The following is a 56,387-nucleotide window of genomic DNA, read 5'->3' on the forward strand; positions in this document are numbered from 1 at the left end:
TCGCCAGTGTCGAAAACGTGAAGCCGACACCCAGGTTGGCCAGCATGAAGACGCCGATCATCGCCATCAGCAGCGTCAGGCTACCCACCATCGGCACCTCGAACAGCAGCCATGCGGCACCGAGGATCACGCCAAGCTGGATGTAGCCGATCACGACGTAGGGCAAGATCTTGCCCAGCATCACCTCAACCGGCCGAACCGGCGTGGCCAGCAAGTTCTCCATCGTGCCGCGCTCGCGCTCGCGCGTCATGGCCAGGCCGGTCAGCATCACCATCGTCATCGTCAGGATGGTGCCGATCAGCCCCGGCACGATGTTGTATCGCGCCAGGCCTTCGGGGTTGTAGCGGCGGTGCACCCGCAAGTCGAACGGCGGCTCTTTCTGGGCGAGCCTGGCCAGCGGGCCGACCAGGGAGGTGGGCATCGCACGCGGCACCAACGCCGCCAACGCCGCCAGCGCATTGCCCGAGGCCGATGGGTCGGTGGCGTCGACGCTGACCAGCAGTGCCGGCCTTTCGCCGCGCACCAGACGGCGCGAAAAGTCCGGCGGGATGACAACCAGGAACTGCACCTCGCCGCGCTCCAGCAGCGCCTCGCCTTCGGCCTCGCTGGCGGGCCGCGCATCGATGCGGAAGTAGCCGGTGTTCTGCAGCGTCGCGACCAGCTCGCGCGCCTGCGGCCCGCTGTCCATGCTGACCAGCGCGGTCGGCAGGCCCCGCGGGTCGGTGTTGATCGCATAGCCGAACAACACCAGCTGCAGGATCGGCACGCCCACCGCCATGCCGAAGGTGGGCCGGTCGCGCAGCATCTGCTGGAACTCTTTCAGGAAGATTGCCAGCATGCGGGCCCATGAGAAACGCGCGCTCATGGCTTGGCCACCGAAAAATTGTCCGGCGCCTGGCCGATCAGGCTGATGAAGACGTCTTCGAGGTTCGCATCGGCGCGCGACCAGCGCAGCTCAGGCCGGTCGCGGAATGGGGCGATGGCGGCCTCGACCAGTTGGGCATCCTGGCCGGCGATGTGGACGGTGCTGCCGAATGCGGCCACGCTCAGCACGCCGGGCGCCTGTTTCAGCGGCGCGAGCAGCCGGCCCAGCGAGGCCGGGTCACCGGGCGCCTGCACAGCCCACACCGTCAGCTTCGCCTGCTCGATGATCTGGCCTTCAGTGCCGCGCGCCAGCAGCTTGCCGTAGGCGATGTAGGCCAGCTCGTGGCAGCGCTCGGCCTCGTCCATGTAGTGGGTCGACACCAGCACCGTGATGCCCTCGGCCGCGAGGCGGTGAATCTCGTCCCAGAACTCGCGCCGCGCCTTCGGGTCGACACCGGCGGTGGGTTCGTCCAGCAGCAGCAGGCGCGGTTCGTGCAGCAGGCAGGCGGCCAGCGCGAGGCGTTGCTTCCAGCCGCCCGAAAGTGACCCGGCCAATTGCTGCGCACGGGTAGCCAGCCCCAGCCGATCGAGTGCGGCGGTGACACGCTTTGGCCGCTGGTCCAGCTCGAACAGGCGCGCAACGAAGTCGAGGTTCTGACGGATCGACAGGTCTTCGTAGAGGCCGAACTTCTGCGTCATGTAGCCGACCTGGCGCTTGATCTTCAGCGCGTCACGCTTCAGGTCCAGCCCAAGGCAGGTGCCTTCGCCGGCGTCGGGCGTCAGCAGGCCGCACAGCATGCGGATCGTGGTCGTCTTGCCGCTGCCGTTGGGTCCGAGAAAACCGCAGATACGCCCGGTGGCGAGCTGCAGCTTCACGTTGTCGACGACCGCGCGGCCGTCGTAGCGCTTGGTCAGGCCTTTGACGTCGATCGCGAGGTCGGTCATGGGACGGGCTTCACGTCCAGCGGTTGCCCGGGGTGCAACTTGATCGCATCGGCCGGTTCGGGCCGCGCCTCGACCATGAAGACGAGCTTGGTGCGCTGGGTGTTCGAGTAGATGACCGGCGGGGTGTATTCGGGTTGTGTCGCGATGCGGCTGATGCGCGCGTTGATTGGCGCGCCGCAACCGTCGCAACGCAGCTTCACCGCTTGGCCGATCTTCAGACCGCCGAGCTCAGCCTCGGGTACGTAGAAGCGGGCCTTGCGCGCCTCGGGCGGCAACAGCGAAACGACCGGCTGGCCGGCGGGCACGTACTCGCCGGCACGCCAGAAGGTGTCGGCCACAAGACCGGCCGCTGGTGCGGCCTGCAACGTTTGTTGCTCGCGCCAGACCAGCTGTTGGCGGGCCTGCTTCGCCGCTTCGACCTGGGCCTTGGCGCTTTCGCGCTCGTCCACACGGGCGGGCAGGGTGGCCACGCGCAGGCTCGCTTCGAGCTCGGTGACGCGGTCGCGGGCCTGGGTGCGGGCGGTGGTCGCATCGTCCAGCCGCGACTGGCTGACGAAGTTCTGATCGACCAGCGCCTTCTGGCGCAGCCACTCGGTCTCGGCCCGCGCGGCTTGCGCCCGCGCTTGAGCGAGCTGCGCGCGCACGACGGCCACCTCGTCGACGCGCCGGCCCTTGGTGGTGTTCTCGGCCTGGGCCTGGGCCGCCAGTACGCGGGCATCGGCTTCGGCGCGTGCGGCTCGTTCCGGCGTCGCGTCGAGCGTGAACAGCGGCGCGCCGGCCATGACCTGTTGCCCGGCCTGCACCGACACGCTCTTCAAGGTCCCGGCCACCGGCGCGGCGACGTAGATGTAGTCGCCTTCGGCATAACCCGACCAGCCCGAGTCGACGGGCGCCCTGCACGCGCTCAACAGGGCAAGGGCGCCAAGTGCGGCGGTGCCCGTCCGGAATCGGTTCATGCTTTCTTCCTCAGCCTGGCGGATGGGGGCGTGCGCAGCGCGATCAGCGCCATCTGGACGCGCTGCTTGATGGCGGCGTCACTCAGCACCTGGGCCTGCACTGCATTGCCGACGATGGCCGGGGCAACGCCGAGCGATGCCATGGCGGGCGCCGCCAGCATTGGCGACAGCACCGCACCCATCAAGAACACAAAGCGCTGCAGCGGCGGCGCGGGTTGCAGCTCGCCGGCTGCTTCGGCCTCGGCCATCAGTTGCATCAGCAGGCCCAGGTGGCGTGGCGCGTTGGCGCGGACGAAGTCGTGCACCACCGTTTCGCCATTGGCCGCATCGACGGCCAGCCGGCCGACCAACGCGTGATGCTCGCGCACGAAGGTGCCGAGCGTGATCAGCGCAGCCTGCAGTCGATCGAGCACCGGGCCTTCGCGCGTGGCCCCGGCCGACAGCTTGGCGAACATCTGTTCGTACAGCTGCTGCAGCACCGCCTGCAGGAACGCGGCCTTGCTGCCGAAGTGGTAGTGAAACATCGCCGGGTTGACGCCCGCATGCTCAGCCACCCGCCGCACCGACAAGCCGGCGCAGCCGAGTTGCGGCAGCAGGGCCAGGCCGCTGCGCAGCAGGGCTTGATCGATGCCTTGGGATGGGCGGGCCACGGTGAATTATTGGTCGAGTGACCAGTAAATGGCAAGCCCATGCGGGCGGGTGGGGCGTGACGCCTGACGTGTTTCCTCCGGCGAACGGCGGGGGCTTGGGACTGCGCTGGCAGCGGAAGCGCTGACGGCTTTTTCCTACACCACTTCGGTCCAATGGCCGATGCCGCGCATTGGCTCGGGGAGGCACATTGGGCTGATCACGAAGGAGTAATTGACCATGCTGAAACGACTTTGCATGATTGCCCTCTGCGGCGCATCACTGGCCACCTTGAGCGCCTGCGTGGTGGCACCGGCGGCCCCGCGTCCGGGATACGTGCACGACGGAGACAGAGATGGTGTGCCGAACCGGTACGACCGTGACCGGGACAACGACGGCGTGCCCAACCGCTACGACCGACGGCCGTACACGCCGTACCAGCGCTGACGTCGAGTAAGCGCGGGCGGGCGATAGCCGCCCGTGCAGCTTTCGACGCTAGCGGAACACAAAAAGCGCGTCTTTGGCCGCCTGGCGTCGTTGCAAATCCCTCGCGATGCCACTGGCATTGCTGCGGTTTGCGCCGAGCCAGACAACCAACTCATTGCGCTAGACAAAATCAACGAACTTGCTGAACGGCATCTCTCGCAACCGCTTGCCGGTGGCGGCAAAGATGGCCGCGGCGAGTGCGGGGGCGGCCGGCGGCACCGGTGGTTCGCCGATACCGCGCATGCGCGGTGCGTTCTCCAGGCCACGCACGGCGATACGTGGGCACTGGTCCAGCCTCATGGCCTGGAACTGCGAGAAGTTCGTCTGCTGCGCCATGCCGTCGGCATAGGTGATCTCGCAGTTCATCGCATGGCCCAGGGCCCAGACGACGGCGCCCTTGACTTGGTTGTCGAAGTTCACCGGGTCGACGATGCGGCCCACGTCGACGGCCACGAACACCTTGTCGATGCGAATGCCCTTGTCGGTCTGGGTGACCTCCACCACCTCGGCCACCGGCACGCCGAAGCTGTCGACGAAGGCCACGCCGCGCCCGCGGCCGGGCTCCAGTTTCGTGCCCCAGTTGGACATCTCGCCGACCGCTTCGAGCACCTTGCGCGAGACCCCGTGATTGCACAGCCGAAGCCGCTCCTGCAGTGGGTCGGCCCCGGCCGCGTGGATCAGTTCATCCAGGAACGCGTTGGCAAAGAAGCCTTGGGTCGAGGCCCCGACCGAACGCCACGAACTGGTCGGTGCCAGTTCCGGCACCTTGTAGGCGCGCATGCGGAAGTGCGGCACGGCAAACGGCTGGTTCCACGCGCCTGCGGCGATCTGGCCATCCGCGCCCGGAGGTTTGGACCGGCCCAGGCGCGCTGACTGCGACGCAGACGAGCTGACCGTGGCCACCTGCAGGTCATACGCATGCACCTTGCCGTCTTTCACCACGCCCTTGCCGCGCGCCATGCCGATCTGGCGCGGGAAGTCGTGGGCAAAGTCTTCCTCGCGCGAGTAGGTCAGCTTCACCGGCGTGCCGCGCATCTGCTTCGCGATCTCGGCACACAGCGTGACATTCTCGAACTCCAACCGGTGGCCGAAACTGCCGCCCGCGTATTGCTGGTGGAAGCGCACATGTTCGGGCTTCACGCCCACAACCGCCGCGACCTTTTGCTGCACGAAGCGCGGCATCTGGTGCGCCACCCACACGTCTACGCCGTCCTCACCGACCTTGACGATGGCGTTCAACGGTTCCAGCGGCGCGTGGGCGAGGTAGGGCGCGCGGTACTCCGCCTCGACGACAGGGCCGTCCGTCAACGCCTTGTCGACGTCACCGTCGTGCCGCCACTCCTTGTCCATCCGCTCCGGTGTGAAGCTTGCTGCGATCGCGGCCCAATGGTCCTTCATTTCTGCCGGGTAGGGCGCCGGGCCCCAATCGCACTCGATGGCCTTGGCGGCCTGGATCGCGCGCCAGGTGTTGTCGGCCACCACCGCGACGCCGTTCGTCACGGGCAGGATCTTCTTCACGCCTCGCAGACCCTTGACCTTGCTGTCGTCGTACCGGTTCAGCTTGCCGCCTTGGCGTGGGTTGACCTTCACGGCGGCATGCGCCATGCCTTCCACACTCAAGTCGATGCCGTAGTGCAGCGTGCCGGTGGACTTGGCGACGATATCCAGGCGCTGCATCGGCTTGCCGATCAGGCGCCACTCAGAAGGGGCGCGCAACGTCACCTCGTGCACCGGCTCCAACGTCGCCGCGATCTCGGCCAGCTCGGTGTACTTCAGCTCTTTACCGTCAGGCAACTGCACTGCGCCGCGCGCCGTCTTCAGTTGTGCGACGGGTACACCGGTCTGGCGCGAAGCGGCGAGCTTGAGCGTCTCGCGAGCGACAGCGCCCGCCTCGCGCAGCTTGTCGAAGCCGTCTGGCACCGTCGATGAGCCGCCGGTCACCATCAGGCCCATCACCTTGAACAGCCCGCCCATCACGTCGCGCATGGCCTCGGCCTGCCAGCCCGTGTCGTGGGAGTGAAAGGGGACTTGCTCCGCAGACAGGGCGCGGTTGTAGTAGGCCTGCGCAGGCACGCCCGGGCCGATGCGGAACTGGCCGAACTCGATGTCCAGTTCCTCGGCGATCAGTGCCGCCTGCACCGAGTAGGCGCCCTGGCCCAGGTCGGTGTGCGGAGTGATCAGCGTGACCGACTCCTTGTCGATCCTCACCCACGGGGTCAGCGCGGCTTCACTGGGCATCAAGCCCTCGGCCAACGGATTGGGAATCGCCTTGCGCACCTGATAGGCACCGAAGACCACGCCGCCCGCCACGGCGGCGGAGCCGATGAGGAAGGTGCGGCGTGCGATGGTCTTGACTCGGCTCATGGTCAGGCCCCCTTCAGCATCTTCGCCGCGGTCTTGACCGCCTCGCGGATGCGGGGATAGGTGCCGCAGCGGCACAGGTTGGCCGCCATCGCCTGGTCGATCTGTTCGTCCGTGGGCGAGGGCACCGTGGCCAGGAAGGCCGCCGCGGTCATGATCTGCCCTGCCTGGCAATAGCCGCATTGCGCCACCTGGTGCGTGACCCAGGCCTTCTGCACGGCGTGCAACGCCTCGGGCTGGCCGAGCCCTTCGATCGTCACGACGGGTGCCGCCACCGCGCTCGCTGGCATCGAGCACGAGCGAACCGCAGTGCCACCGACGTGGACCGTGCAGGCGCCGCAGTAGCCGATGCCGCAGCCGTACTTCGGGCCGGTGATGTGCAGTTCATCCCGCAGCACCCACAGCAGCGGCATCTCGGGTTCGACGTCGACCTCGTGGTCGTGTCCGTTGACGTTCAGTTTCATGCGGGGCTCCGTGGTGGCTCGAACATCGATGGGCGCGCAATGACCAGTCCCTCGAACGGCAGCTTCGCCAAGGCGTCCTGGAGTTCGCCCTTCACGCGGCTGTAGAAGACTTCTGACCCGGCATCGGCCCCCGTCGCGCTGACCAGGCTGTGCACCGCGGCCACGCTCGGGTCGGCCAGAAGGCCCTGCAAGATCTCTCTGCCCACGAGGCCCGTGGCGCCCGCTGCGATGACGGTTCGGTTGGCCATGTTCGAACTCCGATCTGGTTCAGAAGGACGGCAGCATCTCGCACCGCGACGAACCGGGAAGCAAGAGCGTTCTGCCCTTGGCGTACGGGACGACCGAGAGCAATGCCTTGGCCACTGCCGACGCGTTGATCGGCGCGGCGATGAGGAATCCCACCGCCCTTCCGACGAGGTTGCGTTTTCCGACGAGCACCGATGGCCGCGCGATGGCCGTGCCCTGGAACGGCAGCTTCGCCAAAGCGTCTTCGAGCTCGCCTTTCACGCGGCTGTGGAAGACGTTCGAACGGGAGTCGGCGCCCATCGCGCTCACCAGACCGAGTTTCTTGGCGCCTGCGGCCAGCGCCGCCGCGGCCACGGCCAGATTGGCCTCGTAGTTGATGGCGCGAAGTGCGGCCTGGCTTCCGGCGACCCTGATCGTCGTTCCGAGCGCCAGATACACCTCGTCTACCGGTGGCAGGGCGGGCAGCCTGGCGAAGTCGACGACATGGGCCGTCAGCTTCGGATGTTGTGCCGCGGGCCTCTTGCGGCCCAGGCTGTGCACCGCGTCGACGGTCCGGTCGGTCAACAGGCCCTGCAGAATCTCTCGGCCCACGCGGCCCGTGGCGCCTGCAATGAGGACGGTTCGGTTTGGCATGCGTGCTTTTTAGCGAAAAACGGTTCGGTTAAAAATCAAAAGAAACCGGCTTCATGCCCTGACGGCGTCCCAGCAGATCTGGAAGCCGCTGATGCGGGTCTTTTCGTCGTTTGGCAGATCGCCGCGGGCGACGAGGACTGCGGTCTCTTTCGCCAGGCCCATGACGCTCGCTGCCAGCAGGTGCGGCGGCACGGGCTTGAGTTGCTCACTCTTCTGTCCGGCGACGATGAGCTCGATGAACGGCGCCAACATGCGCTGGCTCATCGCGCGGCTGGTCTCGCTGAGGAACTCGGAGTGGTAGTACTGCTCGAGGAAAGCCATCTGTTGCTGGTTCTCGATGCGGTTGTCCACCATGTTGTTCCAGATCCGGCGCACTCTCGACTTCAGCGAGGCCTGCGGTTCGTCATTCTGTGCGTAGCGTGTGACGGTGGCCGTCTTGGCTTTCTGGTACACATCGTCGAGCAAATCCTCGCGGGACTTGTAGTAGACGTACAGCGTGCTGGTCGCGACGCCTGCGTCGCGGGCGATGTCGGCCAAGGTCACGGCAGACAGACCATGGCGCGCCACCAGCCGGTAGACGGCAGCGGCAATGGCTTCAACCTTTTTCTCGTCCTTGGGCCTCATCGTGATTTGGATCGTACACGAACATTTATTCGGTTAAAAGTGCTTTCTTGCACCGGCTGAATCGCCAGACGCGCGTCGCGCCAGCCGCCGGAGGTCAGCGCCAAAAGCCGTGAGGCCCATCTGCGGCCAGCGTCAGGCGGCGTCGGGTTTTGTCGTCGTCCACAGCTGCACCAGCGTCAACCCGATCGCGAGCATCGGCGGGCCAATGAAGATGCCGATGAAGCCGTAGGCGACGATGCCGCCGAACACACCGAGCAGGATCAGCAGCAGCGGCAAGCTGCTGGCGCGGCTGATCAGGAAGGGCTTGACGACGTTGTCGATCGAGCTGACCGCGAACAGGCCCCAGAGGACCATGAAGATGCCCCAGCCCACCGAGCCCTGCACGAAGAGCCAGATCGCCGCACCACCCCAGATGAGCGGCGGGCCGACCGGGATCATCGAGAGCAAGAAGGTCGCGGAGGCCAGCGCCAACGCTCCCGGAACGCCGGCGATCAAGAAGCCGACCAGCGCCACCATGGCCTGCGCCAGCGCAGTGCCGAAGATACCGTGCACGACCCCGATCACCGTGCCGTTGATCGTCGACAGCAGCGTGTCGCCCAGGGGCCCTGCGAGCTTGGCCAGGATCGCGCGGGCGGCTCGCACCAGCTGTTCGCCGTCGCGGTAGAAGAAGAACGCGATGAAGGTGGCGAACGTCAGCTGCAGCAGGCTGCCGCCGATCGCCTTGCCGGCGCCCAGCAGCACGATGCGCGCCGGCTCGAACAGGCTCTTCAGCAGCGCATTCAACTCCTCGCGGCTGGCGGCGATGCGCTGCCAGTAGTCGGCCAGCGCGGCGCCGACGAGCGGCACATCGCGCAGCCAGCCGGGCGGCTGCAGCGGCCCGTGGTCGAGCAGGTTGCGCGCTCCGTCGAACATCGAGGCCACGTCATCGGCCAAGCTCAGGGCGAGCAGCGTCGACGGGCCGATCACCAGCACGACCAGCAGCAGTGTCATCAGCAGCGCGGCCCAGACGGCGCGGCCGCCGACGGCGTCGCGCAGGCGCCGATAGAGTGGCCAGCTCGCGGTGCAGACGACCGCGGCGAACAACAGCGCCGGGATGAATGGATGCAGGACCTGATAGCAGCCGACGACAACGACCACGACGGCCGCCAGTCGGGCGTAATGCTGAAGACTGTGGTTCATGCCTGCCCTTCTCAGTGTTTCCCCGCCGGCGACTATGCCACCTCGGCGCAGGCCGGCGGCCAAGCTGCGCGAAGTGGTGGTGAAGCGGGCTGATAGACTTCCCCCTGACAGCGCCGATTTGTTCCGGATTGCGGGCGCTCTACCAAATGCAGCTAAACAGGGCCCCGACTTGAACCCGGTGTCCGCGTCTTCGCTGCGGTACCGGGTTTTTTCGTTGGAGGTCAGGTTTCATGAGGTCGGTCGGCTTCGTCGTCCCGCAAAGCATGCATTTCGCCGAGCCGTTGCCGCTGCGAAGTGGCGCGCAGCTTGCCGACTACACCCTGGTCTACGAGACCTACGGCACGCTGAACGCCGATGCCAGCAATGCCGTGCTGGTGTGCCATGCGCTGAACGCGTCTCACCATGTGGCCGGCGATTACGCCGACAAACCCAACAGCACCGGCTGGTGGGACAACCTCGTCGGCCCCGGCAAACCACTGGACACGGAGCGCTTCTTCGTCATCGGCGTCAACAACCCCGGTTCATGCTTCGGCTCGACCGGGCCGATGCACCCGAATCCGGCGACCGGCCGCCCCTATGGCGCCGACTTTCCAGTCGTGACGGTGGAGGATTGGGTCGACGCCCAAGCGCGACTGGTCTCGCGCCTGGGCATCCAGCAGCTGGCTGCGGTGGTCGGCGGCAGCCTCGGTGGCATGCAGGCGCTGGCCTGGACGCTGCGCCACACCGATCGTGTGCGGCATTGCGTGGCGGTGGCCACTGCGCCGAACCTGTCGGCGCAGAACATCGCCTTCAACGAGGTGGCGCGGCGCGCGATCGTGACCGATCCCGATTTCCACGGCGGCCATTTCTACGCCCACGGCGCGATCCCGAAGCGCGGCCTTCGCGTGGCCCGCATGATCGGCCACATCACCTACCTGAGCGACGACTCGATGGAGGCCAAGTTCGGCCGCGAGCTGCGCGAGGCCGAGCTGGGCTACAGCACGCAGGACATCGAGTTCCAGATCGAAAGCTACCTGCGTTACCAGGGCGACAAGTTCAGCGAGTATTTCGACGCCAACACCTACCTGCTGATCACCCGCGCACTGGACTACTTCGACCCGGCGCGTGCGCATGGCGATGACCTGACGGCAGCCTTCAAGGTGGCGCGCGACAAGAAGTTCCTCGTCGTCAGCTTCACCACCGACTGGCGCTTCTCGCCAGCACGCTCGCGTGAGATCGTCAAGGCACTGGTCGACAACCAAATCGAGGTCAGCTACGCCGAGATCGACGCGCCGCACGGCCACGATGCCTTCTTGCTCGAAGATCCGCGCTACCACGGCGTGATGCGGGCGTACTTCGAGCGGATCCTGTGACCCCCACGCTCGCCGCCGCTTCGCTGCCCCCCGAGGGGACCCTTGCAGCGGCCCGGCAAAGCCGGATCCGCGCAAGAACCTTGATCAAATTCGACCCCATCGATACGTATGAGTGAGCGAAAAGACCTCGAAGTCATCGCCCGGCTGGTGCCGCAAGGCGCCCGCGTGCTCGACCTGGGCTGCGGCACGGGTGAGCTGTTGGCCTATCTGCGTGAGACGCGCGGCTGTTCGGGCTATGGCGTGGAGCTGGACGATGCCAACGTGCTGGCCTGCGCGCGGCGAGGCGTGAACGTGATCCAGCTCAACCTCGAAGAGGGGTTGAAGCTGTTCGAGGACCGCAGCTTCGACGTCGTGCTGCAGCTCGAAACCCTGCAGCACCTTCGCAATACCGAGAACATGCTGCGCGAGACCGCTCGTGTTGGCCGCATCGGCATCGTCAGCTTCCCGAACTTCGCGCACTGGGTCAACCGCCTGTCGATCCTGCGCGGGCGCATGCCGGTGACGCGCGCGCTGCCGTATGAGTGGTACGACACGCCGAACATCCGCGTCGGCACCTACAAGGACTTCGAGGTGCTGGCGCGCAAGAATGGGCTCGAGGTGATCGACAGCTTCGGCCTGCAAAGCGGCGAGGTGATCCGCCGCTGGCCGAACCTGCGCGCCAGCGTGGCGGTGTTCAAGTTCGAACGCAGCTAGACATCGGCCACCTCGGCCACGGGCTCGACGAGCACCGGCCGCGCGTGCAGGTAGGCCGTCGCCCGGCGCTTGGCTTCGATGTCGGTGTAGATGTGGGCCGCCTGCTCGGGGGTGAGCCCCAGTACCGGTGCCAGTTCGGTCGCTGACAGGCGGTGGTTGTGCGCCCACAGCGCCAGGTCCATCTGCTGGTAGGGCAGCGCGAAGTAGAACTCGTCCTGGCCTTGCGGCAGGCTGTAGGTGTCGGTGGTCGGGGTCGAGTGGCAGATGTCGTCGGGCAGGCCGAGGTGGCGCGCGAGCGCGTAGACCTGGGTCTTGTACAGGTGCGCGATCGGCTTCAGGTCGGCCGCGCCGTCGCCGTTCTTGACGAAAAAGCCCTGGTCGTACTCGAGCCGGTTCGGCGTGCCGATCACGGCGTGGTGCAGGCGGTCGGCATGGCAGTACTCGAGCAGCTTGCGCACGCGCTGCTTGTGGTTGGTGGCGGCCACCAGCGCCAGGTATTCGCGCGCCCGCAGTCGGGCCTGCTGCAATTCGCCCTCGGGCGACCGCACCACCAGGCGGAAGAAGTTCATCTGCCCGGCGCTGCCGCCGGCGATCGTGATCTTGTTTTTCCAGCCTTCGCCGTAGCCGGGGAACAGCGATCGGATCGCCGCGTCGCGTTGTGCATAGCAGCCCAGGGCCTGCAGCGCGGGGGCGATGTCCACCACCTCGTGCGCGATGTCGAGCTGCTGCGCCAGCATGCTGCCCAGCCGCACGCTGTCCGGCGACGAATCGCGCTCGGGCATCAGCAGGCCGAAGACCTTGCCAGGTCCCAACGCCTGCACCGCGAGCGCGGCGCAGACCGAGCTGTCGATGCCGCCGGACAGGCCGACGACGACGCCACGCCGGTGCAGCCGCTGCGCCACGGTGTTGCGCATCCAGCGCGTGATGCGGTCGACCTCGTCGGCGCAGTTCAGCGCCAGCCAGTCGCGGCCTTCAGGCAAGCTTGCGGCGTACATAGGCGTCGATGCGGTCAAGGCTTTCAAAGTTCTCGGGCAACATTTCGGTCTCGTCGATGCTGAAGCCGCATTCGTCTTCGATGAAGGCGATCAGTTCGAGGAAACCGGTGGAGTCGACGATGCGGTGCTCGATCAGCGAATCGCCGTCGGCGAAGTTGCTGCCGCCCCCCATCAGGATGTAGTCCTCGATGTAGCGACGCGTGAGCGCCTTGATGTCTTTCAACGCAAGGTCCTTTCTGGGCTGGTGTCGTTGGGCGAGGCTGCGGCGGCGGCGAGCAGCCGCTTGCAGACCTTGCCGGAGTCGGTTTTGGGCAATGTGTCGACGAAGACCACACGCTGCGGCGCCATCCCGGCGTCGAGCTGGTCTTTGCAGTGGCGCACCACCTCGCGTTCGGTCAGCCGGCGACCGGGGCGCGGCGCCACCCAGGCGACGATGGCTTCGCCGAGCAGCGGGTCGGGCACGCCGGCGACGGCGGCTTCGAGCACGCTGTCCAGCGTGTACAGAACATCTTCGATGGCGCGCGGGCTGACCTTCTCACCGCGGCACTTGATGATGTCGTCGCGGCGACCGACGAAGTAGAGCCAGCCTTCATCGTCGGTGCGGAACAGGTCGCCGGTGTGCAGCACCTGCTCGCCGGGCAGCGGGCCGGGCCTGAGCGCTTGCGCGGTCAGATCGGGCCGGTTCCAGTAGCCACGCATCACGTGGCTGCCGCGGACCACGAGTTCGCCGGTGCGGCCCCAGGGTAGCCGCCGGCCGGCCTCGTCGACCAGCCAGTGATCCTGGTTCGGCATGCCTCGGCCGACGCTGCCGGGGCGGGCGTCGAGCTGGTCGGACGGCAGGTAGCTGATGCGCTTGCACTCGGTCATGCCGTACATCGGCACCAGCCGGGCCTGCGGCAGCAACGCGCGCAGGCGGCCGATGGTCTCGGGGCTCAGCCCGGTCGCGGCGTTGGTGACCAGGCGCAGTTCGGGCCAGTTGAACGTCGCGGCCTCTCTGAGCCCCAGCCAGAGCGCGAACGTCGTCGGCACCCCGGCGAAGACGCTGACCCGCTGCGTTGCCAGCGTCTGCAGCACCTTGACCGGGAAGGCGAACGAGCGTTCGAGCACGACGCTGGCGCCGACCTGGAAGGCCAGCAGCAGCTGGTACAGGCCGTAGCTGTAGGCCAGCGGCAGCAGGCCGGCCAGCACGTCGTCGGGCCGCAGGTCCAGGTAGGCCTGCACCGATCGCGCGGCCGCGACCATGTTGGCGTGGCTCAGCATCACGCCCTTCGGTTCTCCGGTCGAGCCCGAGGTGTAGATCAGCGCGGCGAGGTCAAGATCGATCGTCGGCAGGGCGGTGAACGGCGCCCGAGTTGCATCGGCTGCGCAGGGCGCCGCATCCGGGTCGACCCACAGGCAGCTGCGTAACGCGGTCAGGTTGTCGAGTGCGGCCTCCACGCGTGCGTGCACGCTGGGCTGGCTGACGAGCAGTCCGGCGCCCGCGTCGGCAAGCACCGCCTGCAGCCGGCTGGCGTGCGCCTGCGGCCCGATCGGTACCAGCACGGCGCCGCAGCGCCAGCAGGCCAGCATCGCCAGCACGAAGGCCACGCCGTTGTCCAGGCACACGGCGACGCGGTCGCCGCGCTGGATGCCCTGGTCTTGCATCCAGGCGGCCCAGCGCGTTGCGCGGCGGTCGAGTTCGCCGTAGGTGATGGGTTGGCCTTGGCACACGATCGCGGTCCGCCCGGGCCCGGCCGCGGCGCTCGCCTCGAACAGCTGGTGAATCAGCATGGCGGCTCAGCCTGCCGTGGCGGCCGGCAACGGGCGGGCGCGCACGAAGAGCTCGTGCAGCCACATCGTCGACAGGATGCCGACGAAAGCCATGTTGTCGCCGAAGCCGGCAGCGCGCCCGGCCGCGCACTTGGCGAGCAGCCGTCGCACGGCGCCGGGATCGAACAGGCCCGCGTCGACCAGGCGCGATTCGCTCAGCAACTCGGCGCAGGCCTCGTCGGGCTGGCCGTTGGCGCCGAAGAAGCTGCTGCTGTCGGGGGTGCGGTAGGGCTGCTTGGCGCGCAGGCGGATCGACTCGGGCAACAGCCCCTTCATCGCGCGCTTGAGCAGGTATTTCTCCGTCAGCCCCATCAGCTTGTAGCGGGGCGGAAGGCGGTTGGCGAATTCGATCAGGCGATGGTCGAGGAAAGGGAAGCGCGCCTCGACCGATCCCGCCATCGCCATGCGGTCGCCTTGTGCGCCGAGCAGGTAGCCCGACATCAGCGTGTGCGCCTCGACATACTGGTCGCGGGCGAGCGGCGACCAGTGCTGCATCGTAGACGGCAGCGTGCGCTCGATCGTCTCGATCGGGTCGAAGCCGGCCACCGCGTCGCGCAGCGCCGGCGTGAAGAAGCGCGTGATGCGGCCGCTGGTCAGCCAGCGCGGCGCGTGGCCAAAGGTGGGCTGGACGGGCGAGCCGTTGCCGTCGCCGAAGTAGCGCTGCGCCAGCGCACCGCTGGCACCGGGCGATTGCGGCATCCACGGGTACAGGCGCTGCAGCAGCCGGCCACGCCAGCGTGACTGCGGCGCGCGTGCCATGAAGCGGCGCACCCGGGCTTCCTTGAACAGGTCGTAGCCGCCGAAGACCTCGTCGGCGCCTTCGCCGGTCAGTACCACCTTGACGCCATGCTCACGCACGCTGCGCGCCAGCAGCATCATCGGCACCGGCGCCGTGCGCAGCAGCGGGGCCTCAGCATGCCAGACCGCCTTCGGGAAGCCCGCGGCGATGTCCGCGCGGCTGCAGCGCAGCTCGGTGTGCGGCGTGCCGAGATGGTCCACCAGCTCGCGCTGGTGCGAGCGCTCGTCGAACTCGTGCTCGTCGAAGGCGAGCGAGAAGCTGCGCAGCGGCGTGTCGGTGCAGCGGTGGATCAGTGTCGTGATCACCGACGAGTCCAGGCCGCCGCTGAGGTAGGCCCCCACCGGCACATCGGCGCGCAGTTGCAGGCGCACAGCGTCGACCAAGCGCTCGCGCAGTTCGTCGGCCAGGTCTTCGGCCCGGCCGAGGTCTTCGGCGCCGTGGGGCGGGAACTCCCAGTCCCAGTAGCAGGTGGTCCGCTGCTGGCCACCGCCGACCCACATCAGGTGCCCGGGGGGCAACTGCTGCACGCCGTCGAACGCGGTCTGCGGCGCCAGCGGGGACCAGAACGTGAACGCTTCGGCGAGGCCTCGCGGGTCGAGGCGACGCGGCATTTCGGCGATGGCGAACAAGGCCTTGATTTCAGACGCGAACAGCAACCGACGGCCGACCCACGCGAAGTACAGCGGCCGGATGCCGGCCCGGTCGCGCGCCAGCACGAGCCGGCGTCGCCGCACGTCCCACAGGGCGATTGCGAACTGGCCGTTCAGGTGCTCGACGAAGCGGTCGCCATGCAACGCGTACAGATGCAGGAGGACCTCGGTGTCCGAACGCGTACGAAAGCACCGGCCGGCCGCTTCGAGCGCAGCGCGCAGCTCGACGAAGTTGAAGATCTCGCCGTTGAAGACCACCTGCAGCAGGCCGTCGGCACTGGCCATCGGCTGGTGGCCGCCGGTCGGATCGATGATCGACAGCCGCGCGTGCGCGAGCCCGATCTCGCCCTGGCACCACATCCCCGTGTCGTCAGGGCCGCGGTGGTGAAGCTGGCCGATCATCGTCGCCAGCTGCGCGGCCGCGGGCGGGTGCGATCCATCGACCGAGAGGATGCCGGCAATGCCACACATCGCCGCTCAGACCCCGGCCGCGTTGGGCTCTTGTCGGCCGGCAGAGGCGGCGACGGCCATGTCGCTGGCGGCCCCCACCACCGGGGCCGTGGCCGAAGCGCCTGCCGATGCCGCTGCCTTGGCCCGGTCGGCGCCGCTCGCGTAGGTCGACAGTGCGCGCGGCAGCACCTTGCACGGGGCCACCAGCACCACCGAGCCGGCCGGCACGTCGCGCGTCACGACGCAGTTGGCGCCGATCATCGCGCCGTCGCCGATCGTGATGCCGCCGAGCACCCGGGCACCGACGTAGATGTCCACGTGGTGGCCGATCTTCGGCACGCCGGGGGTCGGGCCGGTGCCGATCGTCACGTCGTGGAAGATCAGGCAGTCGTGCCCGATCTCGACGCCGCTGCCGATCATCACGTTGTGGGGGTGGATGAGCACCAGGCCCTTGCCGATCTGCGCGCCGCGCGGGCCGGCCCACAGGTGCACCTTGAAGGGCAGCAGCGGCAGCCGGGCGATGCGGTAGAGCAGCCACGCCGGCCAGCGCAGCAGGGGCTGGCGTTGCGCCGCCGCCCACATGCCGAAGCGGTAGACCGCGACGATCCAGAGGCCGGGGCCGGCCCAGCCTCCTTCGTGCCGTTCATGGTCACGCCGGATGTTGTCGAACATGGGCTGACTGCCCTCCATCAGAAATTCTTGTCTGCGCGCACCGTTCGCCGATGCCGCTCGGCCGCCGACAGCATCGCCGCCATGGGCCGGGCGACCCATGATCTCGGTCAAGGTGTTGGTTCGCGCGCAGGCCCGGCGGGGCGCAAGAGCGGCATTTCGCCATGCCCGACGCGCCGCGCCGGCGGCGGGCCGCCGGAATGCGGGGCCTTGCGGGCCGGCTCAGGCGATGCAAGCGCGCGGCGCCGCGGCGTGGGGAGCAGGGCTCAACCGACGACGCGGCCGCGGCCGCCGCGCTTGGCGTCGTACAGGGCCTGGTCGGCGCGCGCCAACAGGCAGGGCAGCGTTTCGTCGTCTTGCCATTGCGCCACACCCAGGCTGATGCCGACCGTGCCACCATGCGGGTAAGGCTCGCGTTGCAGCGTGACGTGCAGCGTGGCGCAGAGCTGGCGTGCCTGGTCGAGCGAGGCATCGGGAAGCAGCAGCGCGAACTCGTCGCCGCCCAGGCGGCCCAGCAGGTCGGACCCGCGCACGCGCGCATGCACCCGCCGCACCAGCTCACGCAGCACTGCGTCGCCAGCGGCATGGCCGTGCTCGTCATTGATCTGCTTGAAGCGGTCCACGTCGAGCATCGCCAGTGACAGCTGCTCGCCATCCACCCGGGCACGCATCAACGCCGCTTCGGCGGCTTCGAGAAATCCGCGCCGATTGATCGCCTGGGTCAGCTCGTCCTCGCGGGCCTGGCGGTGCAGCTCGCCGTGGTGGCTGGCGATCGGGTTCAGCAGCACGCGGCGCAGCATCGCGTTCAGCGTCAGGAAGACGGCGAGCACCACCGCGCAGGCGCCGATCAGGAATTGCCACAGCGACTGCTGCGCACGTTCCAGCGGCACCGTCATCGGCAAGGAGACGACCTGCGCGCCGACGGTCTCGCCCATGTGCCAGCCGAAACCGCGTTGGTCGCCGTACAGCGCACGCATGGCGCTCGGCGCGGCCTCCGGCGCGCCGTGGCAGGCCAGGCAGGCGGCGTCGCTGACGCGCAGCGGCTTGGCCACGTAAAGCATTTCCTGGCCGTTTTCGAACGTCTGGCGCTGTATGGTGTCGACCCCGCTGTTGCGCAGGGTCTGCACCATGTCGGCGTGGATGCCGGTGGCACGGTTGGCCGGATTGGTCGGGTTCAGGGCCACCTCGCGGTAGCTGACGCCCGGGTAGCGGCGGTGCAGCTCGTGCATCGCGGTTGTCGCGGCAAACGAGGGCACCGAGGCAACTTCGAAGTGGGCCGGGTCCTTGTTCAACAGCGGCCGCACGTGTTCGGCGGTATAGCTGCGCAGCGCGGTGGCGGCCTCCATGTGCAGCTCGGCTTCGCGTTGTACCTCGGCCAGCGCACGCTCACGAAGCTGACCGCGCATATACAGCCCGGCCAACAGCACGGCCGATACGGCGCAGGCGCCGAGGGCGAGGTTGAGTCGGGTCTTCAGGTTCATGCGGGGCGGCAGTGTGCCAGCTTGGTCGAGATTCGGCGCCTTGGTGTCCTGTCCCACACGTCATTTCGGCCCGCCCTCCGGGTTCGACCAGATGGCGCGCTGGCACGCCTGCCGTCCGGCCGCACCATCATCACCATCTGGTCGAATCCCAATGGCAGTTACTCGTGGGACAGGACACTGGACTCTAGGGCCCTGATTTCGTGGCTATCGCCTGAATAGAGCGGCTTTTCATGGCGGGCGCCATGGCTGCACGCCTCTACGACCAGTTACGCGGGTGGGTCGGTTGAGTAGGAACGTACCTACCCCAGTTCGCGAGAACCACCGACCCGCACCGGCGCGGCGGATGGTTATCGTGGAACACGCGGCGTTTGCCTTGGCAGACGCGCCCGTTCAGCTGTACCCGATCGGAGATCGTATGAAAAAGACAATCGTTCTCGCCATTGCCACCAGCGCTGTGATGGCGGTGACTTCCGGCTGTGTCGTTGCACCCCCACGCCACGCGGCGGTCTATGTCCACCCCACGTATGCCAGCCCGGGGCCGGGCTGGACCTGGGAAATGCACGGCCACTATGGCTGGGGCTGGCGCCACCCGCACCGCGGTTGGCACCGTGGCTGGCGCTGAGCGGACAACTCACTGCCCAAGGGCCATGCGCCATTGGCGGGGTGATACACCCAGCTTTTGTGTGAACAAACGCGACAGCGCCGACGCGTTCGCATAGCCCAGTTCGGCGGCAATCGCCTTGATCGCGCGGCCCTGGCGCAACTGGCCCTGCGCCAAGCTGAGCCGCCAATCGGCCAGGTAATCGGCCGGTGTCTGGCCGACGATCGCCTTGAAATGCGCCGCAAAGGCGCTGCGTGACATGCCGGCACATTCGGCCATCGTCGCCAGGTTCCACGGCTCTCCAGGCCGCTCATGCAGTGCCACCAGCAGCCGCGCCAGACGCGGTTCTGACAGGCCGGTGATCAACCCGGCCGGCACGCCAGCCTGCTGCGGATGATCGACCAGCCAGCGCAGCAGCTGGATCAACACCACCTCGAACAATCGGTCGGCCAGCAGGCGCGAACCGCAGCGCAACCGTTCGGTCTCGGCGAACAACAGGCCCAACGCCGGTTCGAGCCCGGTTACGGCCGACAGTGGCAGCAGCACCAGGGGCGGCAGCGCCTGCACCAGCGGGTTGGCCTCGCCGCCATCGAACTCGAGCGTCGCACAGGCGAAATCAGCGCCGTCCACCGGTGCGTTGTGAAAGTCGTGCGCCCACGGCCGGGGATAGAACAACAGGCTGGGTTCGCGCACCTGCACGCGCTGGCGTCGACCCCCGGCCGTGCGGTGGGTGACCGCCATCTCGCCGCGTCTGAGCACATGCAGGAAACCGCGTCCGGGCTGCGCCGCGAAGCGCGTCGTGCCGCACAGCGGGCCGGCGTGGAACAGGTGGGCCCGGACCCGAAAGTGCTCGAGCAATGAGGACAAGCGGTCGACCTGCGTTGGCATGGTGGTGGACGATTTGGTATGAATCGTGGACGAAAAGTGCTCGATCGTACCAACTGTGCCTGGACACTGGTGGCGTGCCTGGGATGTCCCTGGCACCTGCCAACCCATTCGAAAGGAATCGCCATGTCCCGCGTTCAACTCGTCGATGCCGCCATCGCCAGCCCCGACCGCCGTGCGCTGCTCGCGCCGATCCACTCTGCATTCGGCAGCACACCGGCGATGTTCCGCGCCGTGGCCAATTCGCCCGCGGCGCTGAAAAGCATGTGGGCCGCCTTCGGCGCGCTGGGCGCCGGCGTGATCCCGGCCAAGCTTGGCGAGCAGATCGCCGTGGCGGTGGCCGACCGCAACGCCTGCGAGTACTGCCTGGCCGCCCACACCGCGCTGGGCCGCAAGGCCGGAGCCTCGGCCGACGAGATGAGCGCCGCGCAGATGGGCGAATCGGCCGACCCGCAGGCTGCGGCTGCGTTGCGCTTCGCGCTGAAGCTGGTCGACCAGCGCGGCCAGGTCGGCGACGGCGACGTGCAGGCGCTGCGCCTCGCCGGCTTCGACGACGAGGCGATCGTCGAGATCCTGGCCCATGTCGCGCTGAACCTGTTCACCAATTACGTGAACGTGGCCTTCGCGGTGCCGGTGGACTTCCCGGCGGTGGCGTTGCGTCGCGCGCGTTGATCAGCTCTTCTCGAGCGGTGCCAGCGGCTCGAACGCCGCCGGCTGCTTGAGCTTCCAGGCCGTGATCGCCTTTTCCATCTCGCCGATGTCGAAGATCGCGCTTTGCAGCAGCGTCATCTGCGACAGCGCCTCGGCGGTGCCGTGGTCACGCGCCTGGTTCAGCGCCAGCTTGCTGCCGGCGATCGCCAGCGGGCTCTTGGCAGCGATCTGGGCGGCCAGCTCGTTGGCATGCAACAGCAGCGCGTCGGCGTCCGGCAGCACGGCGTTGACCAGGCCGATCGTCAGCGCGCGCTCGGCGTCGACCCGCTCGCCGGTGTAGGCCATCTGCCGCGCCATGCCCTGCGGCACGAGCTTCGGCAGCCGCTGCAGCGAGCCCAGGTCGGCCACCATGCCGATGTGGATCTCCTGCACGGTGAAGAACGCGTCGGTCGTACACAGCCGGATGTCGCAGGCGGCGGCCAGGTCCAGCGCGCCGCCGATGCAGCCGCCCTGCACCGCGCAGATGACCGGGAAGCGCGCTTCGTCGATCGCGTCGAAGCAGGCCATCAGGCGACGCAGCCCGGTCTGGAAGGCCTGGCGCTTGCGCGAGGTCGACAGGTCCAGCATCGGCATATTGGCGCCGGCGAACACATCGAGCGCCATGCCGGCCGAGAAATGCTTGCCGGTCGAGGCGATCACCAGCACGCGCGTCTGGCCGGCATCGTCGAGCTCGCGGATGGCGTCTCGAAGGGCCGGGAAGAAGCCCGGATCCATCGTGTTCATCCGCTCGGGGCGGTTCAGCGTCAGCCGGGCGACCCCGGTGGCGCTGTCATGCTGCAGGTCGAAGTAGGTTGGGGGAGTGGTCATGGCGGGCCTCGCGAAAGTTCACGCAAGACTAACCGCTTCCAATCCCCCGTCCGTCTCCCCAGCGACAACTGCCTTGGGGCGGCACTGGCCATCAGAACGTGACGATCATGCAACGGTCGTCCAGGATGCCGAGCTTGCCGTTCGCGCCGTTGACGTGCCACATCGGCTGGATGGTGTGGCTGCCGGGCGGGATCGACAGCACGGCCACGGTGCTGCGCGAGGCCCAGAACTGCTGCGTGTTGGCCAGGTTCTGCGGGCCGGCGTAGAACGGCGAGCCGCCGTCGATCGAGAAGGCCAGGCGCAGCTCGGCGTCGGCGTCGACACCGGCGTCGGCGGTGAAGGTGACGTAGGCCTGCTTGGCGACACCGGTGGTGTTGTTCAGCACCCGGCTGATGCCGGACACGGCGACCCAGCCGTTTTCGGGGTGGGCCGAGACGACATTGCCACCACCGCTGCCGTCGACGCTGCAGGCGCTGCGGGTGGTTTGGGCGGCCTGCGCGCCGGCGGCGGCGATGGTCAGGGCCAGGGCGGTGATGATGCGGGTGTTCATGGCGGTTTCTCTCTGAAGTTGGGGTTGGACACTGGCTTCTGGGCTTCGACATCCGCTGTCCGTCAACCAGTGGAGTCACTGTAGAAACCGCTCCGTTAGGATGCCGTTATGAATGCCGAGACAGCATCTGCGTCGCTTGGCCGGGCGGCGTTGGAACCTGGCACCTGGCAGTTGCAGCTGGCGCCCGCATCCCCGCAGTTTTGGCACGATGGCGAGACACGGCCGCTGCCCTTGCGCGACGCGTTGATGCTGAGCTGGCTGGCGCTGGAGGGCCCGACCCCACGCGAGCGGCTGGCCCAGCTGCTATGGCCCGACAGCGAGCCGGCGGCCGCGCGCAACACCTTGCGCCAGCGCCTGTTCCAGTTGCGCCGGCAACTGGGTGTCGAGCTGGTCGAAGGCCAGGCGGTGCTGGCGTTGACCGACCGTGCGGCCCATGACCTGGCCGATGCCGACGATCTGCTCGGCGGCCAGGACGCCGGCGCCAGTGGCGCCCTGGCCGATTGGCTGGCCGGCCAGCGCGAACGGCGCCGCCGGCGCATGCAGCTGGCGTTGGCCGAGCTGTGCGAGATGTCGGAGCGTGCGCAGGACTGGCCCGGTGCCCTGGTGCACGCGCACGAGCTGCTGGCGCTGGAGCCCTTGTCCGAGGAGGCTCACCGCCGCGTGATGCGGCTGCACTACCTGGCCGGCGACCGGGCTGCGGCGCTGCTCGCGTTCGACCGCTGCGAGCAGACGCTGAAGAACGAGGTCGGCGCACCGCCGAGCTCCGAAACGTTGCAGCTGCTGGCCATGATCGACGCCGCAGGAGCCGACCCGAAGCACGCAGCTCCAACCCCCACGGCCTTGCCGGCCAGTGTGCTGCGGCCGCCGCGCCTGGTCGGCCGCACGGCGGCCGTCGAGGCCTTGCTGCAAGGCTGGGACGCTGGCCAGGTGGTGCTGGTCGAAGGTGAGGGGGGCCTGGGCAAGAGCCGGCTGCTGCAGGCGCTGGCCCAGGCGCATCCGGGTGCGTTGGTGGTGGCCGCGCGGCCCGGTGATGCTGGCGTGCCGTTGGCGTCGCTGACGCGCTGGGTCGCGGCGCTGCACCGCCACGACGAGCAGGCGGCCGGGAGGCTGGAGGCGGCGCATCGACGCGAACTCGCCAAGCTGCTGCCGGAGATGGCTACCGGCCCGATCCCCGCGCCGCGCGGTGGCCATGACCAGGCCTTGCCCGACGCGCTGGAGGCGCTGTGGCGAGCCCAGGCGCCCGGGTTTGAGGGCCTGCTGGTCGACGACCTGCAGTGGGCAGACGAAGCCAGTGTCGAATGGCTGGGCGACTGGATCCTGCGCAGCCCGGTGCCGAGTGCCGACGCGCCGGCCCCGCGCTGGGCACTGGCCAGCCGTCCGGCCGGCGAGGCCAGCGCGCTGGCCGCTTTGCGGCAGGAATTGATGGCCCACGGGCGGCTGCGGCCTTTGCCGCTGGTGCCGCTGGACCAGGCGTCGCTGGCTGAACTGGTCGACTCGCTCGGTTTGCCGGGCTTGAACGGCGCATCCGCTGGCGCCGCCTTGCGCCAGCACACCGGCGGCAACCCGATGTTCCTGCTGGAAACGCTGAAGCAGGCGTGGTCCGAGCACCGGCTGGCCGGTGACGTGGCCGGCTGGCTGCGGGCCAGGCCTTCGAGCGTGCGTGCCGTGATCGCCGAGCGGCTCGCCCGCTTGCCGGCCGGTGCACTGGCGCTGGCGCGGGTGGCCGGCGTGGCAGGCACCGACTTCGGCGTGGTGCTCGCGGCCGAGGTGCTCGGCCGGCCGGTGATCGAACTCGCCGACGACTGGCAGGCGCTCGAAGCGGCGCAGGTGCTGAGCGACGAAAGCTTTGCGCACGACCTGGTGTTCGAGGCGGTGCGCGACGGCCTGTCGGCACCGATCGCGCGCCACCTGCACGGCCGCATCGCGGCCTTCCTGGAGGCCGATGCCGCGCATGACCACGCGCCGGCCCGTGTGGCCGACCACTGGCAGGCCGCGGGCCAGCCCTTGCGCGCCTTGCCGTGGCTGAGCCGCGCCGCCGACGCAGCGTGGCGCTGCGCGCGGCGGCGCGAGCAGCTGGAGTTCTTGCTGCGGCGCGCCGACATCCTGGCCGACGACGGCCAGCAGGCCACCGCCTTTGCCGAGGTGCTCGGTGCGACCGAGCTGCACCTGGGCATCGACTACGACATCGCCGACGGCCAGGCGCTGTGCGACCGGCTGGACCGGCTGGCGGCCACCGACGCCCAGCGGCTCGAGGCCGCACTGCTGCGGATCCACCTGCTGGGGCACCGTGGCGACGTCGAACAATTGGCCGTGCGCGCCGAGGCCTGCGTGGCCGAGGCGCAGCGCCTGGGCGACGAGCGGCTGCTGGCCCAAGCCCATGGCGAGCTCGGGTCGGTGTTGGTGATGGCCGACCGGCCGCAGGATGCCGTGCCGCCATTGCGTCAGGCCACCGAGTGGTTGTTGCAGCACGGCAGCCCGACGGAACGCTCGGTGGCTGCCGGCAGCCTGGCGGTCGCGCTGGACAACTGCGGCCAGCTCGATGCCGCGATGCCCTGGCACGAGACGTCGATCGCCTGCGCCGACCAGATCGGCGACTGGTCGCAGGTGATGAGCGGGCTGTCGAACCTGGCATGCAACCGCATCGACCGGGGCGATCTGCGCAGTGCGGGTCAATCGGTGCAGCGTGCGCTCGACCTGGCCGCGCAGCACGACTGGATCGGCGCGCAGCTGGGCACCTCGTGGGCACTGCGTGGTTTGTGTGATCTGGGCCTGGGGCGTTACAGCAGTGCGCTGCAGGCGCTGGATGAGGCCGAGCGGGTGATGCAGCGCGAGCAACCGGCCTTGCTGCCGGTCGTCGAGTGCCACCGGGCAGCCTGTTGGTGGCAACTGGGCCAGGCTGCGCGGGCGCAGCAGGCGCTGCAAAAGGTCGATGCCGGCGACGACACGTTGCTCGTGGCGCGGGTGCGCCGGCTGTTGATGCTGTCCCGGCTTGCGCGTGAACGCAGTGGCGGGCGCGACGACGCGGCCGCGCTGCTGGCGCAGGCGGTGGCGTTGCTGCCCGACGGTAACCGGCCCGACCTGTACTGGCCGCTGGTCATCGAGCAGGCCAGGGACCTCGCGCCCGCCGACGCGTTGAAGCGGCTCGACGAGGCCTTGGAGGCGACCGATCGGCTCGGCCACGGTGGCGCCCGGCTCGCCGCGCTGGTCCGCCTGGCCGAACTTGCCAATGGGGTGGACAGTGCACGGGCCGCGGCCTGCGCGCGCGAGGCGCTGCAGCAGGCCGATCAACTGGTGCCGGCCACGCTGTACCTGGCCGAGCTGTGGTGGCAGGCCGCGCGGGCGCTGCAGTCGGACGGTGCCGACGACGAGGCGGCCGACGTGGTGCGGCGCGCCACGGGCTGGCTCCACGACACCGCGCAGCGGCAGGTGCCTGAGGCCTTCCGCAGCGGCTTTCTCGAACGCAACCCGGCCAACCTCGGGCTGCTCGCGTGGCATGCCCGGCTGCAACACGGGCGCTGACAGGCCCTTGGGCCTGTTCACGCACAAATCACGGCCGCGTGGCCGTCCAGAGCGGGCGCAATCTAGGCGCGAGGGCACCGCCGTGGTTGATCCCACGTCGGTGGCCTCGTAACAACGAATGCGCCCGCTCTGGACGGTCACCCGAAGGGCCCGGCGCGGCCGCGATTTATGCGTTAACAGGCCCTAGACTCGGCCTGATGCACGCCCTCGTTCAAACCCAAGACGGCCTAGCGCTGCACGTGCGCCGCTGGAGCCCGACGTCGCCCGCACGCGGGCAAGTCCTGATCGTCCACGGCCTGGGCGAACACGGCGGGCGCTATGCCCATGTGGCCACCGACCTGCTGACCCGGGGGTGGGACGTGACCGCCTTCGATCAGCGGGGCCACGGCCACTCGGCCGGTGCACCGGGCGACATCGCCTGCGCCGACAGCCTGCTGGCCGACCTGGCGCGTGTCATCGACGCCGTGCGGGCTCGCCTGCCGGGGCCGCTGGTGCTGCTGGGCCACAGCCTGGGTGGACTGGTGGCGGCGCGCTTTGTCGCCGAGAGCCTGGCGACGCAGCCGGCCGGCTGGTCACGCCCGCTCGACGCGCTGGTGCTGTCGTCGCCGGCGCTGGACCCAGGCATGAACGCGGTGCAGAGGGCGCTGCTGGCCGTGGTGCCGAAGGTGCTGCCGCACCTGCGCGTCAATAACGGGCTCAAGCCCGAATGGGTCAGCCGTGACCCGGCGGTTGTCAAGGCCTATGTCGACGACCCGCTGGTGCATGACCGCATCAGTGGTCTGCTGGCCCAGTTCATCGCCGGCGCCGGGCCGGTGGTGCAGGACGCGGCCGCGCGATGGACGCTGCCGACGCTGCTCATGTGGGCCGGCGCTGACCGTTGCGTGCGCCCCGAAGGCTCGGCGCGTTTCGCTGCCGCCGTGCCGCCGGCGGTGGTGGCAACGCGAGAATGGCCAGGCTTCTCGCACGAGATCTTCAACGAGCCCGAGAAAGACCGGGTGCTGGCCGAGCTGAACCGCTGGCTCGACCAGCGCTTTGCGCCGCACTGACCAGAAGGCTGCGCGGCGACGCAAGCCGTCGATCGCCGGCTTGCGATGCAACCATACGTCCGTTGTGGTCTTGTTTGTCCACCAATGTGTCGAGTTAGGATCTGGGTTCTCTCAAGGAGGTATGCATGATTCGCTCGATGGTGTGTTCGCTGCTGTTGGCCTTGTCGGCCTCGGTTGCCGTGGCTGCGCGACCGGTCTACAAGATCGAACTGATTGACCATGACGACGAGCTGTTGCCCAAGGAGGCGATGGTCATCAACGACCACGGCGTGGTGGCCGGTCGGGCGGGGGTGAAAGGGGCCTCGGATCAAGGCTTGGTGCCTTTTCGCTATGTCGACGGCGTGTTGAAGCCTTTCCTGCCAGGACCGACCGAGGCCCTGCTCGTCCAGGACATGAACGACACCGGCGACGTGATCGGCCGCATCTTCAACGACTACTACGTCTGGCGGGCCGACGGCACGACCGAGGCGATGCCGGGCATGTCGTTGTACGCGATCAACGATCTCGGCCAGATGGCGGTTCGATCCGACGACAGCTGGCATGGCCACATCTACGACCATGGCACGCTGACCGATCTGGGCACGCTCGGCGGCAACAACAGCTCTGCCTTCGACATCAACAACCGCGGCGAAGTGACCGGCATTGCCGACCTGCCGGGGCAGTACCCGCCGTACCACGCCTTCATCTGGCGCGATGGCCAGATGATCGACCTCGGCACGCTGGGCGGCACCACGAGCTGGGGCGCGGCGATCAACGACCTCGGCCACGTGGTGGGCACGGCGAACGACAAGAAGGGCGCCCGTCACGCCTTCATCCACGATGGCAGCGTGATGAAGAAACTGCCGCCATCCGAAGAGGGTGACACGCTCACCCCCTCCGACGTGAACGACCGGGACGAGGTGGTGGGTTCGGGCTCGGCCGGCGAAGTGCTGTTGTCGGTCGCCGGCAAGACCTATCGCCTGAAGAACCTGCTCGGCAAGAGTGGCGCGGAGTGGGAACGCCTGATGTACGCCAACTCGATCAACCAGGCGGGCCAGATCGTCGGCGTGGGTGTTCGCAAGGGTCGCCTGCGCGCCTACATCGCCACGCCGGTCCGGTAGGTGGCTTCAGGGGCCCCCTGCGCCGGGCCTCAGCGCTCATCCAGCCCGACCAGGCCTTCGCGGATAGCCCAGCGCACCAGGGCCGGCACGTCGGCCAGTTCCAGCTTGGCCATCAAGCGGCTGCGGTAGGTGTCCACGGTCTTGGGCGACAGGTGCAGCTGTTCGCCGATGGTCGTGCTCGATGCGCCGCGCGCCACCATCACCAAGACCTGGCGTTCCCGCGGCGACAGCGCCTGTGCGTCGCTGCCGCCCTCGGTGAGGCCGCGCAAGGCCAGCTCGGCCTCGTTGTGGCCCAGGTGGCGGCGCCCTTGCGACACCGCCCGGATGGCGTCGAGCAGCTCGGCGCTCGGTGAGCCCTTCAGCACATAGCCCAACGCGCCCAGGCGCAGGGCCTCGGCCACGTGGCGCGGCTGGCTCGACATGCTCAGCACGATGACGCGTGCGTCCAGCTTGCGGCGCTGCAACTCTTCCAGCAGCTCGAAGCCCGAGCGCTCGCCCAGGCTCAGGTCGAGCAGCACGATGTCCGGCTTCAGGCGCGCCAGGTCCGACAGCGCCGGCGTCGGCTCGGCGGCCTCGCCCACCACGGTGTGCCCGCCACTTTCCAGCACCGCGCGCAGGCCGTCCCGCACCAGCGCGTGGTCGTCGATCAGGTACAGCCGGCTCATGAGCGCGCCTCAGGGATGGTTTGCGCCGTGTTGATCGGCAACGAGCGTCTTTCACGGCCGCCCGGCTCTTTCCAGCGCAGGTGAACCGTCGTGCCCTGACCGGGGGAGGACTGCACGTCGAGCATGGCGCCGATGGCGAGCGCGCGCTCGCGCATGCCGACCATCCCCAGGTGACCGGGGGCGGCCACCGCGCCGCCGATCGGCAGGCCGCATCCATCGTCGCTGACGGTCAGTTTCAGCCGGTGCTCGTCACCAGCGAGCTTGACACGGATCGTGGCCGGGCGAGCATGGCGCAGTGCGTTGTGAACGGCCTCGCGAGCGATCATGAATGCGGCGTACTCGGCCTCGGCGGGCCAACGCACGCGTTGCAAGTCGTTGGCCACGTCCAACTGCAGGTCGACGCCTTGGGTGGTCAGCGTGGCACGCTGGCGCAATTCGTTGTCGAGTGCCGCGGCGAGCCCCAGCTCGTCGAGCAGCGGCGGCCGAAGGTCGACCAGCACCTGGCGGACCTGCTGGTTGGCTTCGCTGATCAGGCCATCGAAACGTCGCATCAGGTCGTTCGGCGCGGTGCCGGCCTGGGCGCTGCAGGCGTCATAGATCAGCCGCATGGCGGCCAGCGTCTGGCCCAATTCGTCGTGCAGGGCCTGGGCCAGCCGGCGCGTGGTCTGTTTCTCCTGCTCGAGCAGGCGCTGGGAGAAGCCGGCCAGTTCGACCCGGTACTGTTCAAGTGCCTGATCGGCCTGCACGCGCTGGGTGACATCGCGCAGGATCGCGGTGTAGTAGGTGCCGCTGTCCAGCACCACCCTCGAGATCGAGGCGTCGATCGGAAACGTCTCGCCGTTGGCGCGCCGGCCGCGCACGGTCCGCAGCGGCGACATGGTGCGTGTCGAGGGCCCGCTGCTGGCGAAGTTGCGCAGATGGTCGATATGCGGCCCGCGCGCGGCCTCGGGCAGCAGGTCATCGAGCGGGCGCCCGAGCATGTCCGCCGCCCGGCGGCCGAACATGCGCTCTGCTGCGGGATTGAACAGCACGATACGCTGCGACCGGTCGACCGTGATGATGGCGTCCATCGCGGCCTGGATCATGCCGTCCAGCCGGGCCAGCGCCTCGGCCTGCGCCTGCTCGGCCTGCTGGCGTTGGGCGACCTGGAGTTCCAGTTCCACGGCACGGCTTTGCAGTGTCTCGTTGGCGTCGAAGAGTTCGAACATCACGACGAACTCGCCCGCCAGCGCCAGCGCCATCATCTCGTCCTCGTCGTCGAAGCGGTGGCCGGGGCGTTCGTCGGTGAACAACAGCACGCCGTACTGGGCGGAGCCCGACCCGACCGGTACACCGAGGAAGCTGCGCACCGGGCCAAAACTGACGGGTAGCTCGGCCAGCACGTCGTTGCCATTGCCTTCGCGCAGGGCCGCGCCGTGGCTCCAGACGCGGCCGATCAGGCCTTGGCGGACGGCGGCTCCGCGCAGGCTCTGAAGGGCCGGGGGGCGCAGCCCGTGTGCTTCGACATGCCGCACGCCGGATTCGTCGGCATGCAGCAGCACGAGGGCTACCGCGTCGGCCTCCACGATCCGGCGGCTGGCGTCGCAGAACATGCGCAGGAAGGCATCACGCCGGCGCTCGACGGCCAGGTCGAGCGCCAGCTCGATCAGCGCAAAGATGCGGCTGGCGCTGCGCTGGACATGGCCGAGGTTGTCGGCCAGCCGCAGCGACAGTCCGCGCAATCGCTCGCGTTCGTGCTCGGGCCCCGAGTGCTCGCGCAGCAGGCCGTTGATGAGCGCCTGATCCTCGGTCACATGGCCGAGGTGGCCCGCCATGCGCTGCCCGAGACCCGACAGGGCCGACGGTGCCTCGCGCAGCGCTTGCGCGCCGGCGGGCAACGCTGCGTCATCGCCCAGCAGTCGATTGACGGCATCGATCAACGCGCGCGGCCCGGTCGGCTTGGGCAGCACCTCGGTGACACCGCAGGCCGTGGCCAGCTTGTGGGCGTCGGTGCTGCGGTAGGTGGCTGTGTAGAAGATCACCGGCGTCGCGGCGATCTCGGGTTCCTGGCGCAGGCGGCTGACATACTCGAACCCGTCCATCACCGGCATCAGCAGGTCGGTGATCACCAGGTGGGGGCGCGTTTCGCGTGTCGCCCGGAGCGCCTGCGCGCCATCGGCGGCTTCGGTCACCTCATGGCCGGCCCCGCAGAGGACGACCCTCAGGTAGTGGCGATTGGACGGACGATCATCGACGACGAGGATGCGGGCCATGAAGCCGGCTTCTTAGCATGAAAGGGCGGTGTCTTCAATCGCGGGAACGTGATCGCGGCCGTGGCACGTTCATGAAGAAGCTGCAGCGCAGGAGCGCGGGCCGTGCAAGCGCCGGCCACGGATCGCGAAGTGGTGCCCGGCCGGGCTGGCTCCGTCACCGGCTGGCCATCGAAGGCGAGCAGACCGCGTGCAGCCACTGGCGGGCCGTGCGGCGCATGGTTTCGTAGGTTGCCTCGACAAGGCGGACTTGGGCGCGACGCGGCCGCGTGCAAACGACCATGTACCCCGCGCGGTCATGTGCGTCGCTGATCGGGGCGGCTATGGCATGCAGCCAGTAGCGCTCGCCGGTCTTGCGCCGGCTCTTCACCACCGACGACCAGGAGGCGCCCGCCTCGAGCGTGGCCCAGAGGTCGCGCAGGACGTCGGCCGGCATGTCGTGTCGGTTGAACAGCATCTGCGGCCGGCCGATCAACTCGCTGCGGGTGTAGCCGCTGGCGTGGGCGAACGCAGCGTTGCAATAGCTGATGCACCCGTCGGGCGCGATGGTCAGCACCAGCACGTCGCTGCGGGCGATGGCGTACTCGCACGCCGCATCGTGCTGTGCCGAAGATTCGTCGTGGTTCACGGTGCGGTGCTCCTGGTCGGGCATGGGCCCGGTCAGGATGTCGGCAGCATGCGGCCTGCACTCCACTGCCGACGTGTGGGGATTTCTTGATGGGGCGTGTGGGGCGTTCGGGTGGCCGCGAAGGGCCGACACTGTCCGTCGCGAGCCGTCCAAGGGGCGGCAATCGCTTTCATACCCGTTGCGTCTCCGTGTGCAGCGCACGGTCCACCTCGGCCATGAAACGATCGCGGTCCAGCATCTGTTTTCCCACCACCTGCTGCACCCGCCCGCTCAGGCGGGCGCGGTCCTGGGCGGTGATGGTTTTCGAGGTCATCACCAGGATCGGCACCGACGCCATGGCCGGCTGGCTGCGGACGCGGTCCAGCACCTCGAAGCCGCTGAGGCCCGGCATCATCAGGTCGAGAATGATCAGGTCGGGCTGGTTGCTCAGCGCGATGCCGATCGCCTGCTCGCCGTCGTGTGCGCGCAGCACCTCGCAGTCTGCACCGGTGAGGTTGGACGCCACCAGATCGATCGCCACCGGGTCGTCGTCGACGACGAGCACCTTGTGCGGCCCCGGATGCGTGGGCAAGCCGAGCGAGCGGACGGCGTTCAGCAGCTGTTGGCGCCCGATGGGCTTCTCGAGCACCTGGGAGGCACCGAGCGCGACACCGCGTTGCCGATCCGCCACCATCGACACGATGACCACCGGCACGCAGGCCAAGGTCTCGTCGCGCTTGATCTGCTCCAAGATTTCCCAGCCGCTGGTGCCGGGCATCAGGATGTCGAGCGTGATCAGGTCCGGCGTGGGTGCACCGAGCCGTTGAAGCTGGTTGCCGTTGGTGGCGACACGGACATGGAAGCCCGCACCCTCGAGGTGCAAGCGCAACAGCTCGGCAGCTTCGGGATCGTCTTCGATGACCAGCGCGTGACGGGTGGTTGCGCTGCGCCGCGGCAAGATCGCGGCCAACTCGGGCAACACGGTGCGAGCCGGGGCGTCACCGTGGCGCCAGGGCAGCCAGACGCCGAACTGCGAACCGCGTCCGGGGGCACTGGCCACGCCGACGGTGCCGCCGTGCAAGGCTGCAAAGCGGCTGACCAGCGCCAGGCCGAGCCCGGTGCCCACATGCTCGGCCTGCTCGGGCGAATGCAATTGCTGGAAAGCCTCGAACAGTTGCGGCAGGTCTTCGCCACGCATGCCGCGGCCGCTGTCGGTGACCAGGATTTCGAGCAGATCGAGGTTGCCGTCGCTGGCTTCGGGCAGCGGCAACACGCGCGCCACGGTGTCCGGCGGTGCGGCGTGCCACGGCGCGCCTCGGTTCACCAGGCGCACCGACAGGCGGATGTCGCCGCCATTGGGGGTGAACTTGACCGCGTTGGACAGCAGGTTGTAGACGATCTGCCGCAGCTTTCTTGCGTCCACCAGCACGCGACCCTTGGTGGGCATCGCATCGAAGTGCAACCGCAAGTCACGCCGCTCGACCACTTCGTCGAACAGGGCCAGGCATGCCCGCAGAAACGTATTGGGCTCGATCGATTCCAGGTCGAGGCTCATCTTGCCCGCTTCCACCTTGGACAAATCGAGGATGTCGTTGATCAGCGAGAGCAGGTGGTGGCCGCTGTCGAAGATCAGGCTGGCGAAGCGCTTCTGCTTGTCGAGCAGGCGCCCGACCTGCTCGTCCTTCAGCAGCTCGGAAAACCCGATGACGGCGTTCAGCGGTGTGCGCAATTCGTGCGCCATGTTGGCCAGGAACTCCGACTTGAAGCGACTGGCCTGTTCCAGCTGGTGGTTGGAGTCGTCCAGCCTGGCGTTGAGCCGTTGCAGGTCGGCCGACTTTTGCCGTTCACGCGCATGGGCGTCGACCAGCCCGGCGTAGAGCCTGCTGTTCTCCAGCATCAGCACGATCAGCACGAAGTTTGCCGCCAGCAACCCGTAGATGCGGCCGGCGTAAAAGCCCAGGTCGAAGCGGCCGGCGTTGAAGACCGCCGACAGGCCGATGTCGAACAGCCACGCGCACATCACGACCATCAGCCACAGGCCGAGCACCGTGCGCGGCTGCTGCCGCCACAACGCCACCAGCGCCACGGCGCTCAACAGCCAGACGCTGCCGACCACGAAGATCATGGCCGGCGTGTAGCGGTTGCCTTGCATGATGCCAGGCAGCGCCTCGCGACCGACCGTCGTCAACAGACCGCAGCCAACGGTCAGCGCCAGTACGAGCGCGACGCAGCCCAGCACCGCGCTGGCGGTGCTGCCGCGCCACAGCGCGGCCTCGGGTGGGCGGCGCATCTGCCCGACATGGATCAGCACCGCGAGCGGAAAGCCGGCATGCCACAGCATGTACAGCCAGGCGGTGGTCTGCGCCCCGGCGCCCAGCAACCCGTTGGGCGCGAACAGGCCCGGGAAGGTCATGGCATGCACGGCCGCGAGGCAGGCGGTGAAGAGGTAGCCGCCCGCGAGCACCAGCAGGGCCCGTGAGCGCAGGATCGCGAACTGCCCGAACAGCAAGGCCGCCGTGATCAGGTCACTGACGACGAGCGCCGATTCGTAGATCGGGATGAATCCCCAGACCGGGGCCAGGGGCTGCTTGGCGAAGGGCACCATCAGCAAGAACAGTGCCGCTGACACCACGGTCACCGCCAGTGCCAGGCGGCTCTGACTGCGCTGCGCCGTCAAAGTCGACAGAAACACCGGCCTGTCATCGACAAGCCCCGTCATCGAGCCTCCCCTGTCCACGTCCCGTGCATCGAAAGCAGCCTTGCCCGTTCAGCAAACGGGTTCTGCGCCCGGTTGGTACGGATGGTGGGGCGAAGGGGGCGGCCCGTCAACCCAGGCGCCGCCGGTCCGGTGTGGGGTGGGAGTGACATCGAGTGCGCTGACAGCACAACTTCCGCTGTTTCCTACTCAAACCATCCAGAGATCCCCACAGACAGGCTCCGGGGCTCCCGACAGCGTTCGCAGGGGCACGTCTCTACAGTGCGGCCCAACAGGGAGCACCTCATGGGCAAGCCAAACAGCAGGGCAGTACGCAACCACCGGTTGATCGCGGTCGCCGTGCTGTGTGGTGGCGTTCTGTTGTCGCTGGGCATCAGCCAATCGGCCCGGGACGAGACCCGGCGAAGTGCCCAAGTGCGTTTCGACGCCGCTTCCACCAGCGCCGGCGGCGAGGTCGAACGGCGCTTTGCCGCCTACGTCGAGGTGCTGGCCGGGCTGCGCGCGCTGTTCCAGACCGGCGAGGTGTCTCGCGAGGCCTTTCGCCGCTATGCCGAGGCCCTGGACCTCAAGCGCAGCTTTCCCGGCTTCCAGGTCTTGAACTACGCCCCGGTGGTGCTTGCGCCGGACAAAGAGGCCTTCGAGGTGGTGTTGAGGCAAGACCCGTCCGTCGCGGCGCGCGAGCGCTTCGCGATCACGCCACCAGGCGCTCGCGATGTCTACCAGCCAATCACGCTGATCGAGCCGCTGGCCGGCAATGAAATGGTCATCGGCAAGGACATTGCCATCGTTCCCGATGTGCGCGCCGCGCTCGAATCCGCCCGCGACTCGGGTCGCCTCAGCGCGTCTGGCAAGTTGATCCAGGTCCGCGGCCAGGAAGGGAAGGTCGGTTTGGCGATGCGCCTGCCGGTCTACCGGCCCGGCCTGCCGGTCGCCACGGTCGAGCAGCGCCGCGAGGCTTATCTGGGCAGCGTGGGGGCTGGCTTCCTCGTCACACAGATGCTGGAGAGCCTGCCGGCGCCCACGCATGGCGTGCGCCTGCGGATCTTCGATGGCGGCCGCGAGCCAGCGCCGGATGCGCCGCTCGCCGCGCCCGTGGTGCAGCCCGACAAGCTGGTCTTCGACACCGACAAGGCCGTCCGTGCCGGGCAGGCCGTGGCGGGTGCGGCTGCCGTCGGCGTTTCACCGCGCAGCGCGGCCGCCAGCGAGCAGGTCCCCAGTGCCGACAGCGGGTTCTACAGCATTGGCTCGTTTGCGCTGGGAGGCCGGGTCTGGCTGGTCGAGGCCTCGGCGCCTTTCGACCAGGGTGTCGGTACGCTGGAACGCCTGCTGCCCGCCATCGTGTTGGTGGGCGGCTTCATCATCAGCGCCTTGCTGGCGGGCGTGCTGCTCAGTCTGTTGGGTGGCAGGCGCCGGGCGCTGGCCCTGGCCCTCGACATGACGCACAGCCTGCGCAGCAGCGAGCAGCGCCTGGCCGAGGCCCAGTCGCTGGCCAAGCTGGGCAGCTGGGTACTCGATGTGTCCAGCGGCAACATCGAATGCTCGGATGAAGCCGGACGCATCTATGGCCATGAGGCCGGCTCGACGGCGCTGACACTGCCCAGGCTTCTGGCGCTGGTGCCGGACATGCAGCGCGCCGCATTGAGCGAAGCGGTGCGGCGGGCCGAGCACAGCGACGAACGGGTGGAGATCGAGCACGCGGTGCGCCTGCCCGATGGTGGTGACCGCTGGGTGCATGTCAACCTGCGGCGGTCGACGGAAGATGGCGTTGCGGCGGTGCGCGCGACCGTGCGCGACGAGACCGGACGCAAGAAGGCGGCATTGCGCCTGGAGCTGGCGCACGACATCGGCCAGAAGCTGGCGATCGAGACCGAGCCCGAGAACGCGGTGGCCTACATCCTGTCGTCGATCGGCTCCCGCCTGCAATGGAATGCCGCGGCCTGCTGGCTGCGCGAGGCCGACGGCCAGCTGCGCTGCCTGCAAGCCTGGGTGCAGGGCGACGCGCCGGAACTGGGTGATTTCGCGATTGCCATGCGGCGCTGGCGCAGCCCGCTCGCCAGCAGCCATGTCGAATCGGCGTCGATCACCGGCAATCCGACATGGCGCAGCATTCCCTTGGTCGGCGCCATGAACGACGAAGACCTCGTGGCCGGCCGATGCGGCCTGCAGGCCGCAATGCTGATCCCGGTGAGCGCGGGCCCCCAATGGGCCGCGCTGGAGTTCTTCAGCCGCGCGCCGATCAGCGTGGACCGCGAGATCGAAGGCTTCATGCGCTCGATCGCCAGCCAGCTGGCGCAGTACCTGCAGCGCAAGCAGGCCGAGAAAGCCCTGCGCCATGTGGCGCACCACGACGCACTGACCGGGCTGGCCAACCGCCCGCTGCTGCACGATCGGCTCGTGCACGCCACGCAGCGCGCGGCGCGCCTGCAGAACCGGGTCGCAGTGCTGTTCATGGATCTGGACCGGTTCAAGTACGTCAACGACAGCCTGGGCCACAGTGCCGGCGACATGCTGCTGCGTGCCTGCGCCGACCGCCTGCGGGCCTGCGTGAGGGAAAGCGACACCGTGGCCCGCTTCGGTGGCGACGAATTCGTCGTCGTCCTGGAAGGGCTCGGCAGCGCGAGTGACGTGGTGGCGCCGCTGACCAAGATCCTGAGCCGTTTCAACGCGCCGTTCGAGGTCAATGGGCGCGAGCTGACCACCACCGCCAGCATCGGCGTCAGCATGTTTCCCGACGATGGGCAGGACGTCGAGACCTTGCTGATGTACGCCGATGCCGCGATGTACCGCGCCAAGGAAAAGGGCGCGGGCAGCTACGAGTTCCACTCGGCGCAAGGCACTTCGCAAGGGCAGCAGCGGCTGGTGCTCGAAAGCAACCTGCACCGTGCGCTGGAACGTGAAGAACTGTTCCTCGTCTACCAGCCGAAGCTGGAGCTGGCGACCGGCCGGGTCACTGGGGTCGAGGCGCTGATGCGTTGGCAACATCCGACGCTCGGCATGGTGTCGCCGGCCCAGTTCATCCCGATCGCCGAAGACACCGGCCTGATCGAAAGCATGGGCCAGTGGGCGCTCGAGGTGGCGTGCCGCGATGCGCTGCGTTGGCAGCACGAGGGCAACCCGGTGCAGGTGAGCGTCAACCTGTCGCCGCGCCAGCTGAACCGGCCCCGGCTGGTCGAAGAGGTCGCTCAGGTCCTGGCCCAGGCGGGCCTGGATGCATCGATGCTCGAACTGGAGATCACCGAAAGCGGCGTGATGCGCAACCCGACCCGTGCGGCCGCTCAGCTGCGCGAGTTGCGTGATCTCGGCGTGTCGCTGGCGATCGACGATTTCGGCACCGGCTACTCGTCGCTGTCGTACTTGCAGCGCTTTCCGCTCAGCACGCTGAAGATCGACCGTTCCTTCATCAAGGATCTGCCCGGCGACGAAGACGCCGCCGCCCTGACGGCCGGGATCATCGGGCTGGCCCAGCGCCTGCGCATGAAGGTGGTGGCCGAGGGGGTCGAAACGCTGGAGCAGCTGGGCTTCCTGCGCAGCAACCACTGCGACCAGATCCAGGGCTTCTACCTGAGCAAACCGATCACCGTGGGCGAGATGAGCCGATTCCTGGCCCGTGACGTGAGGAATTTCGTGAGCCCGGTGGTCGCGGCCTGAGCCGCATCACCGGGGTCGCGCTTGACCGCCAGCGGCAGCAGGCTGCTGGCATTTTTGACCCCTAGGGAGTTGATTGATGCAATTGCTATCCGAAAACCGCGGTCTGGCGCAGGTGATGAACCGCATTGCGGCGCTCGACCTGGCGCCCATCAAGTTCAAGATCACCAGCAAGGAAGACGGCTACGGCTGGACCGCCGAGCATGTCGATCGCATCGAGCTGGGCTACAAGCGCTTCCTGGCACTGCTGGCCATGCACCCGGGGCAACAGTTGGCGCCCACGCGCGACATCGACAAGTTCTGGCACGCGCACATCCTGGACACGCGCAAGTACGCGGCGGACTGCGAGCTGATCTTCGGCGGCTTTCTGCACCACAACCCCTACCTGGGCATGCGCGGTGACGAAGACCGCCTGGACCAGGCCGCCCAGGCGCTTCACGGCCTGTTCGAGAGCGACTTCGGCGAAGAAGTGCCAGCCAACGCCCACATGGCAGCTGTCCCGGCCGATCCGGCCTGGTGCGGTGGCGAGCACGCTGACAAGTCCACGGCCTGGTGCGGCGGTGAGGCGCCTGCGGCCAAGGCGGCGGCCTGGTGCGGCGGCGAAGCGCCCGTTGAGAAGGCAGCAGCGTGGTGCGGTGGTGAAGCGCCGGCGGCCAAGGCAGCGGCCTGGTGCGGCGGCGAGGCGCCCATTGAGAAGGCAGCAGCGTGGTGCGGTGGTGAAGCGCCGGCGGCCAAGGCAGCGGCCTGGTGTGGCGGTGAAGCGCCGGCGAAGAAGGCCACGGCCGCAGCCTGGTGCGGCGGCGAAGCTCCGACCCACTGACGGTCATGCGGCCGCGGTGAAGCGGCCACATGCCATCCAGGGAGGGGATGACGGACCACCGTCACCCGGCCGACGGTTACTTGGCCGTCGGCATCACGAACTCGGCCCCCTTGCCGATGCTGGCCGGCCAGCGCTGCATCACGCTCTTTTGCTTGGTGTAGAAGCGCACGCCTTCTTCGCCGTAGGCGTGCATGTCGCCGAACAGGCTCTTTTTCCAGCCACCGAAGCCGTGCCACGCCATTGGCACGGGAATGGGCACGTTGATACCGACCATGCCGACCTGCACGCGGCGGCTGAACTCGCGCGCCACGTTGCCGTCGCTGGTGAAGCAGGCCACGCCGTTGCCAAACTCGTGGGCGTTGACCAGCGCGAGTGCGGCAGCAAAGTCGGGGACGCGCACACAGGCCAGCACCGGCCCGAAGATTTCTTCCTTGTAGATGCGCATCTCGGGCGTCACGTGGTCGAACAGCGTGCCGCCGGTGAAGAAGCCTTCCTCATGGCCCGCCACCTGGTGGCCGCGGCCGTCGACGACCAGCTTCGCGCCTTCCTCCACACCGATGCCGATGTAGCCCTCGATGCGCTGCTTGGCTTCGCGCGTGACGATCGGGCCCATCTCTGCATCGAGCTCCATCCCGTTCTTGATCTTCAGCGCCTTCGCACGCTCGGCCACCTTCGGCACGATCTTGTCGGCCACGTCGCCGACCAGCACCGCGACCGAGATCGCCATGCAGCGCTCGCCGGCCGAGCCGTAGGCCGCGCCGATCAGTGCGTCGACCGCCTGGTCGATGTCGGCATCGGGCATCACCACCATGTGGTTCTTTGCGCCGCCCAGCGCCTGCACGCGCTTGCCGTGCTTGGCGCCGGTCTCGTAGATGTACTGCGCGATCGGGGTCGAGCCGACGAAGCTGATGGCCTTGACGTCCGGGTGCGTCAGCAATGTGTCGACCGCCAGCTTGTCGCCCTGCACGACGTTGAACACGCCGTCGGGCAGGCCGGCCTGCTTCAGCAGCTCGGCCATGAACAGGCTCGGTGACGGGTCGCGTTCGCTGGGCTTCAGGATGAAGGTGTTGCCGGTGGCCAGCGCCATCGGAAACATCCACATCGGGACCATGCACGGGAAGTTGAACGGCGTGATGCCGGCCACCACGCCCAGCGGCTGGCGCAGCACCCAGTTGTCGATGCCCGTGCCGACCTGGTCGGTGAAGTCGGTCTTCAGCAGCTGCGGCGCACCGCAGGCGAACTCGACGATCTCGATGCCACGCGTGACTTCGCCCTGCGCATCGGTGAAGACCTTGCCGTGCTCGGCGGTGATCATCGCGGCCAGCGTGTCCTTGTGCTGGTTCAGCAGGCCGAGGAAGTTGTTCAGGACGCGCGCACGCCGCAGCGGCGGCGTGTCGGCCCAGGCGGGGAAGGCGGCCTGGGCCGCGACGACCGCTGCATTCACCTCATCCACGCTGGCCAGCGCGACCTGGCGCGCCACCTTGCCGGTGGCCGGGTTGTAGACGGCTTGGGTGCGGCCGCTGGTGCTGCGCTCGACGCGCCCGGCGATGAAGTGGCCAATTTCGGCGGTGGCAGTGAAAGCTTCGGGGGCGCCCATGGTGTGTTTCGGTTGCAGTGCAGGGATGGCGCCAGTCTAGGCAGCAAGCCCGACGCTGCCAATGCCGCCAGGCTGGATTCATTGTTCCGAAAGGTGAACAATATGATTCTCAAACTGAGAACCAATCGATGAGCACCCGAATGTCGAATCCTGGCCGCGGCGCGGCGCTGTGGTCGCCCATCCACGCCCTGACCGTGCTGGCGGAGGCCGGCAGCTTCACCGCCGCTGCGCAGCGCCTGAACCTGAGCAAGGCCGCGATGAGCCAGCGCGTGGCCGAGTTGGAGGCCGCAGCTGGCGTGCCGCTGGTGCAGCGCACGACCCGAAGCATGCAGTTGACCGATGCTGGCAGGCAGCTGGTGGCGGCTACGCAGGGCGCGTTCGCCACCATTGACCAGGCGTTCGCCGAGGTGCGCGACCTGGCCGATGCGCCCAGCGGCCGGCTGCGAGTGACGGCACCGGTGGCGCTGGCGCGGCAGTGCATCGTGCCGTTGCTGCCCGGCTTTTTGCGTGCACACCCGGCGCTGCAGGTCGAGTTGGACTTGTCCGACCGGTTGCGGCCGCTGGCGCAAGAAGGCTTCGACCTGGCGATCCGCCACACCAGCACGCCCCCGGACACCCATGTCGCCTGGATGCTGCGCGAAACCCGCAGCGTGCTGCTGGCCAGCCCCGACTATCTTGCGCGCCGCCAGGCGCCGCGCGCGCCGCAGGACCTGCGCGATCACGAATGCCTGTTCTACCCGCGCGCCGGCGACACCGCGGCGTGGAGCTTCGAGCGCAAGGCGGGCGAGCGCGTCAGCGTGCCGCTGAAGGGGCCTTTTGCGGCGAACAACAGCGAGGCGCTGCGTGAGGCGGCGCTGGCCGGCCTGGGCATCACGCTGTTGCCTGATTTCAGCGCCGAGCCGGCCCTGGCGGCGGGTGAGCTGGTCGAGTTGTTGCCGAGCTGGCATGCCGTGGGGGCCTTTGGCACCCACCTGTGGGCGATCCGGCCGTACGCGGCCCAAGTGCCGCGGGGTGTGCGGGCGCTGGTGGCCTGGCTGGCCCAGGCGCTGGGCGGCCGTGCGCCGGTGTGAAGCGTGGTCGATGCCACGTCAGCCTGAAGAAAGGAATTGCACCGTTCGAGTGCCGCAAATCACGTGAGTCGGCTCAAGTCGGGCGTCGAACAATCCGAAAACCGATCAGACCGACCCAACCGACACGAGTCCGGAGACACACGACCATGGCTGTTCCTTCTTTCGCGCGCTTGACGCTGGCCCGTCGCCTGGGCTTTGGCTTCGGCAGTCTGTTGCTGATGTTGCTGGTCGTCGCCGGCCTCAGCGTGGCCGAGTTGCGTGCCCAGGGCAGTCGCGTGCAAGACATCGTCGGCGTCAAGAACGAGAAGTTGGCGCTGGCCAACAGCATGCTGGAAAGCATCAACAGCCTGGCGATCCAGGCCCGCACGGTCACGCTGCTGACCGATGTGAAGGCCATCGACGTCGAGATGAAGGTGCTGGCCGATGCGAAGAAGCGCTACGTCACCGGCGAAGCCGCACTGCTGGCATTGATCGGCTCGACCGCCGATGCCGACGAGCGTGCGTTGATGAACGACATCGTCGAGAGCGGCAAGAAAACCATCCCGCTGGTCGAGCGCGCCGCCAAGGAAGGCGAAGCCGGCGCCGGCGTCGAAGCCACGATGACGCTGACCGAGGCCGTGCGCCCGGTCGAGATCGTTTGGCGCCAGAAGGTCGCCAAGCTGATCGACATCGTGCACAAGCAGAACACCGAAGCCGCCGAGGCCGTGATCAGCTCGCAAAAGCGTGCGCTGCTGATGGTGGCTGCGCTGATGGCTGGTGCCATGGTCGCTGGCGTGTTGCTGGCGTGGCGCACCACGCGCAGCATCACCGTGCCGGTGGCGCGTGCCGTCAAAGTGGCCGAGCGGATCGCCGAAGGCGACCTGACCTCGACGGTCGAGGTCACCTCGCAAGACGAGATCGGCCGCCTGCTGCAAGCCATTCACGGCATGCAGGACAGATTGCGTTCGCTGGTGGGCGATATCCGCCAGTCGGCCGAGTCGATCCAGACCGCGAGCACCGAAGTGGCCGTGGGCAACCAGGATCTGTCGCAACGCACCGAGCAGACTGCCAGCAACCTGCAGCAGGCTGCGTCGTCGATGACGCAACTGACCGGCACGGTGAACCAGTCGGCTGAAGCCGCGAGCCAGGCCAACCAGATGGCCAGCTCGGCCTCGGCGGTGGCCAAACGCGGTGGCGAGGTCGTGGCGCAGGTCGTCTCGACGATGAACGAGATCAACAACAGTTCACGCAAGATCGCTGACATCATTGGTGTGATCGACGGCATCGCGTTCCAGACCAACATCCTGGCCCTGAACGCCGCGGTGGAAGCGGCGCGCGCCGGTGAACAAGGCCGTGGCTTTGCGGTGGTGGCGGGTGAAGTGCGTTCGCTGGCCCAGCGCAGCGCCGAAGCGGCGAAGGAAATCAAGGGCCTGATCGGCACCAGCGTCGACAAGGTCGAGGCCGGCAGCCGGCTGGTCGGCGATGCCGGCAGCACGATGGGCGAGATCGTCGCCAGCGTGCAGCGGGTGTCCGGCATCATCAGCGAGATCACCGCCGCCGCTGCCGAGCAGAGCACTGGCATCGGCCAGGTCAGCGGCGCGGTCGGCCAGCTCGACCAGATGACCCAGCAAAACGCTGCGCTCGTGGAGCAATCAGCCGCGGCGGCCGAGAGCCTGAAGGGCCAGGCGGCCCGCTTGGCAGAACTGGTCAGCGTCTTCCGCCTGCAGCGCGACGCGAACTACATTCATTGAGCCCCCACGGCCCCTACCGGGGCCTGCCCTGCAGGCCGCGCCGAGCCAGAGGCTCGGCCCCTCGGTAGGCACGAACAGTCCAGGACTGTTCATGTCCGACCTCGGCCCCCAAGGGGACTCGCGCAGCGGCCCGGCAGAGCCGAATCCGCGCACGCCACTTGGTGGGCGGCGGCGCTGCGCGCGCCTAGGAAACTGGGTGGTGGCTGCTTCTGCGAAGCGAGCCAGGAATAAAAAAACGACCCAGCCCGTGAGGGCTGGGTCCGTACAAGTCCTCAAAGAGGACGTCGTTGGGACGTTCGCCCGGGCGCGCCGTTCAGTGCACCCTGGGGCATGTCGGGCACTCTAGGTGGGCACTGTAACGAGAGCTATCCCCTGATTGGGGGATGCTGGCCCCTAGAGGCACACTGTCTGCACAAAAGGTGCAGAGCGTTGGTGTGGCGGCCATTTCTTGGTGAGGCCGTCAGCTTGATGTGCGGCCGACGCCTGTCGGCGCGACAATCGCGCGATGCCTGCACCTGCACCCGAATCTTTGCCCGCGCTGACCGACGCCGACCTGGCCTTGCTCGAGCGTTGGCTGGACCGCATTCCTGCGCCTGCCGAGCCGCTGGACGCGATGATGCTCGATGGTTTTCTCTGCGGCGTGCTGCTGCAGCCCAAGCCGGTGCCCGAGGCGCAGTGGTGGCGCCACGTGGTGGATGTGGACGGTCGTTCGATTCCGCTCGGCTTCGACGACGAGCCGCTGCGCGCGCTGGTGCGCCGCCGCCATGCGGAACTCGACGCAGCGATCCGCGAGCGTCAATGGTTCGACCCGTGGGTGTTCGAACTTGACGATGAAGAGGACCCGCTGCAGGCCGTGATGCCGTGGGTGGCGGGCTTCGCGACGGCGATGGAGTTCTTCCCGGCGCTGATGCGCAGTGATTCGCCCGAGGTGGCCGAGCCGCTGGCGGTGCTGTACCGCAGCTTCGACCCGGAAGACCTCGAAGATGCCGACGAACTGCTCGAACTGATCGAGGAGCTCGAGCCACCGGCCGACCTCGCCGAAGCGGTGGAGGCGTTGGTCAACAGCGTGCTGTTGCTGGCCGACGTGACCCGGCCGTTGCCCAGCACCAAGCCGCGGCGTCCGCCGTCACCGCGTCCGCGCCGGCCGGCGCCGGGTGGTGGAACAGGTGGTGGTGGGACCCGCGGCCGTCGCCATTGATCCTTTCCATCCACTGTCGCCCAGATGCAAGCCGACCAACTCAACACCTTTGGCGCTCCGAACCTGCCCGGCTATCTCGGCATCGTGATCGAAGAGGCCGGGGCTTCGGGCGTCAAGGCCCATCTGCCGGTACGGGCCGAGCTGATGGCGCCGAACGGCTTCCTGCATGCCGGCAGCGTCGTCACGTTGGCCGATACCTGTGCCGGCTACGGCTGCGTGACGAACCTGCCGGCCGGCGCCACCGGCTTCACGACGATCGAGCTGAAATCGAACTTCCTCGGCACTGCCCGCGAGGGCACGATCGAGTGCGTGGCCACGCCCGTGCACATGGGCAAGACCACCCAGATCTGGGACGCTGTGGTGACCAGCCGCGAAACAGGCAAGACGCTCGCGCTGTTCCGCTGCACGCAGATGGTGCTTTATTAGCCCCCACGCCCCCTACCGGGGGCTGCCCTGCAGGCCGCGCCGAGCCAGAGGCTCGGCCCCTCGGTAGGCACGAACAGTCCAGGACTGTTCATGTCCGACCTCGGCCCCCGAGGGGGCTCGCGCAGCGGACTGGCAAAGCCAGATCCGCGCACGCCACTTGATGGGCGGCGGCGCTGCGCGCGCCTAGTTGGGATTACCTATGCAAACACGCGCTGTGCGTGCAGGCCCAGGCCCTGCGCCACGCTGGCGAGGCGGTCGCCGCGCACGGTGCGCGCGCGCGTGAACGGGGCGGCAATGCGGTGCGCGAGCGGCGCCAGGCCGGTTGAGCCGCCGGTCAGGTAGACCGCTTCGACCTGCTCGGGCGCCACGCCGGCCAGCCGCACCGTTTCGAGCCCGGCTTGCACGATGCGCTCCAGGTCGGCCTCGATCGCACCCAGCGCCTGGGGCTCGGCCAGCAGCGCCTGCAGGCCCGGCTCGACCGGATCCAGGTCGATGTGCACCACGTCGCCCTCGCGGCCGTCGGCCACGGCGATCTTCGCGGCCTCGGCCTTGGCCATCAACGCGTGGCCCAGCTTGTGTTCGACGATCGTCATCAGCCGCGCATGCAGCTCGGCATCGGCATAGAAGGTCCGCATGCGGCGCAGCTCCATCACCCGGGCCGGCGTGTAGACCGTGTTGATCAGGTGCCAGGTGGCGAGGTCGAAATAGACCTTGTTCGGCACCTCGCGCTCGGCCGGCGCCGGCCCGCGTGCCTTGTAGCCCGCCAGCGGCAGGATCGCGGCCAATTCGACATGGCGGTCGAAATCGGTGCCGGCGATGTGCACACCGTGGTTGGCCAGGATGTCGTTCGCGCGATCCACCCGCTTCGCCCGTTCGGGGCCGACGCGCACGAGCGAAAAGTCCGACGTGCCACCGCCGATGTCCGCCACCAGCACCAACTGCTCATGGTCGACGGTGGCCTCGAAGTCCAGCGCCGCGGCGATCGGCTCGTACTGGAAGCTGACCTCGGCAAAGCCGACCTGGCGTGCGGCCTGTTCCAGTGCGGCCTGGGCTTGCGCGTCGCGCTCGGGGTCGTCGTCGACGAAGTACACAGGCCGTCCGAGCACGGCGCGCTTCAGCGGCTCGCCGGCCTGCGCCTCGGCCAGCGACTTCAGATGCCGCAGGTAGCCGGCGATCACGTCGAGGAAACGCACCGAGCGGCCACCGCCGACATCGGTGCCCTGGTCGATCAACGAAGAGCCCAGCACACTCTTCATCGAGCGCATCAGCCGGCCTTCATGACCCTCGACGTAGGCAGCGAGCGCCTGGCGGCCGTAGAGCCGCCTCGGGTCTTCGTGCGGAGCGGTGCCTTCGAGCGTGTAGAAGACGGCGGTCGGCATCGTGCGCTGACCGGGTTCGACCTCGACCAGCGCCACGCGGTGGGCCGCACCGGGCAAGGCAATCGCCGAATTCGACGTGCCGAAGTCGATGGCGCAGTAGGCGTGGTGCATGGCAACCGGGCGCAGAGGGACGCGCGAGAAAAAAGGGCGCGATTCTGCCACCGATCGCCGCACTGCGGGCGGCGATCGGAAATCGACGTGCTCGTCAGGTCAGGTCGACGGGGCCAGCGTGACCTGTGGCTTGCGCTGCGGCAGCTCGGGGCCGCAGAAGCCGAAGTTCAGCTGCGGCCGCTTGCCGCTCATCAGCTCGGCCAGCGCGCGGCCCGAGCCGGCGCCGTGCGTCCAGCCCAGCGTGCCGTGGCCGGCATTGAGCCACAGGTTGCTGATCTGGCTGCGGCCGATGTAGGGAATGTTGGTCGGCGTGCTCGGGCGCAGGCCGGTCCAGTAGTTCGGCTCGTCGAGGTGGGCGACGCCTGGGAACAGCTCTTCGTAGCGCTTGACCAGCGCCGCGCAACGCACCTGCGCCGTGCTGCTGGCCAGGCTCTGGTCATAGCCTGCCATCTCGGCCGTGCCGGCGATGCGGATGTGATCCCCCAGGCGCGAGATCGCGATCTTGCGGGTGTCGTCCAGCAGGCTCACGGTGCTCGCGGCTTCGGGCTTCTTCAACCGCAGCGTGGCCGAGTAGCCCTTGGCGGGGTAGATGTCGAGGTCGACGCCGATCGGGCGCAACAGCGGGGCGGTGAACGAGCCCATCGCCGCCACGAACTGGTCGCCGCGCAGCGTGCTGCGCGCGCCGGTGCGCTGGCAGCCGACGTTGACGCCGCTGATCTCGTTGCCGACGCGGTCGAAGCCGAGAACGTCGTGCTCGTAGAGGAATGTCACGCCGCGCTCGCGGCATTTTTCGGCCAGCTTCTGGGTGAAGACGCGGGCATCGCCCGATTCATCACTGGGCGTGTAGGTGCCACCATGGATGTTCGGGCCGAACGCGGCCAGCGACGGCTCGACTTTCAGCACCTCGTCGCGATTCAGCACGCGGCGGTCGACGCCGTGCTGGCGCATCAGCTCGGCACCGGCGGCACCGGCCTCGAAGTCCTTGGCCGACGAGAAGAAATGCAGGATGCCGCGCTCGAGGCGCTCGTACTCGATGCCGGTCTTGTCGACCAGGCCTTTCAGCGACTCGTGGCTGTAGGCACCCAGGGCGACCAACTGCTCGACGTTGCGGGCAAAGGCCGCGTCGGTGCACTGCAGCAGGAACTTGACGCCCCAGCGCCATTGGTATGGATCGAGCCGAGGGCGGAACAGCAGCGGCGAGTCGTCACGCAGCAGCCACTTCAGCACCTTCAGTGGGGCCCCTGCATTGGCCCAGGGCTCGCAGAAGCTGACGGAGATTTGCGCGCCATTGGCGAAACTGGTTTCCAGCGCCGCATCGGGCTGCCGATCGACCACCGTGACGTCGTGGCCTTCTTCAGCCAGGTACCAAGCGGTGGAGATGCCGATGATGCCGGCGCCAAGAACGATGATCTTCATGCCCGAAAAACTGCGTGGATTGAATCCGGGTCATTCTCGGCAGAAGGCCGTCGTAAATGAAGCAAAACTCATGAAATTCACAGTTCATTAGGTTTGCTTATCTCACGACGCTCGTCAACCTGTCTGACGCGGCGGCCGTCCCAACCCGGTCAGGGCAGATTCCCATCGGGTGGGACCGGCGCGCCACAGCCGCGTGCAAATGCCGCAACTGCATGGCTTTACCCCCCGAAATAGAGGTAACGAAAAACCGCAACGGGACGAAACTAAAGGCAACAACCCGCCCCGGAGACCACCATGTCGAACGCCGCTCACCCCAGCTTGTTGCGCCGTCTGATGGGTCTGGGCGCGACGCCCGCGCCGGAGCTGGACCCGGCCGACATGGGCACTGCCATGGGTCTGGACTTCTGTCTCGACGAGCCACCGGCCGAGGTGGCTGCCGCCACGACGCTGGCCCAGGCCGGCCGCGTGAGCATCATGCAGACGAGCTGGCTGCGGCGGCTCAGCGCGAGTTGAACCCCGCTGCGCCAACACCTCGTGTGCGCGGCCGGCGGTGGGTGTCAGCGCACCAACAGCACCGGCGTCGTGCAGTGCGCCATCACCTTCGTCGTCACCGAGCCCATCACGAGCTTGCCCAGCGAGCCGTGACCGTGTGAGCCCATCACCAACAGATCGAACTTGCCCTTGGTGGCCATGGCCGCGATGTTGTCGGCAGCGTGGCCGATCTTCGAGACGAAGGTGGCCGACAGCTTCTGCTTGGCGAAGAACTGGCGGATCGGCTTGAAGACCTTGTCGGCCTCTGCCTCGTAGTAGGCCGCGAGCACCGCCTTGTCCACTGCCGCCGCGGCGCGCGGAGGCACCGCCATCACCGAATGAATCACGGTGTACTCATGGTGCTCACCCAACCATTCGTCGTGTGCCGCCAGGTAGGCCAGCATGTGCTTCGTGTAGGGACTGCCATCCACGGCGACCAGGATCTTCATCGTTCATCTCCTCGGTTAGATAAATCAGTTTCGCACGGGCCTGCCGGCGCGGCTTGTGGCGCATCAACGCGATGGCAAGGCACGTCGACCGTGAACTGCGGGCGAAAGGTCTCCTGCTCGCCCTTGCTGAAGTAGCCGCGCGGGTTGGCGAACACCTCGCAGCGTTGGTGGCGTCCCGCCCTGTAGTGGCTGGGGCAGTGCAAGTGGCCATGAAGCCAGACGTCGGCGAAGTCGAACAGTTCGTCCAGCGCGTTGCAGAAACCGGCGGTGCCCGGCGTCAGCCCGTAGCGTGGGTCGGCGCTGCTCAGGCTTGGCGCGTAGTGGGTGACGACGACGGTCGTGCCGTCGAACGGCTTGGCCAGCGCCTCGCGCAGCCACTGCTGGCATTCGAGCGCCAGCTGGCGCCACTCCTCGGCCAGCATTGGCTCGCCGTACTGGCTGGCGGTGAAGCGCTGCAGGTAGAAGTTGGCAGCGCGGTAGGCCTTTTCGCGTGCCTGCAGTTGCTGGGTGACGGTGTTCTTGCCGACAGCCAGCGCGTCGAAGTCGCTCCACAAGGTGGTGCCGATGAAGCGCACGCCGTCGATCACCAGCGTTTCGCGCTCGAGCCACGTGATGCCCAGCCGTTCGCAGGTTGCACGCAGCCGCGCATGGGCGTCGGCGAAATCGAGCCCGTCGTATTCGTGGTTGCCGGGCAGGTAGAGCACGTGCTGCCAAGGCGCGCCCGGCTGGCCGGGGGCAAACCGCTCGAGCCCGAAGTCAGGGCCCGCCAGCCGCGAGTTCGCCTGGTACGAGCCGATGTCGCCCGCCAGCACCAGCGTGTCGGCGCCAGGGGCAGGGGGCAGTCTGAAATCGGGGTAACGCTCGAGGTGCAGGTCGGAGGCAAGTTGCAGTCGCATGGAAGCGATGATCGCAAACCTTGGACGGCGTTGCGCGCCGAGGTGGGCTGGTCAGCGGGTGGCGTGTGCATGCATGCGCGCCGCCACATCTTTCAGCCAGGGCTGCGCGGCCCAGTGCGCTTGCGCGAAAGCGTCGATCGCGGCCTGGTACTGCAGCGAGGCGCCGATCATGTCCAGCCCATCGATCAGCATGCGCTGATGACGCGGCGACAGCGTGAAGCGCGATAGGCGCATCGGGCTTGTCACTGTCAGCGCTTCGAGGTCGATGTGCAGAGGCAGCGGCCCTTCATGTGCCGCGGCATCGTCGAGCAGGGCCAGCGCGTCGGCCTCGCTCACCATCACCGGCAACAAGCCGTTGTTGACCGCGTTCGAGTAGAAGATCTCGCCGAAGCTCGAGGCCACGACGGCCTTGAAACCGAACTGCTGCATGCCCCACACCGCATGCTCGCGGCTGGAGCCGCAGCCGCAGTTCGGGCCGGCGATCAGGATGTCGACGCCGGTAAACCCTGGCTGGTTCAGCACGAAGCCATCGCGCGGCCGACCCTGGGCATCGAAACGCAGGTCGTAGAGCAGGCCACGCGCCAGACCGGCCTTGTCGATGCCGCGAAGGAACTGCTTGGGCAGGATCTGGTCGGTGTCCAGGTTCGCGGTCGGCAATGCCGCGGCGCGGCCTTCGATGATGCTGCGCTTCATCAGGACAAGCTCCTCACGTCGGTGATGCAACCGGTCACCGCCGCCGCCGCAGCCATCGCCGGGCTCATCAGGTGCGTGATCGCGCCGCGGCCCTGGCGGCCCACGAAGTTGCGGTTGGTGGTGCTGGCACAGCGCACGCCGTCGGCCAGCACATCGTCGTTCATCGCCAGGCACATCGAGCAGCCGGGCTGGCGCCACTCGAAGCCGGCAGCCTGCAACAACGCGGCAATGCCCTCGGCCTCGGCCTGGGCCTTCACCGCGCCCGAGCCGGGCACCACCATTGCGCGCACGCCGGGCGCGACATGGCGGCTGCCGACGACGGCGGCCACCGCGCGCAGGTCCTCGATGCGGCCGTTGGTGCAAGAGCCGATGAACACATGCTGCACGGGCGTGCCCAGCAGCGACGCCCCGGCGGCCAGATGGGTGTAGTGCAGCGCCTGCTCGGCACTCTGGCGCCCGACCGCATCGGTGGCGTCATGGGGCGACGGGATGCGGCCGTTGACAGGGATCGCCTGGTCCGGGCTGGTGCCCCAGGTGACATGGGGCGCCACCTCGCCGGCATCGAAGCGGTGCTCGATGTCGAACATCGCATCTTCATCGCTGCACAGCGTGGCCCAGTGAGCCAGCGCCGCGTCGCGCCATGCACCGGCGGCCAGGTCGGGTGCGCGGGCCAGCACGTAGTCGATCGACGTCGCGTCCGGCGCGATCAGCGCGCCGCGCGCACCCGCCTCGACCGCCATGTTGCACAGCGTGAAGCGCGCCTCGACGCTGAGCGCGGTGATCGCGCGGCCGGCGAACTCGACCACGTGGCCCCGTGCGCCTTGCGCGCCGATGCGCGCGATGATCGCGAGGATCAGGTCCTTGGCCGTCGTGCCCGGCGGCAGCGCGCCGTCCACGGTGATGCGCATGTCAGCGGCGAGCCGATAGACCAGTGACTGTGTCGCCAGCACGTGCTCGACCTCGCTGGTGCCGATGCCGAAACCCAGGGCGCCGAGCGCGCCGTAGGTGGTGGTGTGGCTGTCGCCGCAGATCACCACCATGCCGGGGCGGATCATGCCGAGCTCGGGCGCCACCACGTGTTCGATCCCTTGCAACCTGTCATTGGTGTCGAACAGCGGGATCCGGTGCCGCTCGCAGTTGCGCTTCAGGTTCGACGCCTGCAGCGCCGAGGCCGGGTCCTCGATGATGCGGTGGACGACCGGATGGGTCGGGATGACGTGGCTGACCACCGCCACGTTTTGCCCTGGCACCGGCACGCCGCGGCTCTGTTGATGCAACCCGGAAAAGGCCTGCGGGCTGGTGTATTCGTTCATCAGGTGCAGGTCGCAGAACAGCAGCACGTTCTGCGTGTCCAACACCGCCACGGTGTGCGCGTCGACCAGTTTGCGGTACAGCGTCTTGGCCATCGGGATCAGTCTTGCTCGGTGAGGAAGGGCAGGGCGATCGAGAGCAACTGCTCAGGCGCTTCTTCGGGGATGTAGTGGCCGCAGTCGACCGCCTGGCCGCGCACGTCGGCAGCGACTTTGCGCCACTCGGCCAGCGGGTCGAAGCAGCGCTGCACGATGCCCTTGGCGCCCCACAGCACCATCAGCGGCATCGCGAGTTTCAGCCCCTGATCGCGGTCCGCGCGGTCGTGCTCCAGATCGATCGTCGCGGCGGCGCGGTAGTCTTCGCACAGTGCATGAGCAGCGCCAGGCTGCTGTAGGCAACGCGTGTACTCGTCGAGTGCGCGTGGGTCGAAGGGGCTGGGCGCGGCCAGCGCTGGGCCGCTCCCGAGCGGCCGCGCAACCCGCTCGGCGGGTGGCGGTGGTACTCCGTCGCCGGGTGCCTGTTGTTCACCCGCGTGACGAGCACCCATCAGTTCGCGCACATAGGCGCCGGGGTCGGCTTCGAGCAGGCGCTCGGGCATCGGTGCGCGCTGAATCAGGAAGAACCAGTGCCAGTAGGCACGGGCAAAGGCCTCGGTGGTTTGCGAATACATCGCCAGCGTCGGTGCGATGTCCAGCACCACGAGTCGCTTCACTGCTTGACCATGGTCCGCAGCCAGCCGATGAGCGACGCGCGCGCCGCGGTCGTGCGCCAGCACGGCGAAGCGCTCGTGGCCGAGCGACTGCATCAGGCGCATCATGTCGCGCGCCATCACGCGTTTGCTGTAGTTGCCGTGGTCCTCAGCGCCGGCGGGCTTGGACGAGTCGCCGTAACCGCGCAGATCGGCCAGCACGACCGTGAAGCGCTCTGCCAGTTCGCTGGCGACGCGGTGCCAGATCACATGCGTCTGCGGATGACCGTGCAGCACCAACAGCGGCGGACCGCTGCCACCCACCAGCGCGTTGATCTCGACGCCCTCGTCAGTGGCCACGCGGCGGGGCGCGAAGCCGGGAAAGAACGTGGTGTCGACGGCGTTCATGGCATGGCCCTTTGCAGTGTGGTGTATGACGCCATCGTAGGCGTGAAGGCCTCCGAACGCGTGTCGCGTGGCGCATATCATTCATTCCGCTGGCGACACAATCGGCTGACAATCGGCCCGATGGATGCCGTTTCCGACCTGAGCTTTTTCGTGCTGCTGGCGCGGCTGGGCAACCTCAGCGCCGCAGCGCAGCAGCTGGGCGTGACGCCGCCCACGGTCAGCAAGCGCCTGGCCGCGCTGGAGCGGCGGCTGGGCGTGCGGCTGCTGCACCGCACGACCCGGCGTGTGAGCCTGAGCCCCGAGGGCGAGGCCTACCTCGCCGAGGGCTCGCGCCTGTTGGGCGAGTTGCAGGTGCTGGAGCAGACGGTGGCCGGCAGCCGCGCCACGCCGCGTGGGCTGCTGCGCGTTCACGGCACGCTGGGCTTTGGCCGCCGTTGCCTGGCGCCAGCGCTGTCGGCCTTTGCGCGCCAACACGCCGAGGTCGAGGTGCAGCTGCAGTTGAGCGACCGGCCGGTGAACCTGGTGGAGCAGGGTATCGATGTCGCGGTTCAACTCGGCAGCCTGCCCGATGCACGCCTGACAGCGCGCCGCCTGGCGCCGAACCGACGACTGCTCTGCGCCTCGCCGCGCTACTTGCGCACAGCCGGCGAACCCGTGCGACCGAACGAGCTGACCAGCCACCAGTGCATCGTGCTGCGTGAAAGCGACGAGACCTTCGGCACCTGGCACCTGCGATCCGGCAGCAAGCAAGAGACCGTCAAGGTGCGCGGGCGCCTGGCCACCAACGACGGCGACACCGCGCTGCAATGGGCGCTCGACGGCCACGGCATCCTGCTGCGCTCCGCGTGGGACGCGGCGCCCTTCCTGCGCTCTGGCCGCCTGCGCCAGGTGCTCGCCGACTGGCAGTTGCCGGACGCCGATGTCAGCGTGGTCTATCCGACCAAGCAGCACCTGTCGGCCCGCACCCGCGCGGTGGTCGACTTCCTGGCCGACTGGTTCGACAAGCACCCGCTGCCGACTTGGCCTTGACGGCGCGTTCTACACTCTGCCTCGGCGGTGCCTCGGCATCGCCAGCGTTCTCAGGGCGGGGTGAAAGTCCCCACCGGCGGTGATGCCGGGTGACCCGCATGAGCCCGCCGGTCCGTCCCAAGGGCGAATACCGGAGGGCCCAGCCCGCAGGTACCCCAGCTAGCCCGCGAGCGCCCACCCAGCTCCCGCTGAGTGGGGTCAGCAGACCCGGTGTGATCCCGGGGCCGACGGTCACAGTCCGGATGAAAGAGAACCGCTGCGGTAGGCACCGCCTGCGCTTCGGCGCAGGACGACGGTGCCCGCCGTGCGTTCCTGCGCCCTGATTCTGGCCACCGTCTTTCAAGGACACACCATGAATCAGTCCCTTGCCTCTCTGGCTTCTCCCAAGCTCCAAGCGCTGTCGCAAGCCACGCGGCCGCCGCGCCGCATTGCCGCCATCTGTGCCTCCTGGCACCGCGACATCGTCGACCGTGCGCGCGACGCGTTCTTCGCCGAACTGGCCCGCGAGGGCTGGCCGCCCGGGCACGTCGAGACCTTCGACGTGCCCGGCGTGTTCGAGATCCCGCTGCTCGCGCGGCGCCTGGCACAGACCGGACGCTACGAAGCGATTGCGGCTTTTGGCTTCGTCGTCAACGGTGGCATCTACCGGCACGACTTCGTCTCGGGCACGGTGATCGACGGCCTGATGCGCGTGCAGCTGGACACCGGCGTGCCGGTGCTGTCGGCGGTGCTGACGCCGCACCACTTCCATGAGCACGACGAGCACCGGCGCTACTTCAGCGAGCACTTCGTCGTCAAAGGCACCGAGGCCGCGCAGGCCGCGCTGAAGATCGTGGCGCTGCACCGCGATCTCGACACACTCGAACGCATCGACGCGCTGGCCTGACCGGCACCGGTGAACCGGCAAGGACGGCCGCGTGCCGCCCTTGTTCAAGCGGCACGCAGGCAGTCGACGATCTTCAGCCGTGCGGCGCGCCACGCCGGCACGAAACCGCCGACGAAGCCCATCACCAGCGAGAAGACAAGCGTCTGCAGCACGATGCCGGGCGTCAGCTTGAACTGGAACGCCAGCTCGGCGAAAGTCTGGAAGTTGGTGGTCGAGATGTCGACCGCCTGCATCGCGCTGGCCCCGAGCAGCCCGAGCACGCCCCCGACGAGACTCAGCAACAGGCTTTCGGACAAGAACGCCAGCAGCACCGCGCCGCGCCGGAAGCCCAGCGCACGCAAGGTGCCGATCTCGCCGGTGCGCTGCGCCACCGCGGCGAACATCGTGATCATCGCGCCGACGATCGCGCCGATCGAGAAGATCACCGACAACACGGTGCCGAGGATGCGGATGAATTTCGCCAGCCCCTCGCTCTGCTCTTCGTAGAACTGGATCTCGGGCTTGGCATCGACCTGCAGGCGCGGGTCGCCTTCGATCGCGGCCTTGACCTTCGCGTAGCCATCGGCGCTGCCCAGCCGGAACACCACGGTCGAAAAGGCGCTGCGGCGAAACGACTGCATCATCAGATCGGCGTCGCCCCAGATTTCGGAGTCGAACGCGGTCTTGGCGGCGTCGAAGGTGCCGACGATCAGCCAGTCGCGGCCACCGAAGCGCAGGGTCTCGCCAATGCGTGTGCCCTCGAAGCCAACAGCCACCGCATGGCCGACCACGATCTCGGCCGTACCGGCACGAAACCAGCGCCCCTCGACCAGCTTCACCTGCGGCCGCAGTGCGGGGCCGGCCTGGCCCATCCCTCGCATCGTCACGTTGCTCGGCTTGCCGGTGCCGGCCTTGGGCAGCGAGTTGAGCACCACCGTTTCCTTCGACACCAGCAGCTCGCCCACGCGGCCTGTGGCCACGCCGGGTAACGATTCGAGGATGCTGGCCTGCACCCGGTCGACCCCGCTGTTGATCTCGGCCCCCGCGCCCTTGCGCAGCACCAGCACGTTGTCGGCCTGGCCGGTCGCGACCAACGTGGCACGGATGCCTTCGCTCATCATCAGCACGGTCGCGAAGGTGTAGACGACCAGCGCCATGCCAGCGGCCGTCAGCAGCGTGGTCACGCGACGCACCCACAGGTTGCGGGCGATGTAGCTGAACGGTATGGCCCTCATCTGCCGACGCCGGTGGTGGCCGCACGGGCGCTCAGGCCCAAGCGGCCTCGGCGCCCTCTCGGAGGGCGGATGCGGCATCCCGCAGCCGGGTGCTCACGTGACATGTCTGAGGCCTTGCACGATGTCGATGCGGCTCATGCGCCAGGCGGGCCACGCGGCGGCGACGAGGCCGACGGCGGCCGCCGCGCCGCACTGCATCACCACCGTCGACACCTGTACCTGGAACACCGGCAGGAACGAGCCCAGCGCGCCGGCAATGCCGGCCACCGCCGGGAAGGTGGCGGCCAACCCGATCGCACCACCCATCAGCGCGATGAGCAGGCTCTCGCCGAACAGCAGCCGCACCACGAAGCCGGGCGAGAAGCCGAGTGCCTTCAGCGTCGCGTACTCGGCCATCCGCTCGCGCGCGGTCATCGTCATCGTGTTGGCCATCACCACCATGATGATTACGATGATGATGTAGCTCACCGCCTCGATCGCCGCGAGGATCGCCTCGCTCATCGAGACAAAGCTCAGCTGGAAGGCGGCCTCGGTCTCGGTCAGTGTCTCGGCGGCTGAATTCTTGAACTGCGCATCGACGCGCTGCGAGATCAGCGCCGCGTTGTGCGGCTCGTCGATGCCGAGTACATAGACGCCGACGAAGTCGGCCCGCGCGCCGTACTTCTTCCGCATCACTTCGTTGATGTACTGCCAATGAAACAGCATCTGGGATTCATCGGTCTTGGCCTCGGCGCCTTCCCAGATGCCGCGCAGCGTGAAGTTCCAGGTGCCCGAGTAGATCGTGCCGCGGATGGGGATCTGGTCGCCGATCTTCCAGCCATAGGTGTTGGCCAGCTTGCGGCCGACGATGGCGCCGCGGCGGTCACGCAGGAAGGCCTGCTTCTCGTCCTCGGTCAACCGGTATTCGGGGTACAGCTTCAGGTAGCTTGCCGGCTCGACCGCGAACTGCGGAAAGAAGTTGCGCTCGGTCTGGTAGACCCCGCCGAACCAGTTGGCCCACGAGATCGTCGTGACGCCGTCGACCGCTTTCAGCCGCTGCGCGTAGCTCAAGGGCAGCGGAAACGTCAGCGATACCGAGCTGCGGGTGATCAGCCGCGTGCTCGAACTCGCCGCCACGCCGGCGTACCAGGCGTCGATCAGCGTGCGCAGCA

The 56,387-nt window shown here is 68.2% G+C and carries 50 protein-coding genes and 1 riboswitch (1 of these 51 running past the window's edge); of the genes, 17 read left to right on the plus strand and 33 right to left on the minus strand.

Annotated features, from left to right (window positions below):
- The 4 genes from VFY73_RS18700 to VFY73_RS18715 form a co-directional block, all read right to left on the minus strand.
- A partial coding sequence (locus VFY73_RS18700) for an ABC transporter permease (protein ID WP_329721548.1) occupies positions 1-865 on the minus strand: 865 nt, incomplete at its 3' end.
- A complete protein-coding gene (locus VFY73_RS18705) occupies positions 862-1,809 on the minus strand; it encodes an ABC transporter ATP-binding protein (protein WP_329721550.1) in 948 nt (315 codons plus the stop codon). The genes VFY73_RS18700 and VFY73_RS18705, both read right to left, overlap by 4 nt.
- Complete coding sequence (locus VFY73_RS18710) at positions 1,806-2,765, minus strand: HlyD family secretion protein (protein WP_329721552.1); 960 nt, start codon at positions 2,763-2,765, stop codon at positions 1,806-1,808. The genes VFY73_RS18705 and VFY73_RS18710 overlap by 4 nt, the downstream gene beginning before the upstream one ends.
- Entirely contained in the window at positions 2,762-3,415 is a 654-nt protein-coding gene (locus VFY73_RS18715; RefSeq protein WP_329721554.1) for a TetR/AcrR family transcriptional regulator, read from the minus strand. The genes VFY73_RS18710 and VFY73_RS18715 overlap by 4 nt, the downstream gene beginning before the upstream one ends.
- 217 nt (positions 3,416-3,632) lie before the next feature.
- Here VFY73_RS18715 and VFY73_RS18720 point away from each other — a divergent pair, with 217 nt between their 5' ends.
- Positions 3,633-3,839, plus strand: a complete 207-nt coding sequence (locus tag VFY73_RS18720) for a thrombospondin type 3 repeat-containing protein (protein WP_329721556.1) — start codon at positions 3,633-3,635, stop codon at positions 3,837-3,839.
- 159 nt (positions 3,840-3,998) lie between these two features.
- Here the strand turns inward: VFY73_RS18720 and VFY73_RS18725 are convergent, their stop codons facing one another.
- The 6 genes from VFY73_RS18725 to VFY73_RS18750 form a co-directional block, all read right to left on the minus strand.
- A complete protein-coding gene (locus VFY73_RS18725; RefSeq protein ID WP_329721558.1) occupies positions 3,999-6,242 on the minus strand; it encodes a xanthine dehydrogenase family protein molybdopterin-binding subunit in 2,244 nt (747 codons plus the stop codon).
- Between the two features lie 2 nt (positions 6,243-6,244).
- Positions 6,245-6,703: a (2Fe-2S)-binding protein gene (locus tag VFY73_RS18730; RefSeq protein WP_329721560.1), complete on the minus strand. Its 459-nt coding sequence runs from the start codon at positions 6,701-6,703 to the stop codon at positions 6,245-6,247.
- A complete protein-coding gene (locus VFY73_RS18735) occupies positions 6,700-6,951 on the minus strand; it encodes a hypothetical protein (protein ID WP_329721562.1) in 252 nt (83 codons plus the stop codon). The genes VFY73_RS18730 and VFY73_RS18735 overlap by 4 nt, the downstream gene beginning before the upstream one ends.
- A gap of 19 nt (positions 6,952-6,970) precedes the next feature.
- A complete protein-coding gene (locus VFY73_RS18740; protein ID WP_329721564.1) occupies positions 6,971-7,582 on the minus strand; it encodes an NAD(P)H-binding protein in 612 nt (203 codons plus the stop codon).
- Between the two features lie 51 nt (positions 7,583-7,633).
- On the minus strand, positions 7,634-8,206 hold the full coding sequence (locus tag VFY73_RS18745) for a TetR/AcrR family transcriptional regulator (protein WP_329721566.1): 573 nt from the start codon (positions 8,204-8,206) through the stop codon (positions 7,634-7,636).
- A gap of 132 nt (positions 8,207-8,338) precedes the next feature.
- Positions 8,339-9,385, minus strand: a complete 1,047-nt coding sequence (locus VFY73_RS18750; protein ID WP_329721568.1) for an AI-2E family transporter — start codon at positions 9,383-9,385, stop codon at positions 8,339-8,341.
- A 230-nt stretch (positions 9,386-9,615) separates the two neighbouring features.
- Between VFY73_RS18750 and metX the strand changes: the two genes are divergently transcribed.
- Positions 9,616-10,737 (plus strand): homoserine O-succinyltransferase MetX, encoded by a 1,122-nt coding sequence (gene metX / locus VFY73_RS18755; protein ID WP_329721570.1) that lies wholly within the window; start codon positions 9,616-9,618, stop codon positions 10,735-10,737.
- Between the two features lie 108 nt (positions 10,738-10,845).
- Positions 10,846-11,430 (plus strand): methionine biosynthesis protein MetW, encoded by a 585-nt coding sequence (metW, locus tag VFY73_RS18760; RefSeq protein WP_329721572.1) that lies wholly within the window; start codon positions 10,846-10,848, stop codon positions 11,428-11,430.
- On the opposite strand, the gene nadE is transcribed toward metW, so the two are convergent.
- The 6 genes from nadE to VFY73_RS18790 all read right to left on the minus strand — a co-directional run bounded on the left by nadE (position 11,427) and on the right by VFY73_RS18790 (position 18,283).
- Positions 11,427-12,425: an NAD(+) synthase gene (gene nadE, locus VFY73_RS18765; protein ID WP_329721574.1), complete on the minus strand. Its 999-nt coding sequence runs from the start codon at positions 12,423-12,425 to the stop codon at positions 11,427-11,429. The two genes, metW and nadE, sit on opposite strands and share 4 nt — an antisense overlap.
- Entirely contained in the window at positions 12,403-12,648 is a 246-nt protein-coding gene (locus VFY73_RS18770; protein ID WP_329721576.1) for an acyl carrier protein, read from the minus strand. The genes nadE and VFY73_RS18770 overlap by 23 nt, the downstream gene beginning before the upstream one ends.
- Complete coding sequence (locus tag VFY73_RS18775) at positions 12,645-14,195, minus strand: class I adenylate-forming enzyme family protein (RefSeq protein WP_329721578.1); 1,551 nt, start codon at positions 14,193-14,195, stop codon at positions 12,645-12,647. The genes VFY73_RS18770 and VFY73_RS18775 overlap by 4 nt, the downstream gene beginning before the upstream one ends.
- Positions 14,196-14,201: 6 nt before the next feature.
- Positions 14,202-16,154, minus strand: coding sequence for an asparagine synthase (glutamine-hydrolyzing) (gene asnB / locus VFY73_RS18780; RefSeq protein ID WP_329721580.1), 1,953 nt, complete (start codon positions 16,152-16,154; stop codon positions 14,202-14,204).
- A 6-nt stretch (positions 16,155-16,160) separates the two neighbouring features.
- On the minus strand, positions 16,161-16,805 hold the full coding sequence (locus VFY73_RS18785) for a serine acetyltransferase (protein WP_329721582.1): 645 nt from the start codon (positions 16,803-16,805) through the stop codon (positions 16,161-16,163).
- Positions 16,806-17,068: 263 nt separating this feature from the next.
- A complete protein-coding gene (locus VFY73_RS18790; protein WP_329721584.1) occupies positions 17,069-18,283 on the minus strand; it encodes a diguanylate cyclase in 1,215 nt (404 codons plus the stop codon).
- A 415-nt stretch (positions 18,284-18,698) separates the two neighbouring features.
- On the opposite strand from VFY73_RS18790, the gene VFY73_RS18795 reads away from it, so the two are divergent.
- Positions 18,699-18,905, plus strand: coding sequence for a hypothetical protein (locus VFY73_RS18795; RefSeq protein ID WP_329721586.1), 207 nt, complete (start codon positions 18,699-18,701; stop codon positions 18,903-18,905).
- Positions 18,906-18,914: 9 nt separating this feature from the next.
- Here the strand turns inward: VFY73_RS18795 and VFY73_RS18800 are convergent, their stop codons facing one another.
- Positions 18,915-19,772: an AraC family transcriptional regulator gene (locus VFY73_RS18800; RefSeq protein ID WP_329721588.1), complete on the minus strand. Its 858-nt coding sequence runs from the start codon at positions 19,770-19,772 to the stop codon at positions 18,915-18,917.
- 123 nt (positions 19,773-19,895) lie between these two features.
- On the opposite strand from VFY73_RS18800, the gene VFY73_RS18805 reads away from it, so the two are divergent.
- The gene (locus VFY73_RS18805) at positions 19,896-20,441 is read left to right on the plus strand and encodes a peroxidase-related enzyme (RefSeq protein WP_329721590.1); all 546 of its coding nucleotides are present in this window, start codon (positions 19,896-19,898) and stop codon (positions 20,439-20,441) included.
- Here the strand turns inward: VFY73_RS18805 and VFY73_RS18810 are convergent, their stop codons facing one another.
- On the minus strand, positions 20,442-21,287 hold the full coding sequence (locus VFY73_RS18810; protein WP_329721592.1) for an enoyl-CoA hydratase-related protein: 846 nt from the start codon (positions 21,285-21,287) through the stop codon (positions 20,442-20,444).
- Positions 21,288-21,378: 91 nt separating this feature from the next.
- Complete coding sequence (locus tag VFY73_RS18815) at positions 21,379-21,837, minus strand: hypothetical protein (RefSeq protein ID WP_329721594.1); 459 nt, start codon at positions 21,835-21,837, stop codon at positions 21,379-21,381.
- 108 nt (positions 21,838-21,945) lie between these two features.
- Here VFY73_RS18815 and VFY73_RS18820 point away from each other — a divergent pair, with 108 nt between their 5' ends.
- The 3 genes from VFY73_RS18820 (at position 21,946) to VFY73_RS18830 (ending at position 27,502) form a co-directional block, all read left to right on the plus strand.
- Positions 21,946-25,356, plus strand: a complete 3,411-nt coding sequence (locus VFY73_RS18820) for an ATP-binding protein (protein WP_329721596.1) — start codon at positions 21,946-21,948, stop codon at positions 25,354-25,356.
- 197 nt (positions 25,357-25,553) lie between these two features.
- Entirely contained in the window at positions 25,554-26,402 is an 849-nt protein-coding gene (locus VFY73_RS18825; RefSeq protein ID WP_329721598.1) for a lysophospholipase, read from the plus strand.
- Between the two features lie 125 nt (positions 26,403-26,527).
- Positions 26,528-27,502: a hypothetical protein gene (locus VFY73_RS18830; protein ID WP_329721600.1), complete on the plus strand. Its 975-nt coding sequence runs from the start codon at positions 26,528-26,530 to the stop codon at positions 27,500-27,502.
- 29 nt (positions 27,503-27,531) lie between these two features.
- On the opposite strand, the gene VFY73_RS18835 is transcribed toward VFY73_RS18830, so the two are convergent.
- From VFY73_RS18835 to VFY73_RS18850, 4 genes are all read right to left on the minus strand, one after another.
- Positions 27,532-28,167: a response regulator transcription factor gene (locus VFY73_RS18835; RefSeq protein WP_329721602.1), complete on the minus strand. Its 636-nt coding sequence runs from the start codon at positions 28,165-28,167 to the stop codon at positions 27,532-27,534.
- Positions 28,164-30,419 (minus strand): response regulator, encoded by a 2,256-nt coding sequence (locus VFY73_RS18840; RefSeq protein WP_329721604.1) that lies wholly within the window; start codon positions 30,417-30,419, stop codon positions 28,164-28,166. The genes VFY73_RS18835 and VFY73_RS18840 overlap by 4 nt, the downstream gene beginning before the upstream one ends.
- A gap of 154 nt (positions 30,420-30,573) precedes the next feature.
- A complete protein-coding gene (locus tag VFY73_RS18845) occupies positions 30,574-31,044 on the minus strand; it encodes a PAS domain-containing protein (protein WP_329721606.1) in 471 nt (156 codons plus the stop codon).
- 169 nt (positions 31,045-31,213) lie between these two features.
- Entirely contained in the window at positions 31,214-33,742 is a 2,529-nt protein-coding gene (locus VFY73_RS18850) for a response regulator (RefSeq protein ID WP_329721608.1), read from the minus strand.
- A gap of 282 nt (positions 33,743-34,024) precedes the next feature.
- On the opposite strand from VFY73_RS18850, the gene VFY73_RS18855 reads away from it, so the two are divergent.
- Together VFY73_RS18855 and VFY73_RS18860 are read left to right on the plus strand one after the other, a co-directional pair.
- Positions 34,025-37,387, plus strand: a complete 3,363-nt coding sequence (locus VFY73_RS18855; protein ID WP_329721610.1) for a bifunctional diguanylate cyclase/phosphodiesterase — start codon at positions 34,025-34,027, stop codon at positions 37,385-37,387.
- Positions 37,388-37,463: 76 nt separating this feature from the next.
- Positions 37,464-38,204, plus strand: a complete 741-nt coding sequence (locus VFY73_RS18860; RefSeq protein ID WP_329721612.1) for a hypothetical protein — start codon at positions 37,464-37,466, stop codon at positions 38,202-38,204.
- Positions 38,205-38,280: 76 nt separating this feature from the next.
- On the opposite strand, the gene VFY73_RS18865 is transcribed toward VFY73_RS18860, so the two are convergent.
- On the minus strand, positions 38,281-39,801 hold the full coding sequence (locus tag VFY73_RS18865) for a CoA-acylating methylmalonate-semialdehyde dehydrogenase (protein WP_329721614.1): 1,521 nt from the start codon (positions 39,799-39,801) through the stop codon (positions 38,281-38,283).
- A 140-nt stretch (positions 39,802-39,941) separates the two neighbouring features.
- On the opposite strand from VFY73_RS18865, the gene VFY73_RS18870 reads away from it, so the two are divergent.
- From VFY73_RS18870 to VFY73_RS18885, 4 genes are all read left to right on the plus strand, one after another.
- Complete coding sequence (locus VFY73_RS18870) at positions 39,942-40,871, plus strand: LysR family transcriptional regulator (protein ID WP_329721616.1); 930 nt, start codon at positions 39,942-39,944, stop codon at positions 40,869-40,871.
- A 146-nt stretch (positions 40,872-41,017) separates the two neighbouring features.
- Positions 41,018-42,601, plus strand: coding sequence for a methyl-accepting chemotaxis protein (locus tag VFY73_RS18875; protein ID WP_329721618.1), 1,584 nt, complete (start codon positions 41,018-41,020; stop codon positions 42,599-42,601).
- A gap of 505 nt (positions 42,602-43,106) precedes the next feature.
- Positions 43,107-43,799, plus strand: coding sequence for a YecA family protein (locus tag VFY73_RS18880; RefSeq protein ID WP_329721620.1), 693 nt, complete (start codon positions 43,107-43,109; stop codon positions 43,797-43,799).
- A 24-nt stretch (positions 43,800-43,823) separates the two neighbouring features.
- Positions 43,824-44,225 carry a PaaI family thioesterase gene (locus VFY73_RS18885; RefSeq protein WP_329721622.1) on the plus strand — a complete coding sequence of 134 codons (402 nt, stop codon included), beginning with the start codon at positions 43,824-43,826 and terminating at the stop codon, positions 44,223-44,225.
- 197 nt (positions 44,226-44,422) lie between these two features.
- On the opposite strand, the gene VFY73_RS18890 is transcribed toward VFY73_RS18885, so the two are convergent.
- Both VFY73_RS18890 and VFY73_RS18895 read right to left on the minus strand, forming a co-directional pair.
- Complete coding sequence (locus VFY73_RS18890; protein WP_329721624.1) at positions 44,423-45,715, minus strand: Hsp70 family protein; 1,293 nt, start codon at positions 45,713-45,715, stop codon at positions 44,423-44,425.
- Positions 45,716-45,814: 99 nt separating this feature from the next.
- Positions 45,815-47,131, minus strand: coding sequence for a D-amino acid dehydrogenase (locus tag VFY73_RS18895; RefSeq protein WP_329721626.1), 1,317 nt, complete (start codon positions 47,129-47,131; stop codon positions 45,815-45,817).
- 294 nt (positions 47,132-47,425) lie between these two features.
- On the opposite strand from VFY73_RS18895, the gene VFY73_RS18900 reads away from it, so the two are divergent.
- Entirely contained in the window at positions 47,426-47,644 is a 219-nt protein-coding gene (locus VFY73_RS18900) for a hypothetical protein (protein WP_329721628.1), read from the plus strand.
- Positions 47,645-47,688: 44 nt separating this feature from the next.
- Here the strand turns inward: VFY73_RS18900 and VFY73_RS18905 are convergent, their stop codons facing one another.
- The 5 genes from VFY73_RS18905 to VFY73_RS18925 are packed head-to-tail and all read right to left on the minus strand — an operon-like array spanning position 47,689 to position 52,107.
- Positions 47,689-48,111, minus strand: a complete 423-nt coding sequence (locus tag VFY73_RS18905; protein WP_329721630.1) for a universal stress protein — start codon at positions 48,109-48,111, stop codon at positions 47,689-47,691.
- Entirely contained in the window at positions 48,108-49,007 is a 900-nt protein-coding gene (locus VFY73_RS18910) for a metallophosphoesterase (RefSeq protein ID WP_329721632.1), read from the minus strand. The genes VFY73_RS18905 and VFY73_RS18910 overlap by 4 nt, the downstream gene beginning before the upstream one ends.
- A gap of 51 nt (positions 49,008-49,058) precedes the next feature.
- Positions 49,059-49,700, minus strand: a complete 642-nt coding sequence (gene leuD / locus VFY73_RS18915) for a 3-isopropylmalate dehydratase small subunit (RefSeq protein WP_329721634.1) — start codon at positions 49,698-49,700, stop codon at positions 49,059-49,061.
- Positions 49,700-51,106: a 3-isopropylmalate dehydratase large subunit gene (gene leuC / locus VFY73_RS18920; RefSeq protein ID WP_329721636.1), complete on the minus strand. Its 1,407-nt coding sequence runs from the start codon at positions 51,104-51,106 to the stop codon at positions 49,700-49,702. Before leuC ends, leuD begins: the two co-directional genes overlap by 1 nt.
- Before the next feature lie 5 nt (positions 51,107-51,111).
- Positions 51,112-52,107, minus strand: a complete 996-nt coding sequence (locus VFY73_RS18925) for an alpha/beta hydrolase (RefSeq protein ID WP_329721638.1) — start codon at positions 52,105-52,107, stop codon at positions 51,112-51,114.
- Positions 52,108-52,227: 120 nt separating this feature from the next.
- Between VFY73_RS18925 and VFY73_RS18930 the strand changes: the two genes are divergently transcribed.
- Both VFY73_RS18930 and VFY73_RS18935 read left to right on the plus strand, forming a co-directional pair.
- Positions 52,228-53,136, plus strand: coding sequence for a LysR family transcriptional regulator (locus VFY73_RS18930; RefSeq protein ID WP_329721640.1), 909 nt, complete (start codon positions 52,228-52,230; stop codon positions 53,134-53,136).
- Positions 53,137-53,178: 42 nt separating this feature from the next.
- A riboswitch (FMN riboswitch) is annotated at positions 53,179-53,394 on the plus strand.
- 94 nt (positions 53,395-53,488) lie between these two features.
- Positions 53,489-54,022 (plus strand): 6,7-dimethyl-8-ribityllumazine synthase, encoded by a 534-nt coding sequence (locus tag VFY73_RS18935; RefSeq protein ID WP_329721642.1) that lies wholly within the window; start codon positions 53,489-53,491, stop codon positions 54,020-54,022.
- 44 nt (positions 54,023-54,066) lie between these two features.
- On the opposite strand, the gene VFY73_RS18940 is transcribed toward VFY73_RS18935, so the two are convergent.
- Positions 54,067-55,236, minus strand: a complete 1,170-nt coding sequence (locus VFY73_RS18940; protein WP_329721644.1) for an ABC transporter permease — start codon at positions 55,234-55,236, stop codon at positions 54,067-54,069.
- Positions 55,237-55,329: 93 nt separating this feature from the next.
- Positions 55,330-56,387 carry the 3' portion of an ABC transporter permease gene (locus tag VFY73_RS18945; RefSeq protein ID WP_329721646.1) on the minus strand. Its footprint extends 100 nt past the window's final position, so only the last 1,058 of its 1,158 coding nucleotides appear in the window; its start codon lies off the right edge, out of view — the gene reads right to left on this strand; its stop codon occupies positions 55,330-55,332.

Origin of the sequence: Ideonella sp., assembly GCF_036277275.1 — a bacterium.
Classification (GTDB): Bacteria; Pseudomonadota; Gammaproteobacteria; order Burkholderiales; family Burkholderiaceae_C; genus Ideonella.

Excerpts from the sequence above, each read along its gene's own strand:
- VFY73_RS18705 (WP_329721550.1), bottom strand. The coding sequence starts at position 1,809 with ATGACCGACCTCGCGATCGACGTCAAAGGCCTGACCAAGCGCTACGAC.
- VFY73_RS18710 (WP_329721552.1), bottom strand. The coding sequence starts at position 2,765 with ATGAACCGATTCCGGACGGGCACCGCCGCACTTGGCGCCCTTGCCCTG.
- VFY73_RS18720 (WP_329721556.1), top strand. The coding sequence starts at position 3,633 with ATGCTGAAACGACTTTGCATGATTGCCCTCTGCGGCGCATCACTGGCC.
- VFY73_RS18725 (WP_329721558.1), bottom strand. The coding sequence starts at position 6,242 with ATGAGCCGAGTCAAGACCATCGCACGCCGCACCTTCCTCATCGGCTCC.
- VFY73_RS18730 (WP_329721560.1), bottom strand. The coding sequence starts at position 6,703 with ATGAAACTGAACGTCAACGGACACGACCACGAGGTCGACGTCGAACCC.
- VFY73_RS18735 (WP_329721562.1), bottom strand. The coding sequence starts at position 6,951 with ATGGCCAACCGAACCGTCATCGCAGCGGGCGCCACGGGCCTCGTGGGC.
- VFY73_RS18740 (WP_329721564.1), bottom strand. The coding sequence starts at position 7,582 with ATGCCAAACCGAACCGTCCTCATTGCAGGCGCCACGGGCCGCGTGGGC.
- VFY73_RS18745 (WP_329721566.1), bottom strand. The coding sequence starts at position 8,206 with ATGAGGCCCAAGGACGAGAAAAAGGTTGAAGCCATTGCCGCTGCCGTC.
- VFY73_RS18750 (WP_329721568.1), bottom strand. The coding sequence starts at position 9,385 with ATGAACCACAGTCTTCAGCATTACGCCCGACTGGCGGCCGTCGTGGTC.
- metX (WP_329721570.1), top strand. The coding sequence starts at position 9,616 with ATGAGGTCGGTCGGCTTCGTCGTCCCGCAAAGCATGCATTTCGCCGAG.
- metW (WP_329721572.1), top strand. The coding sequence starts at position 10,846 with ATGAGTGAGCGAAAAGACCTCGAAGTCATCGCCCGGCTGGTGCCGCAA.
- nadE (WP_329721574.1), bottom strand. The coding sequence starts at position 12,425 with ATGTACGCCGCAAGCTTGCCTGAAGGCCGCGACTGGCTGGCGCTGAAC.
- VFY73_RS18775 (WP_329721578.1), bottom strand. The coding sequence starts at position 14,195 with ATGCTGATTCACCAGCTGTTCGAGGCGAGCGCCGCGGCCGGGCCCGGG.
- asnB (WP_329721580.1), bottom strand. The coding sequence starts at position 16,154 with ATGTGTGGCATTGCCGGCATCCTCTCGGTCGATGGATCGCACCCGCCC.
- VFY73_RS18785 (WP_329721582.1), bottom strand. The coding sequence starts at position 16,805 with ATGTTCGACAACATCCGGCGTGACCATGAACGGCACGAAGGAGGCTGG.
- VFY73_RS18790 (WP_329721584.1), bottom strand. The coding sequence starts at position 18,283 with ATGAACCTGAAGACCCGACTCAACCTCGCCCTCGGCGCCTGCGCCGTA.
- VFY73_RS18795 (WP_329721586.1), top strand. The coding sequence starts at position 18,699 with ATGAAAAAGACAATCGTTCTCGCCATTGCCACCAGCGCTGTGATGGCG.
- VFY73_RS18800 (WP_329721588.1), bottom strand. The coding sequence starts at position 19,772 with ATGCCAACGCAGGTCGACCGCTTGTCCTCATTGCTCGAGCACTTTCGG.
- VFY73_RS18805 (WP_329721590.1), top strand. The coding sequence starts at position 19,896 with ATGTCCCGCGTTCAACTCGTCGATGCCGCCATCGCCAGCCCCGACCGC.
- VFY73_RS18810 (WP_329721592.1), bottom strand. The coding sequence starts at position 21,287 with ATGACCACTCCCCCAACCTACTTCGACCTGCAGCATGACAGCGCCACC.
- VFY73_RS18815 (WP_329721594.1), bottom strand. The coding sequence starts at position 21,837 with ATGAACACCCGCATCATCACCGCCCTGGCCCTGACCATCGCCGCCGCC.
- VFY73_RS18820 (WP_329721596.1), top strand. The coding sequence starts at position 21,946 with ATGAATGCCGAGACAGCATCTGCGTCGCTTGGCCGGGCGGCGTTGGAA.
- VFY73_RS18825 (WP_329721598.1), top strand. The coding sequence starts at position 25,554 with ATGCACGCCCTCGTTCAAACCCAAGACGGCCTAGCGCTGCACGTGCGC.
- VFY73_RS18830 (WP_329721600.1), top strand. The coding sequence starts at position 26,528 with ATGATTCGCTCGATGGTGTGTTCGCTGCTGTTGGCCTTGTCGGCCTCG.
- VFY73_RS18835 (WP_329721602.1), bottom strand. The coding sequence starts at position 28,167 with ATGAGCCGGCTGTACCTGATCGACGACCACGCGCTGGTGCGGGACGGC.
- VFY73_RS18840 (WP_329721604.1), bottom strand. The coding sequence starts at position 30,419 with ATGGCCCGCATCCTCGTCGTCGATGATCGTCCGTCCAATCGCCACTAC.
- VFY73_RS18850 (WP_329721608.1), bottom strand. The coding sequence starts at position 33,742 with ATGACGGGGCTTGTCGATGACAGGCCGGTGTTTCTGTCGACTTTGACG.
- VFY73_RS18855 (WP_329721610.1), top strand. The coding sequence starts at position 34,025 with ATGGGCAAGCCAAACAGCAGGGCAGTACGCAACCACCGGTTGATCGCG.
- VFY73_RS18860 (WP_329721612.1), top strand. The coding sequence starts at position 37,464 with ATGCAATTGCTATCCGAAAACCGCGGTCTGGCGCAGGTGATGAACCGC.
- VFY73_RS18865 (WP_329721614.1), bottom strand. The coding sequence starts at position 39,801 with ATGGGCGCCCCCGAAGCTTTCACTGCCACCGCCGAAATTGGCCACTTC.
- VFY73_RS18870 (WP_329721616.1), top strand. The coding sequence starts at position 39,942 with ATGTCGAATCCTGGCCGCGGCGCGGCGCTGTGGTCGCCCATCCACGCC.
- VFY73_RS18875 (WP_329721618.1), top strand. The coding sequence starts at position 41,018 with ATGGCTGTTCCTTCTTTCGCGCGCTTGACGCTGGCCCGTCGCCTGGGC.
- VFY73_RS18880 (WP_329721620.1), top strand. The coding sequence starts at position 43,107 with ATGCCTGCACCTGCACCCGAATCTTTGCCCGCGCTGACCGACGCCGAC.
- VFY73_RS18885 (WP_329721622.1), top strand. The coding sequence starts at position 43,824 with ATGCAAGCCGACCAACTCAACACCTTTGGCGCTCCGAACCTGCCCGGC.
- VFY73_RS18890 (WP_329721624.1), bottom strand. The coding sequence starts at position 45,715 with ATGCACCACGCCTACTGCGCCATCGACTTCGGCACGTCGAATTCGGCG.
- VFY73_RS18895 (WP_329721626.1), bottom strand. The coding sequence starts at position 47,131 with ATGAAGATCATCGTTCTTGGCGCCGGCATCATCGGCATCTCCACCGCT.
- VFY73_RS18900 (WP_329721628.1), top strand. The coding sequence starts at position 47,426 with ATGTCGAACGCCGCTCACCCCAGCTTGTTGCGCCGTCTGATGGGTCTG.
- VFY73_RS18905 (WP_329721630.1), bottom strand. The coding sequence starts at position 48,111 with ATGAAGATCCTGGTCGCCGTGGATGGCAGTCCCTACACGAAGCACATG.
- VFY73_RS18910 (WP_329721632.1), bottom strand. The coding sequence starts at position 49,007 with ATGCGACTGCAACTTGCCTCCGACCTGCACCTCGAGCGTTACCCCGAT.
- leuD (WP_329721634.1), bottom strand. The coding sequence starts at position 49,700 with ATGAAGCGCAGCATCATCGAAGGCCGCGCCGCGGCATTGCCGACCGCG.
- leuC (WP_329721636.1), bottom strand. The coding sequence starts at position 51,106 with ATGGCCAAGACGCTGTACCGCAAACTGGTCGACGCGCACACCGTGGCG.
- VFY73_RS18925 (WP_329721638.1), bottom strand. The coding sequence starts at position 52,107 with ATGAACGCCGTCGACACCACGTTCTTTCCCGGCTTCGCGCCCCGCCGC.
- VFY73_RS18930 (WP_329721640.1), top strand. The coding sequence starts at position 52,228 with ATGGATGCCGTTTCCGACCTGAGCTTTTTCGTGCTGCTGGCGCGGCTG.
- VFY73_RS18935 (WP_329721642.1), top strand. The coding sequence starts at position 53,489 with ATGAATCAGTCCCTTGCCTCTCTGGCTTCTCCCAAGCTCCAAGCGCTG.
- VFY73_RS18940 (WP_329721644.1), bottom strand. The coding sequence starts at position 55,236 with ATGAGGGCCATACCGTTCAGCTACATCGCCCGCAACCTGTGGGTGCGT.